At 69.5% G+C, this 41,935-nt stretch carries 39 protein-coding genes, 1 pseudogene and 1 riboswitch; of the genes and pseudogenes, 19 read left to right on the top strand and 21 right to left on the bottom strand.

Annotated features, from left to right (window positions below; translation table 11 throughout):
* The 4 genes from ACEU5R_RS21920 to ACEU5R_RS21905 all read left to right on the top strand — a co-directional run.
* A partial coding sequence (locus ACEU5R_RS21920) for a phytanoyl-CoA dioxygenase family protein (RefSeq protein ID WP_392411602.1) occupies positions 1-586 on the top strand: 586 nt, incomplete at its 5' end.
* A 350-nt stretch (positions 587-936) separates the two neighbouring features.
* A complete protein-coding gene (locus ACEU5R_RS21915) occupies positions 937-2,100 on the top strand; it encodes an alpha-hydroxy acid oxidase (RefSeq protein WP_103271853.1) in 1,164 nt (387 codons plus the stop codon).
* 80 nt (positions 2,101-2,180) lie between these two features.
* Positions 2,181-3,257 (top strand): extracellular solute-binding protein, encoded by a 1,077-nt coding sequence (locus ACEU5R_RS21910; protein WP_369869741.1) that lies wholly within the window; start codon positions 2,181-2,183, stop codon positions 3,255-3,257.
* Positions 3,258-3,392: 135 nt separating this feature from the next.
* Complete coding sequence (locus ACEU5R_RS21905) at positions 3,393-4,226, top strand: GyrI-like domain-containing protein (protein ID WP_103271854.1); 834 nt, start codon at positions 3,393-3,395, stop codon at positions 4,224-4,226.
* Positions 4,227-4,280: 54 nt separating this feature from the next.
* On the opposite strand, the gene ACEU5R_RS21900 is transcribed toward ACEU5R_RS21905, so the two are convergent.
* The 5 genes from ACEU5R_RS21900 to ACEU5R_RS21880 form a co-directional block, all read right to left on the bottom strand.
* Positions 4,281-5,561 (bottom strand): amidohydrolase family protein, encoded by a 1,281-nt coding sequence (locus tag ACEU5R_RS21900; RefSeq protein ID WP_392411598.1) that lies wholly within the window; start codon positions 5,559-5,561, stop codon positions 4,281-4,283.
* A gap of 174 nt (positions 5,562-5,735) precedes the next feature.
* Positions 5,736-6,686, bottom strand: coding sequence for an ABC transporter permease (locus ACEU5R_RS21895; RefSeq protein WP_212315394.1), 951 nt, complete (start codon positions 6,684-6,686; stop codon positions 5,736-5,738).
* 3 nt (positions 6,687-6,689) lie between these two features.
* Positions 6,690-7,763: an ABC transporter permease gene (locus ACEU5R_RS21890; RefSeq protein ID WP_392411596.1), complete on the bottom strand. Its 1,074-nt coding sequence runs from the start codon at positions 7,761-7,763 to the stop codon at positions 6,690-6,692.
* Positions 7,764-7,816: 53 nt separating this feature from the next.
* A complete protein-coding gene (locus tag ACEU5R_RS21885) occupies positions 7,817-9,343 on the bottom strand; it encodes an ABC transporter ATP-binding protein (protein ID WP_392411594.1) in 1,527 nt (508 codons plus the stop codon).
* Positions 9,340-10,356, bottom strand: coding sequence for a BMP family protein (locus tag ACEU5R_RS21880; protein WP_392411592.1), 1,017 nt, complete (start codon positions 10,354-10,356; stop codon positions 9,340-9,342). The genes ACEU5R_RS21885 and ACEU5R_RS21880 overlap by 4 nt, the downstream gene beginning before the upstream one ends.
* 528 nt (positions 10,357-10,884) lie before the next feature.
* Here ACEU5R_RS21880 and ACEU5R_RS21875 point away from each other — a divergent pair.
* From ACEU5R_RS21875 to ACEU5R_RS21850, 6 genes are all read left to right on the top strand, one after another.
* The gene (locus ACEU5R_RS21875) at positions 10,885-11,796 is read left to right on the top strand and encodes a DedA family protein/thiosulfate sulfurtransferase GlpE (protein ID WP_103271860.1); all 912 of its coding nucleotides are present in this window, start codon (positions 10,885-10,887) and stop codon (positions 11,794-11,796) included.
* 131 nt (positions 11,797-11,927) lie between these two features.
* A complete protein-coding gene (gene panE, locus ACEU5R_RS21870) occupies positions 11,928-12,854 on the top strand; it encodes a 2-dehydropantoate 2-reductase (RefSeq protein WP_103271861.1) in 927 nt (308 codons plus the stop codon).
* A gap of 253 nt (positions 12,855-13,107) precedes the next feature.
* A complete protein-coding gene (locus tag ACEU5R_RS21865) occupies positions 13,108-13,719 on the top strand; it encodes an NAD(P)-dependent oxidoreductase (protein WP_392411590.1) in 612 nt (203 codons plus the stop codon).
* A gap of 171 nt (positions 13,720-13,890) precedes the next feature.
* Positions 13,891-14,346, top strand: a complete 456-nt coding sequence (locus ACEU5R_RS21860) for a nuclear transport factor 2 family protein (protein WP_392411589.1) — start codon at positions 13,891-13,893, stop codon at positions 14,344-14,346.
* A gap of 44 nt (positions 14,347-14,390) precedes the next feature.
* The gene (locus ACEU5R_RS21855; RefSeq protein ID WP_103271864.1) at positions 14,391-14,975 is read left to right on the top strand and encodes a flavin reductase family protein; all 585 of its coding nucleotides are present in this window, start codon (positions 14,391-14,393) and stop codon (positions 14,973-14,975) included.
* Positions 14,972-15,499: a nucleoside 2-deoxyribosyltransferase gene (locus ACEU5R_RS21850; protein ID WP_392411587.1), complete on the top strand. Its 528-nt coding sequence runs from the start codon at positions 14,972-14,974 to the stop codon at positions 15,497-15,499. Before ACEU5R_RS21855 ends, ACEU5R_RS21850 begins: the two co-directional genes overlap by 4 nt.
* 79 nt (positions 15,500-15,578) lie before the next feature.
* On the opposite strand, the gene ACEU5R_RS21845 is transcribed toward ACEU5R_RS21850, so the two are convergent.
* The 4 genes from ACEU5R_RS21845 to ACEU5R_RS21830 are packed head-to-tail and all read right to left on the bottom strand — an operon-like array spanning position 15,579 to position 19,111.
* On the bottom strand, positions 15,579-16,820 hold the full coding sequence (locus tag ACEU5R_RS21845; protein WP_392411586.1) for a pyridoxal phosphate-dependent aminotransferase: 1,242 nt from the start codon (positions 16,818-16,820) through the stop codon (positions 15,579-15,581).
* 22 nt (positions 16,821-16,842) lie between these two features.
* On the bottom strand, positions 16,843-17,646 hold the full coding sequence (locus tag ACEU5R_RS21840; RefSeq protein WP_392411606.1) for an amino acid ABC transporter ATP-binding protein: 804 nt from the start codon (positions 17,644-17,646) through the stop codon (positions 16,843-16,845).
* A gap of 5 nt (positions 17,647-17,651) precedes the next feature.
* Entirely contained in the window at positions 17,652-18,326 is a 675-nt protein-coding gene (locus ACEU5R_RS21835; protein WP_392411585.1) for an amino acid ABC transporter permease, read from the bottom strand.
* Positions 18,323-19,111, bottom strand: a complete 789-nt coding sequence (locus ACEU5R_RS21830) for an ABC transporter substrate-binding protein (protein WP_392411583.1) — start codon at positions 19,109-19,111, stop codon at positions 18,323-18,325. The genes ACEU5R_RS21835 and ACEU5R_RS21830 overlap by 4 nt, the downstream gene beginning before the upstream one ends.
* A gap of 261 nt (positions 19,112-19,372) precedes the next feature.
* On the opposite strand from ACEU5R_RS21830, the gene ACEU5R_RS21825 reads away from it, so the two are divergent.
* On the top strand, positions 19,373-20,257 hold the full coding sequence (locus ACEU5R_RS21825; protein WP_392411581.1) for a response regulator transcription factor: 885 nt from the start codon (positions 19,373-19,375) through the stop codon (positions 20,255-20,257).
* On the opposite strand, the gene ACEU5R_RS21820 is transcribed toward ACEU5R_RS21825, so the two are convergent.
* Together ACEU5R_RS21820 and ACEU5R_RS21815 are read right to left on the bottom strand one after the other, a co-directional pair.
* Positions 20,190-20,846 (bottom strand): TetR/AcrR family transcriptional regulator, encoded by a 657-nt coding sequence (locus ACEU5R_RS21820; protein ID WP_392411579.1) that lies wholly within the window; start codon positions 20,844-20,846, stop codon positions 20,190-20,192. The two genes, ACEU5R_RS21825 and ACEU5R_RS21820, sit on opposite strands and share 68 nt — an antisense overlap.
* A gap of 185 nt (positions 20,847-21,031) precedes the next feature.
* Positions 21,032-21,943 (bottom strand): LysR substrate-binding domain-containing protein, encoded by a 912-nt coding sequence (locus tag ACEU5R_RS21815; RefSeq protein ID WP_392411576.1) that lies wholly within the window; start codon positions 21,941-21,943, stop codon positions 21,032-21,034.
* A 135-nt stretch (positions 21,944-22,078) separates the two neighbouring features.
* Between ACEU5R_RS21815 and ACEU5R_RS21810 the strand changes: the two genes are divergently transcribed.
* From ACEU5R_RS21810 to ACEU5R_RS21800, 3 genes are read left to right on the top strand one after another with little or no spacing between them, the layout of a single operon-like run.
* Positions 22,079-23,008: an NAD(P)-dependent oxidoreductase gene (locus tag ACEU5R_RS21810; RefSeq protein ID WP_392411575.1), complete on the top strand. Its 930-nt coding sequence runs from the start codon at positions 22,079-22,081 to the stop codon at positions 23,006-23,008.
* Positions 23,009-23,055: 47 nt separating this feature from the next.
* Positions 23,056-24,036: a Bug family tripartite tricarboxylate transporter substrate binding protein gene (locus ACEU5R_RS21805; protein WP_392411573.1), complete on the top strand. Its 981-nt coding sequence runs from the start codon at positions 23,056-23,058 to the stop codon at positions 24,034-24,036.
* A 59-nt stretch (positions 24,037-24,095) separates the two neighbouring features.
* Positions 24,096-24,674 carry an amino acid synthesis family protein gene (locus ACEU5R_RS21800; RefSeq protein WP_392411571.1) on the top strand — a complete coding sequence of 193 codons (579 nt, stop codon included), beginning with the start codon at positions 24,096-24,098 and terminating at the stop codon, positions 24,672-24,674.
* A gap of 193 nt (positions 24,675-24,867) precedes the next feature.
* On the opposite strand, the gene ribB is transcribed toward ACEU5R_RS21800, so the two are convergent.
* Both ribB and ACEU5R_RS21790 read right to left on the bottom strand, forming a co-directional pair.
* Positions 24,868-25,581 carry a 3,4-dihydroxy-2-butanone-4-phosphate synthase gene (gene ribB / locus ACEU5R_RS21795; RefSeq protein WP_103271874.1) on the bottom strand — a complete coding sequence of 238 codons (714 nt, stop codon included), beginning with the start codon at positions 25,579-25,581 and terminating at the stop codon, positions 24,868-24,870.
* A 110-nt stretch (positions 25,582-25,691) separates the two neighbouring features.
* Positions 25,692-25,846, bottom strand: a riboswitch (FMN riboswitch).
* A 405-nt stretch (positions 25,847-26,251) separates the two neighbouring features.
* Positions 26,252-26,749, bottom strand: a pseudogene (locus ACEU5R_RS21790) (SET domain-containing protein); the annotation flags it as partial.
* 155 nt (positions 26,750-26,904) lie between these two features.
* Between ACEU5R_RS21790 and ACEU5R_RS21785 the strand changes: the two are divergent.
* From ACEU5R_RS21785 to ACEU5R_RS21775, 3 genes are all read left to right on the top strand, one after another.
* Complete coding sequence (locus tag ACEU5R_RS21785; protein WP_103271875.1) at positions 26,905-27,825, top strand: bestrophin family protein; 921 nt, start codon at positions 26,905-26,907, stop codon at positions 27,823-27,825.
* Between the two features lie 82 nt (positions 27,826-27,907).
* Complete coding sequence (locus ACEU5R_RS21780; protein WP_392411569.1) at positions 27,908-28,120, top strand: hypothetical protein; 213 nt, start codon at positions 27,908-27,910, stop codon at positions 28,118-28,120.
* A complete protein-coding gene (locus ACEU5R_RS21775; protein WP_392411567.1) occupies positions 28,108-28,401 on the top strand; it encodes a type II toxin-antitoxin system RelE/ParE family toxin in 294 nt (97 codons plus the stop codon). Before ACEU5R_RS21780 ends, ACEU5R_RS21775 begins: the two co-directional genes overlap by 13 nt.
* A 30-nt stretch (positions 28,402-28,431) precedes the next feature.
* Here the strand turns inward: ACEU5R_RS21775 and ACEU5R_RS21770 are convergent, their stop codons facing one another.
* Complete coding sequence (locus tag ACEU5R_RS21770; RefSeq protein WP_392411565.1) at positions 28,432-28,926, bottom strand: Lrp/AsnC family transcriptional regulator; 495 nt, start codon at positions 28,924-28,926, stop codon at positions 28,432-28,434.
* A 93-nt stretch (positions 28,927-29,019) separates the two neighbouring features.
* Here ACEU5R_RS21770 and ilvB point away from each other — a divergent pair, with 93 nt between their 5' ends.
* Positions 29,020-30,870 (top strand): biosynthetic-type acetolactate synthase large subunit, encoded by a 1,851-nt coding sequence (ilvB, locus tag ACEU5R_RS21765; protein WP_392411604.1) that lies wholly within the window; start codon positions 29,020-29,022, stop codon positions 30,868-30,870.
* Between the two features lie 97 nt (positions 30,871-30,967).
* Here the strand turns inward: ilvB and ACEU5R_RS21760 are convergent, their stop codons facing one another.
* From ACEU5R_RS21760 to ACEU5R_RS21740, 5 genes are all read right to left on the bottom strand, one after another.
* The gene (locus ACEU5R_RS21760; protein ID WP_212315350.1) at positions 30,968-31,747 is read right to left on the bottom strand and encodes an SDR family oxidoreductase; all 780 of its coding nucleotides are present in this window, start codon (positions 31,745-31,747) and stop codon (positions 30,968-30,970) included.
* Between the two features lie 158 nt (positions 31,748-31,905).
* Positions 31,906-32,775, bottom strand: a complete 870-nt coding sequence (locus ACEU5R_RS21755; protein ID WP_392411563.1) for an ABC transporter permease — start codon at positions 32,773-32,775, stop codon at positions 31,906-31,908.
* Between the two features lie 11 nt (positions 32,776-32,786).
* Entirely contained in the window at positions 32,787-33,557 is a 771-nt protein-coding gene (locus ACEU5R_RS21750; protein WP_103271879.1) for an ABC transporter ATP-binding protein, read from the bottom strand.
* Positions 33,557-34,615 carry an ABC transporter substrate-binding protein gene (locus ACEU5R_RS21745; protein ID WP_103271880.1) on the bottom strand — a complete coding sequence of 353 codons (1,059 nt, stop codon included), beginning with the start codon at positions 34,613-34,615 and terminating at the stop codon, positions 33,557-33,559. Before ACEU5R_RS21745 ends, ACEU5R_RS21750 begins: the two co-directional genes overlap by 1 nt.
* Positions 34,616-34,769: 154 nt before the next feature.
* Positions 34,770-37,394, bottom strand: a complete 2,625-nt coding sequence (locus ACEU5R_RS21740; RefSeq protein ID WP_392411562.1) for a DNA topoisomerase III — start codon at positions 37,392-37,394, stop codon at positions 34,770-34,772.
* Positions 37,395-37,456: 62 nt separating this feature from the next.
* Between ACEU5R_RS21740 and ACEU5R_RS21735 the strand changes: the two genes are divergently transcribed.
* On the top strand, positions 37,457-40,096 hold the full coding sequence (locus tag ACEU5R_RS21735) for a GDYXXLXY domain-containing protein (RefSeq protein ID WP_392411561.1): 2,640 nt from the start codon (positions 37,457-37,459) through the stop codon (positions 40,094-40,096).
* Positions 40,097-40,245: 149 nt separating this feature from the next.
* Here the strand turns inward: ACEU5R_RS21735 and gluQRS are convergent, their stop codons facing one another.
* Together gluQRS and ACEU5R_RS21725 are read right to left on the bottom strand one after the other, a co-directional pair.
* Positions 40,246-41,136 carry a tRNA glutamyl-Q(34) synthetase GluQRS gene (gene gluQRS / locus ACEU5R_RS21730; RefSeq protein WP_392411560.1) on the bottom strand — a complete coding sequence of 297 codons (891 nt, stop codon included), beginning with the start codon at positions 41,134-41,136 and terminating at the stop codon, positions 40,246-40,248.
* A 101-nt stretch (positions 41,137-41,237) separates the two neighbouring features.
* Positions 41,238-41,696, bottom strand: a complete 459-nt coding sequence (locus tag ACEU5R_RS21725) for a DUF494 family protein (protein ID WP_103271884.1) — start codon at positions 41,694-41,696, stop codon at positions 41,238-41,240.
* Positions 41,697-41,935 lie beyond the last annotated feature (239 nt).

The following is a 41,935-nucleotide window of genomic DNA, read 5'->3' as shown; positions in this document are numbered from 1 at the left end:
GCTGTATGGCGAGCACGCGCTGCTCAAGCCGGGCGGGGGCGGGCCCGAGACGCCCTGGCACCAGGACGAGGCCTTCCGCTCGCCCGACTTCGTCTACAAGGAGCTGAGCATCTGGCTGGCGCTGCAGCCGGCCACGCTGGAGAACGGCTGCATGCAGTTCATCCCCGGGTCCAACAAATGGGACGTGCTGGAGCATCGCTCGCCCGGCGGCGACAAGCATCTGCACCCGCTGGAATGCTGCGGCGACTTCGCCCGCGATCTGGCCGTGGCCGAGCCGCTGGCGCCGGGCGGCTGCACGGTGCACGACGCGCGCACACTGCATCACACCGGCGCCAACACCTCCGACGCGCCCAGGCTGGCCTACATCCTGATCTACAACACGCCGCCCGTGTACAAGCCGGGACGCCGCGAGTTCCCGTGGCTGGAAGGCCGCTGGACCGACAGCCAGACGCGCAAGAAGGAATGGCATCGCCGCGGCGGCCTGGCGGTGGACCTGGTGCGGCGCCTGCCGGCCATCCGCCTGACCAGTCCGCGCTGGCTGGCCTGGGCCACCATCCGCGCGGTCAACAAGGTCTGGCCGCGCTGACGCGGTCCGGCGCGCCGGCCGGCCCGGCGCCGGGCAGCTCGACGCCCGGCCGCCCGAAGCCTCGTATGTGCGTCGTCCGCATGCACGGCGCCTCGCGGAATCCGTGAAAAAGCAGCGCCGGCGGGCCTCGCCCGCCGGCACCGGCGCGTATACTGGGCGGCGCCGCCGGGCCGCAGGGCCTTGCTGCACTGCAAGGCCGCCCGCCGCCGGCGGCCCCATTCTTCCAAGAAAAACCAAGGACGCCATGCGATCGGGCCCTTCCCGATGTTCCGCCTCTGCCCGCGCCATGCCGCGCGGCGCGCGCGCATGCGCCGGTTCCGCCGCGCGTCCCGCACTCTACAGACCCAGCCATGACCGCTAAGCTCTCAACGATCACCTGCATCGAAGATTTGCGCGTAGTCGCGAAACGCCGCGTGCCGCGCATGTTCTACGACTACGCCGATTCGGGCGCCTGGACCGAGGGCACCTACCGCGCCAACGAGAGCGATTTCCAGAAGATCAAGCTGCGCCAGCGCGTGGCGGTGAACATGGAAGGACGCTCGCTGCGCACCACGCTGGCCGGCCATGACGTGGCCATGCCGCTGGCCATCGCGCCGACCGGCCTGACCGGCATGCAGCACGCCGACGGCGAGATCCTGGCGGCCAAGGCCGCCGCCGAATTCGGCGTGCCCTTCACGCTGTCCACCATGAGCATCTGCTCGCTGGAAGACGTGGCCGCCGCCACCGGCAAGCCGTTCTGGTTCCAGCTGTACGTGATGCGCGACCGCGAATTCGTCGGCAACCTGATCGACCGCGCCAAGGCCGCCGGCTGCTCGGCGCTGGTGCTGACGCTGGACCTGCAGATCCTGGGTCAGCGCCACAAGGACATCAAGAACGGCCTGTCCACCCCGCCCAAGCCCACGCTGCGCAACCTGATCAACCTGGCGACCAAGCCGCGCTGGTGCATGGGCATGCTGGGCACCAAGCGCCGCACCTTCGGCAACATCGTCGGCCACGCCAAGGGCGTGAGCGACCTGTCCTCGCTGTCCTCCTGGACCGCCGAGCAGTTCGACCCGCGCCTGAGCTGGGACGACGTCGAGTGGATCAAGCAGCGCTGGGGCGGCAAGCTCATCCTCAAGGGCATCCTGGACGTCGAGGACGCCCAGCTGGCCGCCAACAGCGGCGCCGACGCGCTCATCGTCAGCAACCACGGCGGCCGCCAGCTCGACGGCGCCATGTCCTCGATCGCGGCGGTGCCGTCCATCGCCGACGCGGTGGGCTCGAAGATCGAAGTCTGGATGGACGGCGGCGTGCGCTCCGGCCAGGACATCCTCAAGGCCGTGGCGCTGGGCGCGCGCGGCGCCATGATCGGCCGCGCCTTCCTCTACGGCCTGGGCGCCTACGGCCAGGACGGCGTGCGCCGCGTGCTGGAGATCCTTTACAAGGAAATGGACACCACCATGGCCCTGTGCGGCCGCCGCTCGATCGTGCCGGGCGACCGCAGCATCCTGCTGCCGGGCACCTATCCGGTCTGAGGCAGGCCGGGCCCGTCTTTCAGTCGTCGCATTCCCGGCAGTATGCTCCAGCTTCCAGGCAGACCCACTCCGGAGTCACGATGATGAGCAAGAAGCAAGGCGGCCCCGTCCGCCTGGGCAAGGCGTTGCGGCTGCTGGCCGGCGCGGCCATGGCCGTCCTGCTCCCGGCAGTCGCCCCGGCCCAGCAGAAGACGCTGTACGTGGGCATGAATGGCGGCGGCATGGCCGAAGCCTATGCGAAGCACGTGTTTCCGGATTTCGAGCGCGCCCAGGGCGTGCGGATCGAAGTGGTGCCGGGCACGTCGGCCGAGGTGCTGGCCCGCGCCCAGGCGCAGAAGGGCAAGCCCGGCATGCACCTGATGTTCCTGGACGACGGCGTCATGGTGCGGGCCGTCGCCGCCGGCCTGTGCCAGCCGCTCAGGGACGATCCGGTGCTGCGCGAGCTGTACCCCACCGCCGTCCGGCGCGACCGCAAGGCGGTGGGCCTGAACGTCGGCATGACCGGGCTGGGCTACAACACCCGCCTGTTCGCCCGGCAGGGCTGGGCGCCGCCCACGTCCTGGATGGACCTGGCCGACCCCCGGTACAAGGGCAAGGTGGTGATGCAGTCCGCCGCCGCCAGCACCTTCGGCCTGCACGCTTTCCTCATGTTCAACCGCATCCAGGGCGGCACCGATGCCGACACCAATCCCGGCTTTCGCGCCTGGCCCGGCTCGGTCGGCGCCAATGTGCGGGAATACCTGCCTGACTCGGCCCGGCTGGGCGAGCTGATCGAGGCCGACGAGGCCGCGCTGTTTCCGCTGTCCCCCACCGCCGTCATGCGCCTGAAACGCATGGGCGTGCCGGTGGAGTATGCCGCGCCCAAGGAGGGCTCCGCGGTGCTGATGGTGGCCGAGTGCGTGGTGGCCCGCAACAGCGAGCCTGAACTGTCGCAGCAACTGGCGCTGTACCTGCTGTCGGTGCAGGCGCAGGTCAAGGCGCTGGAGACGGGCAGCTTGTTTCCGTCGAACAAGAATGTCTCGCCGCCGCCCGACCACGTCGTGTCGTTCAAGCGCTTTCAGGGCTATATGACCAACGCCAAGATCGTGAACTGGGAGCGCATCAACGCCGATCGTCCCGCGTTCAACGCGCGCTGGAACAAGATGATCGTCCGCTAGCGCGCCGGCAATCCTCGCGGCGCTTCCGTGCCGGAGGGCTGCCGCGCTCCGGCGCCTGGGCGTGTGCCGACCGGCACGCGAAAATCGCAAAATCTGCAAATGGGCCGCCGCTACAGTGCGTTCCAAGGAGACCGCATGAAGCCCGAAACCCTGAACCACTATGGCCAGCGCCTGGAACCCGTCCTGCGCTGGCTGGCGAGCCACCCGGACGCCGACCCGGACCTGTACCGGCTGGCGGACCTGGCCTGCCTGTCGCCGTACCACTTCCATCGCGTCTACCGCGCCTTGATGGGAGAAACGGTGAACGCCACCGTGCAGCGCATCCGCATGCACCGCGCGGCGGTGGCGCTGGGACGGTCCGAGGCTTCCTTGCGCGAGGTGGCGCAGCGCGCCGGCTATGAGTCGGACGCGGCGTTCAACCGGGCATTCGGCGCGACCTTCGGCATTTCGCCGGGGCGCTACCGGGCCGCCCGCTCCCGTCCCTTCGACCCACAGGAGCTAGGCATGTACCCCATCAAGATCGAAACCTTTCCCGGCGCCACGCTGGCGGTCCTGTCGCATCGCGGCAGCTACCAGGAGATCGGCCCGCTGTTCTCGCGCGTCTTCATGCTGGCCGCCAGCCGCGGCCTGGCGCGGCCCGAATCGGTCGGCTACGGCGTGTACCTGGATGATCCCGAGCAGGTGCCGGCCAGCGAGCTGCGCGCCAAGGCCGGCATGTCGGTCGCGCCCGACGCCGACCTGGGCGACGAGCTGGAACGCTTCGAGATCCCGCAAGGCCGCTGCGCCATCCTGACCTATACCGGTCCGTACAACGAGATGGACAAGCCCTACAACTGGATGTTCTCGGAATGGCTGCCCGGCAGTGGCGAGGTGCCGGCGGACTTCCCCATGTTCGAGATGTACATGAACGACCCGCGCACCACGCCGCCGGCGCAATTGCAGACCTGCATCTGCATGCCGTTGAAGTAAGGCGGGACGAAGCCGGGCGCATGCGGCGCGGCGTGGCTGCCGCGCCGCATGCGCTCAGCGGGCCGGCGTCTGGAAGCTGACCTGCGCGGGACGGCCCGGCAGGTGCAGCGTGGCGGTGGCCGGCGGGGTTTCGGCGATGACTTCCCCGCCGCGCAGCACCATCAGGCGCGTGGCGCGCAGGCGCAGCGCCTCGACCGCGTCGCGCGCCTGCAGCAGCACCAGGTCGGCGCGCTTGCCCACCGCCAGGCCGGTGTCGTCCAGGCCCAGGATGCGGGCCGGGGTCGTGGTCACGGCCTCGAAACAGGCGCGCATGGCGTCCTGGCCCGTCATCTGCGCCACGTGCAGGCCCATGTGCGCGACCTCCAGCATGTCGCCCGAGCCCAGGCTGTACCAGGGATCCATCACGCAGTCGTGGCCGAAGGCCACCGGCACGCCGGCGGCCAGCAGCTCGGGCACGCGCGTCATGCCGCGGCGCTTGGGATAGCTGTCGTGGCGGCCCTGCAGCGTGATGTTGATGAGCGGGTTGGCGATGGCCGACACGCCGGCTTCGCGCATCAGCGGGATCAGCTTGGACACGTAGTAGTTGTCCATCGAGTGCATGGACGTCAGGTGCGAGCCCGTGACGCGGCCCTGCAGGCCCAGGCGCTGCGCATGGTAGGCCAGGGTCTCGATGTGGCGCGACAGCGGATCGTCGCTTTCATCGCAGTGCATGTCCACGCGCAGGCCGCGCTCGGCGGCCAGCTCGCACAGCAGACGCACCGATTCCGCGCCGTCCTGCATGGTGCGCTCGAAATGCGGAATGCCGCCGACCACGTCCACGCCCATGTCCAGCGCGCGCTTGAGGTTGTCCATCGCGCCGGGGGCGCGCAGCACGCCGTCCTGCGGGAAGGCGACCAGCTGCAGGTCCAGGTAGGGCTTGACCCGCTCGCGCACGTGCAGCAGCGCCTCTACCGCCAGCAGGCGCGGATCGCACACGTCCACATGCGAACGGATCGCCAGCAGGCCGCGCGCCACGGCCCAGTCGCAATAGGCCAGCGCGCGCTCGACCAGCGCTTCCTGCGTCAGCAGCGGCTTGAGTTCGCCCCACAGCGCGATGCCTTCGAGCAGCGTGCCCGACTGGTTCACGCGCGGCAGCCCGAAGGACAGCGTCGAGTCCATGTGGAAGTGCGCGTCCACGAAAGGCGGCGACACCAGCTGGCCGGCCGCGTCGATGGTGCGCGCGGCCTCGGCCTTGAGCGCCGGCTCCAGCGCCGCGATGCGGCCCTGGGCGATGCCGATGTCGATGTCCTGGCGGCCGTCGGGCAGCGTGCAGCGTTTGATGATCAGGTCGAGCATGGTGGTTCCTCGCGGAAGATGTCAGTGGTTCATGGCGTCACGCCGGCTTTCGTCGCATGAACGAAGCGCCACCCCATCGGGGTCGCACGGAGCCGGCTCTGCCGGTCCGTCGCGACGCCCCCCTGGGGGGGAAGCGCGCAGCGCTTCGGGGGGGCCTCTACCCCTACACCCCTTTTAGCGTTCGCCCTTGCGGTAGGGTTTCATCAAGGCTTGCGGGTAGGCGGCGCGGCGCGCCATCACCACCAGGGCCAGGATGGAAAGCAGGTACGGCAGCATCAGGTATACCTGATACGGCAGCTCGGGCAGGCCCGGCAGCGCCGCCCCGCCCTGCTGCAGGCGCAGCTGCAGCGCGTCGAAGAAGGCGAAGATCAGCGCGCCCAGCAGCGCCTTGCCGGGACGCCACGACGCGAACACCACCAGCGCCACGCAGATCCAGCCACGACCGTTGACCATGTTGAAGAAGAAGGCGTTGAAGGCGGCCAGCGTCAGGAAGCTGCCGGCCACGCCCATCAGCGCCGAGCCGGCGACGATGGCGCCGATGCGCAGGCGGGTGACCGACAGGCCCTGGCCCTCGGCGGCGGCGGGATTCTCGCCCACCATGCGCACGGCCAGACCCACTGGCGTGCGGTTCAGCACCCAGGCCAGCAGCGGCACCGCCGCCAGCGCCAGCAGCGTCATGGGCGTCTGGCCGGCCAGCACCGGGCCGATCACCGGTATGCCGGCCAGGAACTTCATCTCGGCGAAGGGCGTGATAGTGGGCGGCGTGTTCACGCTGGGGAAGGTGACGCGGTAGGCGAAGTAGCTCAGGCTGGTGGCCAGCAGCGTCACGCCCAGCCCCGACACGTGCTGCGACAGGCCCAGCGGCACGGTCAGCACGGCATGCAGCAGGCCGAACACGGCGCCGGCCAGCGCCGCCGCCAGCACGCCGACATACAGCGGCGCGCCCAGGTAGACCACCAGCCAGCCGGTGAAGGCGCCGGCGGCCATGATGCCCTCGATGCCCAGGTTCAGCACGCCGGCACGCTCGCACAGCAGCACGCCCAGCGTGCCCAGGATGAGCGGCGTGGCCAGGCGCAGCACCGCGACCCAGAACGCCGAAGAACTCAGCAGATCCATCCATTCCATGATTCAGCCCCGATTGCGGCGCAGGCGGTATTGCGCGAACAGCGTCGCCACCAGCATGGCCAGCAGCGAGGTGGCGACGATGACGTCGGCGATGTAGTTGGGCACGGCGATGGCGCGGCTCATGCTGTCGGCGCCGACCAGCATGCCGGCGACGAACACGCTGGCCAGGATCACGCCCAGCGGATGCAGGCCGGCCAGCATGGCGACCACCACGCCCGTGTAGCCGTAGCCCGGCGACATGTCCAGCGTGACGTAGCCGGTGCGGCCCGCCACCTCGATGGCGCCGGCCAGCCCGGCCAGCGCGCCCGACAGCATCGCGGTGCCCAGCATCACGCGGCTGACCGGCAGCCCCAGGAAGCGCGAGGCGTGCGCGTTGGCGCCGACCGCGCGCATCTGGAAGCCGAACACCGTGTAGCGGTTCAGCAGCCACAGGCCCAGCGCCAGGCCGGCCGCCCACAACAGGCCGGTGTGGGCGCGGGTGCGCTCGATCAGCTTGCCCAGCTCCAGGTCGCCGTTCAGCGCCACCGACTGCGGCCAGCCCATGGCCATGGGATCCTTCATGGGACCGTCCAGCATCATGGAGACGAACAGCAGCACGATGAAGTTGCCCAGCAGCGTGGTCACCACCTCGTCCACGCCCAGCCGCGTCTTGAGCAGCGCCGGAATCAGCAGCAGCAGCGCGCCGGCCAGCGCGGCGGCCAGCATCATTCCGGCGAACAGCATGGGCACGGGCAGGTCGAAGCCGGCGCCGTCGTGCAGGCCGCCCACGGCCACGGCCGCCAGCGCGCCCAGGTACAGCTGGCCCTCGGCGCCGATGTTGTAGAAGCGCGCGCGGAAGGCCACCGCGCAGGCCAGGCCGGTCAGCATCAGCGGCGTGGCGCGGGTCAGCGTCTCGGACAGCGCGAAGCGCGAGCCGAACGCGCCTTCGAACAGCAGCGCGTAGGTGCGCCCGACGGGCGCGCCGGCCCAGGCCACCAGCAGCGCGCAGACCGCCAGGGTGAAGAGGATGGCCGCGACGGGAGCCAGCGCCAGCGCAAGGCGGCTGGGCTCGGGGCGGCGTTCCAGGAGTAGTTTCATGCGTATGTTTGCTCGGTGATGGGTGGGAAGCGCGCGCCGGGGCGTGACCGGCCCTAGGCGCGCGTTCCCGTCATGGCCAGGCCCACGCTGGCCGGCGTCCATTGCGCGACCGGCTTGACGTCGACCAGCTTGCCGCCGCACAGCACGGCGATGCGGTCGGCCAGCGCGAAGATCTCTTCCAGGTCCTCGGACACCAGCAGCACGCCGGCGCCGCGCCGGCGGGCCGCCAGCAGCTGCTCGCGCACATAGGCCACGGCGCCGATGTCCAGGCCCCAGGTGGGCTGGTCGGCCACGATGAAGTCCGGCTCGCGGGCCAGCGTGCGGCCCAGGATCAGCTTCTGCATATTGCCGCCGGACAGGCTGCGGGTGCGCACGTCCAGCGAGGCGGCGCGCACGTCGAACTGCCTGGCCAGCGCCTGCGCGTAGGCGCGGCCGGCGCGCGCGCGGATCATGCCCCAGCGCGCGAAGCGCGGGTCGTTCAGATCTTCGACGATGGCGTTTTCCCAGAGCGGGCTGTCGCCGATCATGCCTTCGCCGTGGCGGTCTTCCGGGATGCGGCCGACGCGCGCGGCGGTCCAGCCGGCGGGCGTGCGGGGCGCGGGGGCGCGCTCCGCGCCCAGCCGGATGGCGCCGTCGCTGGGCTGGCGCAGGCCGGTCAGCACCGACACCAGCGCCTGCTGGCCGTTGCCGGCCACGCCGGCGATGGCCACGATCTCGTGCCGGTGCACGGTCAGATCCAGGCTGTCCAGGCGCGTGGCGCCGTCGCGGTCGCGCACTGTCACCTGCGACAGCGCGATCACCGGCGCCGCTTGCTCGGCGGCGGCCACGGCCTCGGCGTGCGGCATGGCGACCTTGCGGCCCACCATCAGTTCGGCCAGTTCGGCCGGCGTGGTGGCGGCGGTTTCGCGCTCGGCCACCAGCCTGCCCTGGCGCAGCACGGCCACGCGCCGCGACACCGCCATGACTTCGTCCAGCTTGTGCGAAATGAAGATGACGGCCAGGCCCTCGTCCACGAAACCGCGCAGCGTGGCGAACAGGCCGTCGACTTCCTGCGGCGTCAGCACGGCGGTGGGCTCGTCCAGGATCAGGACGCGCGCGCCGCGATACAGCGCCTTCAGGATTTCAACGCGCTGCTTCTCGCCCACCGACAGCGTGCCGACGCGCGCGTCGGGATCCACGCCCAGGCCGAAGCGCTGGCCCAGCTCGACCAGCTTGCGGCGGGCCTGGCGCCGCCCGGAAGCCAGCTTCCACAGCGATTCCGTGCCCACCATGATGTTGTCCAGCACGGTCAGGTTGTCGGCCAGCGTGAAGTGCTGGTGCACCATGCCGACCCCCGCGGCCAGCGCCGCGTCGGGCCGGCCTGGCGGCAACGGCTGGCCGAAGACCTCGATGGCGCCGGCGTCGGCCACGTAGTGGCCGAACAGGATCGACACCAGCGTGGACTTGCCGGCGCCGTTCTCGCCCAGCAGGGCCAGCACCTCGCCCTGTCCGAGCGTGAGCGAGATGTCGTCGTTGGCCGTCAGGCTGCCGAAGCGCTTGGTGATCCCCGTCAGTCGCAGGGCGAGCGGCGCCGGGCTCATCGCGCGGAGGACTTGGGTTCTTTGTCGTTGACCTTGACGCTGAAGCTGCCGTCCAGGATGGCCTTCTGTTTGGCTTCCACCTTGGCGATCAGGTCGGCCGGGATCTTGCCGGCGAAGGTGCCCAGCGGCGCCAGCGACGAGCCCTTGTGCTTCATCAGCGAGTACTGGCCGTAGTCGTCGGCCTTGAAGGCGCCGGCCTTGACCTGCTTGAGCGCCGCGTCGATGGTCGGCTCCATGCTCCACAGGGCCGAGGCCACCACGGTCTCGGGGTACTGCGGCTGGGTGTCGATCACGTTGCCGATGGCCAGCTTGCCGCGTTCCTTGGCGGCGTCCGACACGCCGAAGCGCTCGGCGTAGAGCACGTCGGTGCCCTTGTCGATCATGGCGAAGGCGGCTTCCTTGGCCTTCGGGGGATCGAACCAGGAGCCGATGAAGGTGACGGTGAACTCGGCCTTGGGGTTGATCTCGCGCGCGCCTTCGATGAAGGCCTGCATCAGGCGGTTCACTTCGGGAATGGGGTAGCCGCCCACCAGGCCGATCTTGCCGGTCTGGCTCATGCCGGCCGCGATCATGCCGGTCAGGTAGGCCGGCTCCTGGATGTAGTTGTCGAACACCGCGAAGTTGGGCTGCTGCGGCTTGCCCGAGGAACCCATCAGGAAGGCGGTCTGCGGATAGTCCTTGGCGACCTTGCGCGCGGCGGCCTCGACCGCGAAGGCCTCGCCCACCACCAGCTTGTTGCCCTGCTCGGCATACTGGCGCATGACGCGCTCGTAGTCGGCGTTGGTGACGTTCTCGGAGAACGCGTAGTCGATCTCGCCGCGGTCGCGGGCGGCGGTCAGCGCCTTGTGGATGCGCGATACCCACTGCTGCTCGACCGGCACCGTGTAGATGGCGGCGACCTTGACCTTTTCGGGCGCCTGGGCCTGGACCGTGCCGGCCAGCATCAGCGCGCCGGCGGCGGCGGCCAGCTTGAGCAGGCCGCGGCGGGCGGACGAGGGGAATAGGGAGTTCATGCGTGGGGCTCCTTCGCGGTGATGGACGGGAATGGGGAAAGGACGCGATCGCCGCGCGCGCGGCCCCTCGCCGCCCGATGGCTGCGGCCGCCGGCGGACGAGCCGGGGCGAGCGGGCGGATGCGTGGTGTTGGGATCGGTCATCGGATGGGGCGCAGGCAGGCGCGCCCATCCGAACGGTCGGGTTCGCGGCCTGCCATGGCGAAGCAATTTGTATGCCATGCGGCGTTCCCGCGGCAAGTCGGGGAAACCTGATGGCCGGGCAGGATTATAGGCACGCCGGCGGGGATTGTCGGCACCATCGTGGTGCGGCTTTGCAGGTGGTGGACGGCGGCGCGCTCAAATCCTGGCGCGCCGCGCAATGCAGTGTTCCACCGGCCCGGGCTGGCAAGGCCGCCCGGGCCGCCTAAAATTCCGGCGCGGGCGCGCGCGTCTGGCGCCGCCCCGCTGTGCCGGACCGGGCCCGCCCCTCGCGGGACGGCCAGTCCCTGAACCCGGCCGCGCGCCGCGCGGCCCGTCGGAAGACACGATGCAAGACATACAGTTGCTGCTGGAGCAGTACGGCGCCTGGTTGGTGTTCGGGAACGTCCTGATCGAACAGGCCGGCCTGCCCGTGCCCGCCTATCCCATGCTGATCGCCGCCGGCGCGCTGGCCGGCACGGCCGGCTGGCTGGCGCCGTGGATCGCGGCCACGCTGGCCTGCCTGCTGGCCGACAGCCTCTGGTACCTGGCGGGCCGGCGCTACGGTTCGCGCCTGCTTGGCGTGGTCTGCAAGCTGTCGCTGTCGCAGGATTCCTGCATCCGCCAGACGCAGCGGCTGTACCTGCGCGTCGGCGTGCGCGCGCTGCTGGTGTGCAAGTTCCTGCCGGGCGCGGGCGCGCTGTCCACCGTCATGGCCGGCCTGACGGGCACCGGCTTGCGCCGTTTCCTGCTGTACGACCTGGTCGGCGCGATGATCTGGGCCGGCTCGGCGCTGCTGCTGGGCGGCCTGTTCCATGGCGTGGTCAACGACGTGCTGGACCTGCTGGCGAACTATGGCGCCATGGGCCTGGGCCTGCTGGCCGCGCTGCTGGCGCTGTACATCGTCGTGCGCGCGCTGCGCCGCTGGGTGCTGGTGCGCAAGCTGCGCGTCATCCCGAGGCTGTCGGTCGACGAGCTGATGCGCTGGCGTCAGGACGGCCGCCAGGCGCTGGTGTTCGACGTGCGGCCCGAGGCCCAGCGCGACGCCCAGCGCATTCCCGGCGCCATCGCGGTGGACCTGCGCGCGCCGCTGCCGCCGCTGGAGGCGGACGCGCAGGACGCCGACATCGTGGTCTATTGCGCCTGCCCCAACGAGGTCTCGGCCGCGATGCTGGCCCGGCGGCTGCGCGCCGCCGGCTATCGCCGCACCTGGGCGCTGCGCGGCGGCTACGAGGCCTGGGCGCGCCACGCGCAGCCCTGAACGCCAGCCCGTGATTCCGGTCCGTGATTCCGGTTCGTGGCTTTGGCCCGTGGCTTCGGTCCGGCCGCGGCCGCGCGCATAATGTCCGCGTTCGCCCGCAAGACTTGCGGGCTGCCAGACAGGAGACAGACATGCGCTTGTTGTTCTTGGGCGCCGGCGGCACCGGCGGCTACTTTGGCGGACGCGCGGCCCAGGCCGGCGCGGACGTGACCTTCCTGGTGCGCGAGCCGCGCGCGGCGCGCCTGCGCGCCGAAGGGTTGCGCATCCGCAGCCCGCTGGGCGACGCCGTGGTGCGGCCCAAGCTCGCCACCAGCCAGACGCTGGATGGCGCCTACGACGTGGTGGTGCTGAGCTGCAAGGCCTATGACCTGGCCAGCGCCATCGAGGCGATCCGCCCCGCCGTGGGGCCGGACACGGCGGTGCTGCCCATCATGAACGGCGTGCTGCAATACGAGGTGCTGGACCGCGAGTTCGAGGCGCGGCGCGTGTTGGGCGGGCTGTGCCAGATCAACGCCACCCTGGGGCCGGACGGCGAGGTCGTGCACCTGGGCAAGTTCGCCAGCATCGTGTTCGGCGAACGCGCCGGCCCGGCCCGCAGCGCCCGCTGCGAGGCGCTGGCGCAGGCCTTGGCTGGCGGCGAATTCAGCAGTCGCCTGAGCGACAACATCCACCAGGACGTGTGGGAAAAGTACGTATTCCTGACCACGCTGGCGGCCGGCACCTGCCTGATGCGCGGGCCGGTGGGCCGGATCGCCGCCACCGACGACGGCGCCGACATCCTGCGTGCCCTGCTGCGCGAATCGCAGGCCGTGGCGGCCGCGTCCGGGCATGCGGTGCGGCCCGAGGCCGACGCCTCGGTGCTGAAGATCCTGACCGACACCAGCCAGCCCATGACCGCGTCCATGTTCCGCGACCTGAGCCAGGGCCTGCCGGTCGAGGCAGACCACATCGTCGGCGACATGGTGCGCCGCGCCGCCACGCTCGGCGTGGACGCGACCTATCTGCGCGTGGCCTACGCGCATCTGCAGGTCTATCAGGCGCAGCGCGCGGCGGGCTGACGCGGCCGCGGCGGCGCCGCTGTTCAAGCGCCGCCGCCCGGCGCACACTGTAGCCATGCGCCGCGCGCGGTTCGCGGCGCGGGCCGGCGGCGCATTCGCCGGCATTGGTGCGCGGATTGCAAAGAACTCGTCCGTTCCGGTGGGTTTTTCCCATCGATTCGACCGAATAGCATGGTGTTGCCTGAACCGCGGCGGGGCTTACGGACAGTCCGCAAGGCAAGCGCGCCCGGTTCCTACTGACAGGAGCAAGACCATGAAAATCGCATTGATCGGCATCACCGGCCGCGTGGGTTCGCGCGTTGCCGACGAATTGCTCAAGCGCGGCCACCAGGTGACCGGCATCGCCCGCAACCTGGGCGACGTCAATCCCCAGCCCGGCCTGACCGTCAAGCAGGGCGACGCCACCGATCCGCAGGGCCTGACCGCGCTGCTGGCCGGCCACGACGCCGTGGTCAGCGCCTCGCGCTTCGTCTCGTCCGATGCCAAGCCGCTGATCGCAGCGGTGAAGGACGCCGGCGTGCCGCGCCTGCTGGTGGTCGGCGGCGCGGGCAGCCTGCAGGTGGCGCCCGGCAAGATGCTGATCGACACCCCCGAGTTTCCCGACGCCTACAAGCCCGAGGCCCGCGCCGGCGTGGTGTTCCTGGACGCGCTGCGCCAGGAGAAGGTGCTGAACTGGACCTTCCTGTCGCCGTCCGCGCTGTTCGAGCCGGGCGAGCGCACCGGCAAGTTCCGCCTGGGCGATGACGTGCTGCTGGCGGACGACGAGGGCAAGAGCTGGATCTCGATGGAAGACTACGCCATCGCGTTGGCCGACGAGATCGAGACGCCCCGGCATACACGCCGCCGTTTCACCGTCGGATACTGATCCGTTCCGTCCGGGCAGCCCGCCCGGAACGGAGCCGGCCCGCCCAATGGCGGGCCATTGTCGTTTTGACGCCCGATTTTCTCGGGCGCTGGCGGGAAATGGGCCGGGACGCCGTCTTTTATTTGTAAACTGGCGAACCGCCAGCCGGTGTCCTGACTTGAGTCGTTTCGTATGCGTATCCCCTTGAAATCCTTGGCTTTCTGTACGCTGCTGGCCGCCGGCGGCCTGGCGCTGTCGCCCGCGTCCGCCGCGCCGCAGTCCAACAAGGAGATCGCGGTGGCCTTTTTCCGCATGATGTTCCTGGACCGCGACGTCGACGAGGCGGTGCGTCTGTACGTGGGCGACAAGTACGTGCAGCACAATCCCTACATGCCCGACGGCGTCGGTCCCACGCAGGATTACTTCCCGGCGTATTTCGAGCAGCATCCGCAGGCCGTCGTCGAGATCAAGCGCGTGATCGCCGAGGGCGAGCTGGTCATGATCCACAACCTGTGGAAGGACACGCCCGAAGACCGCGGCCAGGCCGTGGTGGACATCTTCCGCCTGGAAAACGGCAAGATCGTCGAGCACTGGGACGTGAGCCAGGACATTCCCGAAAACCCCGCCAACAAGAACGGCATGTTCTAGGCGCAGGCGCGTCCCGAGCTGCCGGCGTTCCAAGCGAGTCCAGCGTGTCCCCTGCGCCCGATATCCAGCCCGTCGAGCTGTCCCGTTCCTACCTGCTGCTGAACCACGGCCCCACGGTGCTGGTCACCAGCGCCCACGGCGGCCGGCGCAACGTCATGGCGGCGGCCTGGGCCATGCCGCTGGACTTCAACCCCGCCCGCATGCTGGTGGTGGTGGACAAGAACACCCATACGCGCACGCTGATCGACGCTTCCGGCGAATTCGCGCTGTGCATTCCGTCGCGCGAGCAGGCGCGGGCCACGCTGAAGGTCGGCACGGATTCCGGCCGCGACGAGGACAAGTTCCAGGCCAGCGGCCTGTCCACCTTCCCCGCCAGCAAGATCGGCGCGCCGCTGGTCGCGGGCTGCCTGGGCTGGCTGGAATGCAAGGTGCTGCCCGAGCCGCACAACCAGCAGGCCTACGATCTGTTCATCGGCGAGGTCGTGGCCGCCTGGGCCGCGCCCGATGTGTTCTCGGGCAATCGATGGCATTTCCCTTCCGAGGGCCGCCGCTCGATCCATTACCTGGCCGGCGGTTCGTTCTTCGCCACCGGCGAGGGCTTTTCCGTGTCCGAACCGGAGCCGTCATGAGCGGCGCGCGGCCCGGCGTCTATCTGGCCGGTTTCGACGTGTTCCTGCCGGACGCGGCGGCGCATGGCGAGCGGCTCAAGGCGCTGGCCGCCCGACACGGTTTTGACGGCCTGTTCCCGCTGGACAACCAGACGCCGCCCGGCCTGGCCGGCGCGGCGCTGGCGCAGTGGATCTATCGCGCCAACGTGGCCATGATCCAGCGCGCGGACCTGGTCATGGCCAACCTGAATCCGTTCCGTGGCGCCGAGCCTGATTCGGGCACGGCCTTCGAGGTGGGCTACGCCATCGCCTGCGGCAAGCCGGTATGGGCGTACACCGCGCAGGCGGATTCGCTGATCGCGCAGGTGGCGGTCGGTACGGCGGACACGCCCGCCCGCGCCATCGATGCGCAGGGATACACGGTCGAGGACTTCGGCCTGAATCTCAACCTGATGCTGGCCTGCAGCGCTCGCGTCGTGATCGGCGATGCCGCCGACTGCCTGGCGCGGATGGCGGCCGAGCGCGCGGGACAGCCCGAGGGCTGAACGGTCCGCGCGTCCGCATTTGCGTTGGCGTTGGCGTTCGCGTGGGTTAGGTCTGGCCGGATCGTGCGAGGCGGCCTCGCTATGTGCGTTGCGTCAGGAAGCGGCGCAGCCGGCTCAATCCTTCTTCCAGGCGTTCAGGGGTGGTGGCATGGCACCAGCGCAGCCATGCCGACGCTTCCGGGCCAAAGGCCGCGCCGGGGGCCAGGCCCAGGCCGGTCTGTTCCACCAGTTGCCGCGCGAGCAGCGCGGAGTCGGTCGCGCCCGCCATCCGGAAGAACACATACATTGCGCCGCCGGCATCGGGCGCCTCGATGCCGGGCAAGCCGCGCAGCGCGTCGGTCAGCAGCGCGCGGGTTCGCGCCAGCTGCGCGCGCAGCGCCGCCACCGTGGCCTCGCCGTGTTCCAGCGCCGCCGTCGCCGCCCGCTGCACGGGATCGAAGACGCAGGAGCTGTTGTATTCGATCAGCTTGGCCAGATCGTCCGTCAGCGACGCGGGCACGACCATCCAGCCGACGCGCCATCCGGTCATGGACCAGGCCTTGGAGAAACTGTTGACCGAGATGACGCGGTCATCGGGCGCGCAGTGCCTGAGGAAGGACGGCGCCGAGGCCTGCCCGGGGTCGTAGAGCAGGCGTTCGTAGACGTCGTCGCAGAGAATCCAGATGCCATGCTGGCGGCAATGCCGCAGGATGGGCGCGATGTCGTCGGCCGCGATGGTCCAGCCCGTGGGGTTGTTGGGCGAGTTGAGCAGCAGCAGACGGGTGCCGGGCCTGAGCGCCTGCAGCAGCCCGGGCACGTCCAGCGTCCATCGGCCGTCCGTCACCGACAGCGGGTAGCGCTGCGTGCGGGCGCCGAGGATGCGGGGAATCTCGGTCAGGTTGGGCCAGAGTGGGGTGATGGCGACGACGTGGTCGCCCGGCTCGAGCAGCAGCTGCGCGGCCAGCATGATGCCCGACACCCCTGACCCGCTGACTGCGATGCGTTCCGTGCCGATATCCACGCCGTGCAGCGCGCTCAGGTAGCGGGACAGGGCGTGGCGCAGATAGGGCCGGCCCAGGTTCTCGCCGTAGCGGGTTTCGCCCCGCGCCAGCGACAGGCTGGCGGCTTCGCGGATGACGCCCACGGTCGGGCTGTCGGATTCGCCGAACCAGAAGGGCAGCACGTCTGCGCGGTGCATCGCCGCGTTCGCCAGCTGCCGGATCGGCGATGCCGTCAGCGCCTGCACCGTGGCGCGCGGCAGGGGCTGCGGAAATGGGCTTGGGCGCGGACTTGGGCTTGGGTCCGGGGCCAGGTCCTGGACCGGGCGTGGATCGTGGGGCATGGGCAGGGCTCGTGTGGAAGGCTCAGGCGGACATGCCGCCGCGTCCGCGCGTGGCGGTATGGATGAAGGCCCGGGCGCGGTCCGTGGCGGGGTTCGTGAAAAACGTCTCGGGCGGCGCGATTTCCACGATGCGGCCCTGCTCCATGAACACGACACGATCTGCCACCTTGCGCGCGAAGGACATTTCATGGGTCACGATCAGCAGCGTGGCGCCGGTCCTGGCGATGTCCTGGATCACGTCCAGCACTTCCTGCACCATTTCCGGGTCCAGCGCCGACGTGGGCTCGTCGAACAGCAGCAGCTCGGGCTGCATGGCCAGCGCCCGCGCGATGGCGACGCGCTGCTGCTGTCCGCCCGACAGCTGGCCCGGCCGCTTGTGCTGGTGGGCCCGCAGGCCCACGCGTTCCAGCAGGGCCTCGGCCCGCGCCGTGGCCTCGGGCCAGGACAGGCCGCGCACGCGCACCGGCGCCAGCGCCACGTTCCTGAGCGCGCTCATGTGCGGGAACAGGTTGAACTGCTGGAACACCATGCCGACCTCGGCGCGCACGCGCGCCAGGTGCCGGTCGTCGCGCACCGTGATGCCGTCGACCTCGACGCTGCCGCCGTCATAGGTTTCCAACAGGTTCACGCAGCGCACCAGCGTCGACTTGCCGGACCCGGACGGGCCGATGAGGGCGACGACCTCGCCCCGGGCCACGTCCAGGTCGACGCCGTCCAGCGCCGTGAACGCGCCGTAGTGTTTTTCCAGCCGCCGCAGGCGCAGCAGCGGGGGCGGGTTCGAGGCCGCCGCTGCGTCGGCGTCCTGCGGCGTGGGGCGGGGAGGGATGTGCACTATCGGGCCCCCCGGCGGCTGGCGCGGTTTTCGATGGCGCTGACCACGCGCACCAGCGGCAGCAACAGCAGCAGGTACAGCATGGCCGCGCCGATCAGCGGCGTGGGATTGGCGTAGTAGGCCTGCGCCTGCGTGGCCTGCTTGAGCAGGTCCGGCATGGCCACCACCGAGGCCAGCGCGGTGTCCTTGATCAGGCTGATCGCGATGCCGGTCCCGGGCGGGATGGTGAAGCGGATCGCCTGCGGCAGCACGATGTCGGTCATCATCCGGGGCCAGGACAGGCCCAGCGCGCGGGCGGCCTCGACCTGGCCGGCGGGAACGGCCTCGATGCCGGCGCGGAAGGTCTCGGCGATGTAGGCGGATGCCACTAGAGACAGCGCGGCGGTCGCGGCCCAGAACGGCGGCAGCCGCAGGCCGACGAAGGGCAGCGCGTAGTAGACGATCACCAGCAGCACCAGCAGGGGAATCGCCCGCAGCACGTCGATCAGCGCGATGGCGGCCCAGCGCAGCGGCTTGACCGCATACAGGCGCAGCACGACCAGCAGCAGCCCGAGCGCGGTCGCCAGGACCAGGCTGGTGGCGCCCAGCAGCGCCGTCAGCCGGAAGCCGGCCAGCAGCGAGCCGATGGAATCGGCCAGCACGCCGGCATTGAAGAAGGTGTCGGCCAGGTTCATTGCACGGCCGGAATGGCTTCGATCTTCACCGTGCTGGAATTCGGACCGGCCTCGGCGTTGAACCATTTGCGGTACAGGCCGGGCAGCGAGCCGTCGGTCTTCATGCGGCCGATTTCCTGGTTGATCGCGTCCAGCAGCGGGCTGGCCTTGGGCAGCATCAGCGCGTTCCTGTCGCCGGTCGCCACTTCGTGGATGATGGAGAACTGCGGCTTGTCGCGGATGTACCAGGCCATGATCGGGCAGTCGTTGATGCTCGCGGCGGTGCGCTGCGAGGCCAGGTCCATCATCGGTTCGATATTGCCGTCGTAGCGCCGGATTTCCTTGTAGGCGTGTTCCTGCTGGGACCGGGCGGCCCAGATCTCGCCCACCGTGCCGGTGATGACGCCGACATCCCGCCCCTTGAGCTGTTCCACGCGCTTGACGGGGCCGTCCGACAGCGCGGCCACGCACTGGTTGGAATCGATGATGGGCTGGGTGAAGGCGACGTTCTCGAGCCGCTTGGCGGTGATGGTGATGGCGCCCAGGGCAACGTCGGCGCGGCCGGATTGCACGGCCGCGAACAGCATGTTGAACGGCATCGACGAGAATTCGACCGACTTGTTCAGGCGCTGGGCCACGGCCTGGATCACCTCGACCTCGAAACCGGTCAGCTTGCCGTTGCGGTCTTCGAATTCGAAGGGCGGATTGCCCTGGTTGACCGCAACGCGAAGGTCGGCCGCGAGGCTGGCGGTGGCGGCCAGGGAAAGGCAGGCCGCCACGGCGGGCGTGGTCCAGATGCTGTTCATACCGTCTCCTTGGGAAGCGCGCTTGTCGTTGTGGTGACAGCGACCTTAGCAAGCGGGCATGGGAGCGGTAATCCCCTCTTGGGGGGATGGCGCGCGCGGGCCGTGCAAGCGGCGCGGCGTCGCGACCGCATGAAGAATCGGACGAATGAACGGCGGCGGATCCATGGGTGGATCTATTTGCGTCACCCGCGGCATTGCCGCCCCTGCCGCGATTTGGCATGCTCGGGAATCCGCGAATCCATCCCGCGCCGGAGGCCCCGCATGTCCGCCGTGATGACTATCGATCACATGAGCCAGCTCGTCGACGCCCTGGACCGGCAGGACTTCCCGGCCTTGCTGCTGGAGCGCCTGGAAACGCTGGTGCCGTTCGACCTGTATGCCGTGTTCTTCTACGACGGGGAAGCCGCGCCCGCCTGCCTGCACAGCAATTTCCCGCCCGGCGCGCCGGAACGCTCGCTGCATCGCTACTCGGGCGGCACGTTCCGCTATCACCCGTTCTTCCAGCATCACCTGCGGGGCATCGAAAGCGGCGTCCATTTCCTGCCCGAGCTGTGCCGCTCGACCTTCCTGCGCCGGCCCGAGCGCGATTGCGACAGCATCCGGCTGAGCCGCGACGAAGAGATCGGCTATCTGACCCGGGACTTTCCCGCCACGCTCAAGGAGCTGGACCTGAGCGTGCGCCTGGCCGGCGCGCGCACCTTGCAGGTGGGCCTGTATCGTCATGGCGGCGCGCGGTTCACCCGCGACGAGGCCGCGCGGCTGGATGGCGTGTTCCCGCTGGTCCAGTCGCTGTTCAGGCGGCATCTGGCCTCATGGCTAGCGGAACGCGAATGCGCGTCGCGGGACGGCCTGCGCCTGGCCGGCATGCGCGGCTTGCGGGAAAGGCTGTCGCCGCGCGAGGCCGAGATCGTCGGCCTGATTCTCAGGGGCTATTGCTCCAAGGAGATCGCGCAAAAGCTCAAGATCGGCATCGAGACCGTCAAGACGCATCGCAAGAACGCCTATGCGAGGCTGGACGTGTCGAGCGCGCCGGAACTGGCGTCCCGCTTCCTGGATACGCTGGCGGCGGCAGCCTGTCTCAGCCCGCCTTGCGCGGCGCGGCCCGCTTGCGGGCAGCCGGCGCCGGCACGCTCAGATAGCCCATGATGGCGTCCGCCACGGCCTGTTCCAATTGCGCCGACGAAAAGCCGGCCGGCGGCTCCAGCGCGGCCGCGTGCACCAGCGATTCCATGATGCGCAGCACCACATAGGTGGCCAGATCGCGGTCCGGCTGCGCGATCTCGTCGCGGTGGAATTCCAGCAGGTGCCGCATGCGGCGGTGGATGTCCTGGTCGGCGAGGCTGTGCTCGCGCGGTTGGTCGAACAGCGGGAACTCGCGTTCCAGCACGCGGTGCAGCGCCGGTTCCAGCAGGTGCGCGCCCAGCATGGCGCCGACGATGGCGGCGACCCGGTCGCGCAGCGTGGCGGCGGGATTGGCCTCCAGCGTCTGGTCGATCAGGTCCAGCATCTGCCGGTCGTGGCGGTCGTGCAGGGCGGCGATCAGCGCGTTCTTGTTCGGGAAGTACTGGTACAGCGAACCCACGCTCACGCCCGCGGTTTCGGCGATCAGGTTGGTGTTGGTGCCTGCGTAGCCATGTTCGGCCAGCACGCGGGCGGTGGCTTGCAGGATGGCGTCGACGGTCTGTTGCGAGCGCTGCTGGCGCGGCGCTTTTCGGGGCTGCGGGATGGATGTCATGAAGGCCGGGTGATGCGTGTATCTAATGCGAGCTGTGGCTCATTAAATTTTTCTGTGCCCGCGGGGCGCGCGAGTCCCGGAATTATGCCATCGCCCAGGCGGGCATCGCGCCGTCCCGCTCCCCCCTTTCCTTTTGAAGGACTTCCTTGCATATCGGCCGTCGCGACGGCGGGCGGCGGCAAGCGCTATCCCGGTGTTTTCAGGTCCGGCAGGCCGCGCACATGCTCCTTGATCAGGCGCACGAAACGCTGCACCTGCCGGCTGGGCCGCTCGAAGCGCGAGCGCGCCAGGCTCAGCGACAGCGGGATCGATTCGCGCAGCGGCCGCGCCACCACGCCGGGCCAGCCCTGGCCGCCCACCGAGAACTGGTCGACGATGGCCACGCCGGCGCCCGCCCGCACCAGCGCGCAGGCGACCTCGGCGCGCATGATGTCGACCGCCGCGCTCCAGCTCACGCCGGAGCGCTGGAATGCCGCCGCCACCAGCTGGCCGAAGGGGATGTTGCGGCTGTAGAGCACCAGCCGGCAGGCCGCCAGCTGCGCCAGGCTCACGCGCGGCTGCGCGGCCAGCGGATGGCCTTCCGGCAGGATGCAGACCATCTCGCCCGTGGCCAGCGGTTCGACCACCAGGTTGGGGTGGTCCACCGGCAGCACCGAGATCGCCAGCTCGGCCTTGCGGCCCAGCAGCTCGTGCGCCATGTCGGCCAGCAGCGTGGTGTGGAACTTGAGCCGCACGCCGGGGTGCAGCTCCAGGTAGCGGGCGATGGCCGGCGGCAGGAAGTTCAGCGCCAGGCTGGGGCTGGCGCACAGCGTCAGCGCGCCCTCGGGCCGGGCGGCCAGGTCGCGCGCCAGCTCGTCGATGCGCAGCGCTTCCTCGAACAGCGGCCCGACTTCCTCGAACAGGCGCTGCGCCTCGGGCGTGGGCGTGAGCTTGCCCTTGTCGCGCGCGAACAGCTGCAGGCCCAGGCTTTGCTCGGCATGGGCGATCAGCCGGCTGACGGCGGGCTGCGACACGAACAGCAGCTTGGCCGCGCCGTTCATCGAGCCGGTCAGCATGACCGCGCGAAACACCTCCATCTGCCTGAGCTTGAAGCGCATGGCGCTTTCCGTCCTGTCTCGATAATCGTTTGTTATATCCCCCGGCCAACTTAGCATAGGCCGTGCAAATCCACAGCCGGTAGCATCCCCATGCGCCTTTCGTTCGGGAAAAGGCATCATCGATAAGCGGAAGGCATGGGCATGGAAATCGGATTCGTCGGACTGGGAATGATGGGCTTGCCGATGCTGGAGAACCTGGCGCGGGCCGATGCGGATGACCGGATCCTGGCCCATGACCGCGACCCGGCCCGCCTGGCGCGGCTGCACGCGCATCCCGCCTGGGGACGCACGCTGCGCGGGGCCGGGAGCCTGGACGAGCTGGCCGGCTGCGACATCGTCATCACCATGCTGCCCGACAGCGCCGTGACCAATGCCGTGATCGAGGGCGCGCCGGGCCGTCCCGGGCTGATGACGCTGCTGCGCCCCGGCGCCCTGCTGCTGGACATGGGCTCGTCCGATCCCGCGCAGACGCTGCGGCTGGCGCCGCTGCTGCGCGCGGCCGGGCTGGCGCTGGTCGACGCGCCCGTTTCCGGCGCCGTGGCCAAGGCCGCCGCCGGCACGCTGGCCATCATGGCGGGCGGCGATGCCGCCGACCTGGAGCGCGCGCGTCCGCTGCTGTCGCGCATGGGCGCCACGCTGATTCCCACCGGCGCGGTCGGTTCGGCCCATGCCATGAAGGCGCTGAACAACTATGTCTACGCCGCCGGCCTGCTGGCGGCCAGCGAGGCGCTGCTGATCGCGCGCCGCATGGACCTGGACCTGGATGTGTTCACCGACGTGCTCAATGCCTCCAGTGGCCGCAACGTCGCCACCGAAACGAAGTTGCGCCAGTTCATCGTGCCGGGCAGCTACGCCGGCGGCTTCGCGCTGGCGCTGATGGCCAAGGACCTGCGCACCGCCGACGCGCTGCAGGCGCATGCCGGCGTGCGCGCCGAGCAGCTGTCGCTGTGCGCCGGACTGTGGCAGCGCGCGCTGGCGGAGATGGAGCCGGGCGTGGACAACACGCGGATCCACCAATACCTGGAGCGGCTGAACGCGTCCGACCTGGCGGCGCATCTGGCGTAGCGGCGCTGCCCGTCGTGGCGACAAGAACACATCAACAGGAGACAGCCATGAAACCCATCATCGCCGCGCGGCGGCTGGCGGCCGGCCTGGGCGCGGCCCTGCTCGCCCTTGCTGTCATGCACCCGGCGCGGGCCGCCTATCCCGACCGTCCCATCCGCATGGTCGTGCCCTTTCCGCCGGGCAGCATCACCGATGTGGTGGCGCGCAGCCTGGGCAAGGCCATGGCCGACGACCTGGGGCAGCCGGTGGTGGTCGAGAACAAGCCCGGCGCCAACGGCATCATCGGCACGCACGACGTGGCCCGCAGCAAGCCGGACGGCTACACCGTGGTGGTGGTCGGCGTGTCCACGGCCGCCAGCGGCGTCAGCCTGTTCAAGAACCTGCCCTACGATCCGGCCGTCGACCTGTCGCCCATCGGCGCCGTGGCCGAGACGCCCTATCTGCTGGTTGGCTCGCCGCGCCTGCCGGGCGCCAGCGTGGCCGAGCTGTACGCCTACGGCGCGCGGCATCCGGGCAAGCTGACCTATGCCTACGGCTCGGGCAGCGCGCAGGTGTTCGGCGCCAAGTGGGCGCGGATGGGCGGCATCGACGTCACGGCCGTGCCCTATCGCGGCGGCCCGCAGGCGCTGACCGACGTGATCGGCGGCACGGTAGACCTGACCTTCACCGACCTGGCCAACGGCCTGCAGCAGGCGCGCGCCGGCAAGGTCAAGACCTATGGCGTCAGCACGCCGGAACGGTTCCCGCTGGCGCCCGACATTCCCACGCTGAACGAGAGCGGCGCGCCCGGCTTCAACCTGACCGTGTGGTTCGGCCTGATGGGTCCGAAGGATCTGCCCGAGCCCGTGTCCCGGCGCCTGGCGGCCGCGCTGGAAAAGGCGCTGGGCAAGGCCGAGCTGAAGGACGCCTACGCGGCGCAGGGCCTTTCCGTCAAAACCCAGACGCCCGCGCAATTCGGCGCCTTCGTGCGCGCCGAGATCGACAAATGGGCCGCCATCGTCAAGGAAACCGGCATCGAGCCGCAATGAAGGACGCGCCGTCGCCGCATGCCATCCCCGCATTCCACCCTGTTCCCGGAGCCCATCCCATGTCCCTGATCGATATCCGCAAGCGTTGCCTCATCGTCGAAACCACGTTCCATGAGTACGGCCCGCCGCCGGCCGTGCCGCTGAAGCTGGCCGCGTCCTGCGCCGTGATCCGCAATCCCTATGCCGGCCGCTACGAGCCGGACCTGATGCCCTTCATGGCCGAGCTGCGCGGGCTGGGCACGCTGCTGGCGACCGAGCTGGTCGACACGCTGGGTAAGGACAGCATCGAGGTCTACAGCAAGGCCGCCATCGTCGGGCTGGACGGCGAGATGGAGCATGGCGCGGTCTGGCACGAGGCCGGCGGCTGGGCCATGCGCAGCGTGCTGGGCGAGCCGAAGGCGATGGTGCCGGCCGTCAAGGCGGTGGCCGTGGCTGGCTACCGCATGATGGTGCCGGTGCACTACATCCACGCGTCCTATGTGCGCAGCCACTTCAACAGCATCGAGATCGGCATCCAGGATGCGCCCAGGCCGGGCGAGATCCTGTTCGCGCTGGTCATGGGCACGGGCGGCCGCGTGCATTCACGGTTGGGCGGGCTGACCCGGGAAGCGGTGTCGGCGCACGACGGGCAGCGCTGAACGCGCATCGCCTGGGGGGGAAGGATGCCGGCGCGGCGGGTCGCGGCGCGGGCATTGGCCTTGGTCAGCGCCGGCAGCGGCCCCGGTCGGTGTCGGCTGCGGCATCGACACCGGCGGGTTTGGTGCTGGTCGGGTGTTCATATCGGCGCGGTCCGGGCCTGAAGGCCGGGCCGCGCCGGTGTGGCGCGCCGGATCAGGCCGTGGCGGCCATCTCCAGCACTTCATCGTCGACCGGCGTGGCCTGGCCGTCGCGCAGCTTCTGCAGATGATCGGCCAGCTCGGCGATGGTCAGCGCCACCAGGCCGTGCTGGGCGGCGTAGCGCTCCAGCGCGGCGCCGCGCATCATGGTGCCGTCGGCGTTCATCAGCTCGCACAGCACGCCGGCCGGACGCAGGCCCGCCAGCACGGCCAGGTCGACCGAACCTTCCGTGTGGCCGCGGCGCGTCAGCACGCCGCCGGGCTGGGCGCGCAGCGGGAACACGTGCCCGGGGCTGACGATGTCGCCGGGCTGGCCGGTGGGCGAGACGGCGGCGCGGATGGTGGTGACGCGGTCGGCCGCCGACACGCCGGTGCTCACGCCCTCGCGCGCCTCGATCGACACGGTGAAGGCGGTGGCGTGGCGGCTTTCGTTCTTCTGCACCATGGGCGGCAGGCCCAGGCGGTCCAGCGCCTCGCCGGGCAGGCACAGGCAGACGATGCCGCTGCCGTCGCGGATCAGCTGCGCCATGACGGGCACGGTGAGCTTGTCGGCGGCGACGATCAGGTCGGCCTCGTTCTCGCGGTCGAAGTCGTCCATCAGGATGACGGGACGGCCCAGGCGCAGGTGATGCAGGGCGCGCTGCAAGCGGGCCTCGAACGGCTGGGAAGCCAGGCTGGGAAGGGATTGCTGCGGATTGGTATTGGACATGTGAAACGCTCTCGCGGAAAAAGTGGGCGAAAAACGTTTCAGGGCTATGCGACAGCCGAACAGAAAACCGCTGGCCGGACGCAAGCGCCCGGGCAGCCGAGTATGTGCCGGCACATCTTCTCTCATCCGGACTATGACCGTCGGCCCTGGCATCTCACCAGGTCTGCTGACCCCGGCGTTCCTGGGGAACACCGGGCGCTCGCGGGCTCGCCACATTGCGTGGCATACCGCCGGTGGGGAATTTCACCCCGCCCTGAAGACGTACTGCATGTCGTGTTAACGACCGGCTGATTGTACGCCTGCCGGGGCGGGACGGGGCAATACGCCTGCCGCCGGTGGGGTTTCAGGCGGGGGACGGAACCGGCGCGGTCTTGTGCGTGGCGCGGCGCTTGGCGGCGGGGGACTTGGACTGGGCTGCTTCCGGCTGGGCAGTGGCTTCGGCCGGCTTGCGGGCGGGTTTCCGCGCCGGCTTGGTGGCGGCCTGGCCGTCCGCTTGCGCGGGCGCGTCCTGCTTGGCTGCGGGTTTGGCGTCCGGCTTTGCGTCCAACAGTGCGTCCTGTTTGGCGCCCGGCTTCACCGCTTGCTTCGAACCGCCCCGTTTTTTCGTGGGCGCGTCCGCGCTCTTGGCCACGGGCTGCGCCTCGGCCTGCCTGGCCTCGGCCAGCTTCTTCTGCGCCTTCTTCTTCTGCTTGTCCGACAGAGCCAGCATGGTGCCGCGACACGGCGGCGTGCCGCAGAGGCAGCGGTAGCCGTCGCGCAGCGCCTTGGTGATGCGGCCGTCCAGCACCAGGCCGTAGTCGTAGGACAGCTCTTCGCCGCGCGCGATGTCGCGCACGGCCACGATATAGACGCGCTTGCCGTGTTTGCCTTCCTGCGCCTCGCAGTTGGGTTCGCAGGAATGGTTGATCCAGCGGGCGTCGTTGCCTTCGTCGCCGCCGTCGATCACGCGGCCCGAGCTGAGGGCGAAGAAGAAGGTGTGGAACGGGTCGTCCGGATTGGTCGGATGGCGGCGGTCCGCTTCCTTGGCGCTGATGCGCTGGCCGCCGTATTCAATGATGCGCGTGCCCGCGGGGATCTTGCGCGCGGCGAAGACGCCGTTGCCGTGCAGCTTGGAGCGGCGGACGGCGTGCCAGGGCTTGATGGGGGTGTCTTCGGAGGCGGTGGTCATGGGGCTGCGGGCCTTTGGGGGCGATGAAACGAAACAGAATTATATCGGCGCGTCCATGACGGTTTGACAGGCGTATAGTGAGCGCGCCGCGTATCTGCTTTCCGGTTTTCGTTTCCGGTTCCTCTTTCCATCTCGCCTTTCCTTCCCACCCCATCATGATCGTCCGTCCGCGTCCTTCCGCGCTGGCCCTGTTCTTCATTCTGCGCGGCTCCATCATTCCGCGCATCTTCAGCCGCATTCTCGTCATCACCCTGCTGGCCGGCCTGGTCGTGTGGATGTACCACGACCGCATGTTCTCGCCGGCCCACCTGTCCGCCGTGCCCTTCTCGCTGTTCGGCCTGGCGCTGTCGGTGTTCATGGGGTTCCGCAACAACGTCTGCTACGACCGCTGGTGGGAAGCGCGCAAGCAATGGGGCGAACTCATCGTCCAGTGCCGCAGCCTGGCGCGCGAAAGCGCGGTGCTGCTGGCCGCCAGCACCGCCAACCCGGTGCAGGAGCGCATCGTGCGCCGCTGCATCGGCTTCGCCTACGCGCTGGCCGCGCGCCTGCGCGAAGAGGACGCCCTTGCCGCCGCCCGGCCCTGGGTGCAGTTGGACGAGGCCGAAACCCTGGCCGGCTGCCGCAACGTGCCGGACGCGCTGCTGCTGGCCATCAACCGCGACCTGGCCGCCTGTCTGCGGCGCGGCGAGCTGACCGACATCCTCTACCAGGCCCTGACCCAGCGCGCCGCCGCCTGCGCCGCCATCCAGGCCGCCTGCGAGCGCATCAAGTTCACGCCCTCGCCCTTCGCCTACTCGCTGCTGCTGCACCGCACCGCCTGGCTGTTCTGCCTGCTGCTGCCCTTCGGGCTGGTGGGCGCGCTGGAATACCTGACCCCGGTGGCGGTCACCATCATCGCCTACACCTTCTTCGGCCTGGACGCGCTGGGCGACGAACTGGAAGACCCCTTCGGCAAGGACGAGAACGACCTGCCCCTGTCCGCGCTGGCGCGCGTCATCGAGATCGACCTGCTGGAAGGTCTGGGTGTGCGGCCACTGCCGGAGCCGGCGGTGCCGGTGGATTATGTGCTGAGGTAGGGGGCCAGCTTGCGGTCATCCACAATGGATGCCTGGGGTTTTCCTGGCTAAATTGAGGTCATATACCCTTGGAGGCTCAGTCATGGTTTTTCCGAAACTGGATACTGCACTGAATACAGACGCCGGGCTCCCGGCTAGTCAGCGTCTTACTCGTGAACAATTCTTGCGGGAAGCCGAGGCCGCCTGGACGGCGTTCCAGCAAGACGGTCTGCATGTGACCGGCGAAGAGGTTCAAGCCTGGTTGCGCACCTGGGGCACGGACAACGAACAGCCGGCACCCGCGTGCCACAAATAATCGTTTCGGCAAGTGCATTGCGGGGTTTGAAGCGTTGCCAGGAATTCTTGACTGCAAGGGCGCCGTTCGCCGTCAAGCAAGCCAGCCAGACTATTGCTTCCCATCTTGGGCTCTTGAAGGTGTCGCCATATGTGGGACGCCCCGTTCTGGATCTGCCGGTGCTGCGTGAACTGGTGATTTCATTCGGAAATTCAGGGTATTTGGCCTTGTATTACTACGACATCACGGAAGACGCGATCTATATCCTGGCGTTTCGGCACCAGAGGGAATTGGCCTACTAATCTGCGTCCGTCATCGGGCATCAGGCGAGTTCAAATCGCGTTTGCGGCATTTGGCGCGTTCGCCGCGCCCGTCAGCGGCAGCATCGTCTCTTTCAGCCGCCGCAGCACAAAGCACGACTTGCTGTGCCGGATCCCCGGTATCCGGTACAGCTGTTCGCGCAGCAGGCGTTCGTAGTCCCGCGTGTCGCGCACGGCGATGCGGATGTAATAGTCGTAGTCGCCCGACACCAGGAAGGCCTCCAGCACCTCGGGAATCTGGGCCAGGGCGCGGCCGAATTCGTACAGGGTTTCCTCGCTGTGGCTTTCCAGCGTGACGTGCACGATCACCGTGTCCATGAAGCCCAGGCTGGCCGGGTCGATGTCCACCGTGTAGCCGCGGATCACCCCGGCGCTTTCCATGCGCTTGATCCGGTTCCAGCAGGGCGTGGACGACAGGCCCACGGCCGCGCCGATGTCGTTGAGGCTGGCGCGCGCGTTCTGTTGCAGCACCTTCAGAATGGCCAGGTCGAACTTGTCCAGGTTCATTTTCTTCAAATTCTCCATGTTGAAGATGAATTTACTCCGTATGGCCGTTATCTGTGGAAAAGAAGATAAAAATTCTTCCCATCCACGAATAAGATAGTCAGCATGAACGATCGCCTCCACTCCGCCGCCCTTGCCGTCCTGCCGGACGCCGATTCCACCGCCTCGCGCCCGGCCGCCGGCCCCGCCGCCAACGGCGCCCGGATCCTGCTGGACACGCTGATCGCGCATGGGGTGGACACGATTTTCGGCTACCCCGGCGGCGCCGTGCTGCCGCTGTACGACGCGCTCTACGCCGAGCCGCGCCTGCGCCATGTGCTGGTGCGTCACGAGCAGGCCGCCGTCCATGCCGCCGAGGGCTATGCCCGCAGCACCGGCCGCACCGGCGTGGTCTTCGTGACGTCTGGTCCGGGCATGGCCAACACCACCTCCGGCCTGCTGGACGCCATGTGCGATTCGATCCCGGTGCTGTGCATCAGCGGCCAGGTGGCCACGGCCGCGATCGGCACCGACGCCTTCCAGGAATGCGACGCCATCGGCATCTCGCGCTCGGTGACCAAGTGGAACACCCAGGTCCGCGCGGTGGACGACGTGGCCGCCGTGGTGAGCCGCGCCTTCGAACTGACGCGCCAGGGCCGGCCCGGCCCGGTGCTGCTGGATTTCCCCAAGGACGTGCAGCTGGCCGTGCCGCATGACGCCGACATCGACGTGCCGGCAGCGCCCTCGCAGCAGAAGCTGGCCGCGCTGCGCGCGCGCCGACAGGCCGGCAAGCTGGCCCCCAAGCTGCCGCAGTCGGCCGTGCGCCGCGCCGCCGCGCTGATCGCACAAGCCAAGCGTCCTATTTTCTATGGTGGTGGCGGGCTGGTGAACGCCGGCCCCGAGGCTTGCGCCGCCTTCACCGAGCTGGTGCGCCACACCGGCGCGCCCTGCACGCTGACGCTGATGGGCCTGGGCGCCTTTCCCGCGTCCAGCCCGCAGTTCGTCGGCATGCTGGGCATGCACGGCACGGTCGAGGCCAACCTCGCCATGCACAACGCCGATCTGGTGGTCTGCATCGGCGCGCGTTTCGACGACCGTATCACCGGCAAGCTCTCGGAATTCTGTCCGCACGCGCGCAAGATCCACATCGACATCGACCCCGCCTCGATCAACAAGGTCGTGCGCGTGGACGTGGCGCTGGTCGGCGACTGCCTGCCGCTGGTGCAGGCGCTGCGCGCCGAGCTGGGTGACGCGCCGCTGGACCCGGCGCGGCTCGCACCCTGGTGGGACCGCATCGCTACCTGGCGCGCCCGGGACTGCCTGGGCTACACGCCCTCGGCCGAGTCCATCCTGCCGCAGCACCTGATGGCGCGCCTGAACGCCGCGCTGGACGGCCGCGACGCCGTCGTCTCCACCGACGTGGGCCAGCACCAGATGTGGGCCGCGCAATACCTGCGCTTCGACCGGCCCAATCGCTGGCTGACCTCGGGCGGCGCCGGCACCATGGGCTACGGCGTGCCCGCCGCCATCGGCGCGCAGATCGCGCACCCGGACAAGACCGTGGTCTGCGTCAGCGGCGACGCGTCCGTGCTGATGAACATCCAGGAACTGTCCACCGCCATGCAGCACCAGACGCCGGTCAAGGTCGTGCTGTGCAACAACGGCTACATGGGCATGGTGCGGCAATGGCAGGAGCTGATCCACGGCGGCCGCTACAGCCACAGCTACAACGCCTCGCTGCCCGACTTCGTGGCGCTTGCGCGCGCCTTCGGCTGGGGCGCGGCGCGCGTGGACGATCCGGCCCAGCTGGACGCCGCGCTGGCCGAGTGCCTGGCCCACGACGGCCCCTACTTCCTGGACGTGGCGGTGGCCGCGCAGGAAAACTGCTTCCCCATGATGCCCGCCGGCCACGGCCACCAGCGCATGATGCTGGCCGAAGGCGTCTGGTACCAGGACGAGACGAGCTGAAGCGGGGGCGGGAGCGTTCTTCCGCCCGCCCCGAGGAAGGACGGCCCCCTTTTGGGGGGCAGCAAGCGCGCAGCGCGCAGTGTGGCGGCGCGTTCCCTTAGAACTGGATCGACAGTCCGCCGTCCACCACCAGCACGTGCCCGTTGACATAGGACGCGGCGCGCGAGGCTAGGAACACGGCGGCGCCGGCGATTTCCTCCGGCTCGCCCCAGCGGCCCGTCGGATTGCGCGCCGCGACGCGCGGGCCGACCGAGGGGTCGGCAATCATCGCGGCATTGGTCTCGGTGGCGAAGGTGCCCGGCGCGATGGCGTTGCTGGTGATGCCGCGCCCGCCGAACTCCGCCGCCAGCGCCCGCATCATGCCGGTCAGGCCCTGCTTGGCCGCCGGATAGACGGCGTCGCCCGCGCGCGCGAATTCGCCCACCACGGAAGTGATGGCGATCAGCCGGCCGCCGCCCTGGCGCACCATGCGCTCGGCCGCGAGCTTGGACAGCAGCAGGCCGGCCACCAGGTCGGTGTCGATCAATTCGCGGATCTCGGCGGGCGTGGTGTCGGCCAGCGTCTTGCGGTTGCGCGCGCCCACGTTGTTGACCAGGATGTCCAGCCGGCCATGCTCGGCGTCGATGCGGGCGAAAGCCTGCGCCATGGCGGCGTCGTCGGCCACGTCGAAGGCCAGCGCGTGCGCGTCCAGCCCGTCGCGCCTGAGCGCGTCGGCGGCCGCCTCGGCCGCGGCGGCATTGCGGCCGTTGATGAGCACGCGCGCGCCACAGCCGGCCAGCGCCCGCGCGATGCACAGACCCAGCCCACGGGCCGATCCGGTCACCAGCGCGACCTGGCCGCCGAGTTCGAAGTTGCGCAGATAAGGCAGGGTATTCATGTCATTCGCCTATGGCTGGGAACGGGAACCGGGAAGAAACGTCGTGCTTGTTGGATCGCAGGCTCCCCCCGACCGGGGCCGCGCGGATCCGGCTTCGCCGGTCCGCGGCGGCGCCCCCTTGAGGGGGGAGGCGCGCAGCGCCTCGGGGGTGGGCCCGCTCATTCGCGGAATTCCGGGGCCCAGTGCAGCAGCCGCCGCTCCAGCCACGTCACGCAATACACCAGCGCGATCCCCACCAGCGACAGCAGCGTGACCGCGGCGAACATGTCGGTGGCGTTGAGCGTGGCCAAAGCGGTGATCATCAGGTAGCCCATGCCGGTGGTGGAGCCGACGAACTCGGCCAGCACCACGCCGATCAGCGCGAAGCTGATGGCGTTGGGCAGCGCGGCGAAGGTCCAGGCGGCGGCGGTCGGCACGCGCACGCGCCACAGGATCTGGCGCGGCGAGCCGCCCAGCGTGCGGCAGAAGTCCACCAGCTCGCGCTCCACGCTGCGCCCGCCCTTGTAGGTGTTGAAGAACACCAGGAAGAACACCACGAACCAGGACGTGACCACCTTGGACGCCAGCCCCAGCCCGAAGAACATGGTGATGAGCGGCACGAAGGCGATGCGCGGCATGGAGTTGAGGGCCACGATGTAAGGATTGAACACATCGGCCAGGAAGCGGCTGCGGCTGAGCGTCATGCCCACCAGGAAGCCGCTGCCCACGCCCACGGCCAGCCCGATCAGCGTGGCCTGCAGCGTCAGCCACAGATGCGGCCAGACCGAGCGTGGGCCGGGCTGCAGCCATTCCCACAGGCGCACGGCCACGCGCGAGGGCTGGCTGATGAAGAAGGGATCGAACAGGGTGTTCTGCGTGAACCAGGGAATGCGCGTCAGTGTCTCCCAGGCGCCCAGGATCACGGCCAGGATCAGCACCTGCCACAGCGTGACGCGGACGCGGCGGGCGATGGCCGCGCGGCGGTCCAGACGCAGCGGGTCCTGCGGCGCGGGGGCGGATTCATGGCGGGGAGTCGTCGCGGAAGTCATGGCGTCCGGTCTCAGGCGGCGGCGCGGAACTGCTGGCCCAGCACGCTCCACAGGCTTTGCACGTGGGCGGTGAACTGCGGCGTCTCGCGCAGCGTGAACACGTCGCGTGGATGCGGGATGGCGATGCGCTCGTCCAGCAGCACGCGGCTGGGCGGTCCGGACAGCACCACGACGCGGTCCGACAGCGTGATGGCCTCGTCCAGGTCGTGCGTCACCATCACGATGGTCTGGCCCAGCGTGCGCCAGATCTCGATCAGCTCGCGGTGCAGGTGCGTCTTGGTGTGCGTGTCCAGCGCGCCGAAGGGCTCGTCCAGCAGCAGGATGCGCGGCTCCACCGCCAGGCTCATCAACAGCGCCACGCGCCGCCGCATGCCGCCAGAGAGCTGGTGCGGATAGGCGTCGGCGAAGTCCGCCAGATGGCCCAGCTCCAGCAGCTCGGCCACGCGGCTGGCGATCCGGTCGGGCGCCACGCCCTGGAACTTCAGTCCCAGGGCCACGTTCTTCCGGACGCTGAACCAGGGCAGCAGCGTGTCCTTCTGGAAGATATAGCCCAGTCTGGGCGGCACCTGGCCGTTGACCCGCTGGCCGTCCACGCGGATCTCGCCGGCGGTGGGCGGCAGGAAGCCCGCGATCATGTTCAGCAGCGTGCTCTTGCCGCAGCCCGAGGGGCCGACGATGGACACGAACTCGCCCGCGCCGATGGTCAGGCTGACCTCGCCCACCGCATGCGTGACGCCCTGGCGCGCGGGGTACGCCTTGCCGACCCGGTCCAGCTCGATCATTACAGGCCCCGGGCGCGGCGCACGAAGCTCATGTCGACGCAGCGCGAGTACGGCACGGTCTTGAGCTCGTCGTTCGAGAACTGGCGGCCGTCGCCCATGATGGCGCTCATGCGCTGGTAGGCGTCCTCGGTGATGAGGTTGTCCGACAGGAACACGGTCTGCTTGTAGACGCCCAGCGTTTTCTCGATGGCGCTCTTGGGGAAGGCGCTGAGATAGTCGTCGTAGATCGCCTCGGTGATGGCGGCGGCGTCATGGGCGCTGATGAAATCCTGCGCCTTGACCAGCGCGCCGACGAAGGCCTGCACCGTTTCGGGGCGTTTCTGGATGGTGTCGGCCAGCGTCAGCGCGGCGATGCCGGGCACGTCGCCGCCCATGAACTCGTTCCACGAGGCCTCGGTGGTGGCGTCGAAGATCGGCACGCCCCAGCCCTCCTGGCGGGCCTGCTCCATCATCGACATGGTGGCCATGCTGGCCGAGACCGAGCCGGTCTTGAGCGCGCCCAGCATGGTGGCCAGGTCGCCCAGCGGGCGGATGTCCACCTTGTCGGCCACGCCGGCCTTCTGCATCAGGTACAGCGCCATCAGCCAAGTGCTGGACTGCGGCTGGGTCGCGCCCACGCGCTTGCCGGCCAGGTCTTTCAGCGACTTGATCTTGCCGCTGTCGTAGTCCTCGCGCCGCACGATCACGTTGGCGTAGGTCAGCTTGCGGTCGAAGCCGAACACCAGCGTGGCCGGCTTGCCGGCCAGCGTCAGCGCGGGCGCGGCGGTGGCGGCGGTGGCGCCGAACACGATCTGGCCGGCGGCCAGCAGCTGATTGGTGCGCGGGCCGCTCTGGGAATTCAGGTACTCGACCTCCAGCCCGGCCTCGCCGAAATAGCCGCGCTTGAGCGCCACATAGCCGGCCGCGAAGAAGGGGTCGATGCTGCCCTGCCCGTAGACCACGCGCCCCAGCTTGGGCTGGGCCAGCGCCACGCGGCCCTCGATCAGGCTGAGGCCGGCCAGCGCGCCGGCGGCGGTCAGGATGCGGCGGCGGGCGGGGGAGCGGGGGCTTGCGGTCATGTCGTCCTCTTCGGTCGTGTGCGGTACAGCGGGGTAAACAATACCGCAATACGGCGGGGTTCCGGGCGTTTGTCATGCGCCTGTCGCAAGCGGCCCGCCAATGAAAAACGCCCGGTCTCCCGGGCGTTCCTCAATGGCTGCCGATCGTTCCGGCTCAGGCCGCGGTCTTCTTGGCCGTTTTCTTGGCGGCGGTCTTGGTCGCGGTCTTCTTCACCGCCGCCTTCTTGGCCGGGGCTTTCTTGGCGGCCGTTTTCGTGGCCGTCTTGGTGGCCGTCTTGGTCGCCGCCGTCTTGCTGGCCGTCTTGGCCGGCGCGCGGCCCGGCTTTTCAGGACGGGGCTCGAACTCGAAGCCGATCTTGCCGTCGGGCTGGCGCACCAGGAAGGCCTTGAACTTGCGGTTGGTGCGGCTGGAGACGAAACCGTCGAGCAGGCCGGTGCGGCCCTCGGTCAGCAGCTTTTCCATCTGCTCGCGCGAGATTTCCTGCTGCAGGATGACCTTGCCCGAACGGAAATCGCAGGTCCTGGCCGGACCCACGGACTTCTCGCAGACGTAGCTCATGCCGTGCTCGAACACGCGCGACGCGCACTTGGGGCAGGCGCCGACCGGCGTGTGGCCGGAGAAGTCCACGGCTTCGGCGTCGTCCTCGTCGTTCTGGCCGAAGTCGAATTCCAGCTTGAACTCGTCGCTGATGCGCAGGATGGCGGCGAAGGGCCGGCCCATCTTGCTGATGAAGCCTTGCAGCGGGCCGATCTCGCGCTTGGCCAGCAGTTCCTCGACTTCCGGCAGTTCGAAGGTGCGCCCGCCAGGGTGCTTGCCGATCGAGAAATCGCAGCTGGTGCAGGCAAAGCGCCGGTAGTTTTCCTTGACCACGGCGCCGCACTTCGGGCAGGGCGTGCGCAGCGTGGCGTAGTCGCCCGGCACGGTGTCGCGCTCGTATTCCTTGGCGCGCTTGACGATGACCTGCGTCATCTGCGCGATCTCGCGCATGAAGGCCTCGCGGCCCAGGCCGCCCTGCTCGATCTGCTTGAGCTTGTGCTCCCATTCGCCGGTGAGTTCGGGCGAGGTCAGTTCGGTGACGTCCAGGCCGGACAGCAGCGTCATCAGCTGGCGCGCCTTGGCGGTGGGCACCAGGTCGCGGCCTTCGCGGCGCAGGTAGCTTTCGTTGAGCAGGCCTTCGATGATGGCCGCGCGCGTGGCCGGCGTGCCCAGGCCGCGCTCGGACATGGCTTCGCGCAGCTCTTCGTCGTCGACCAGCTTGCCCGCGCCTTCCATGGCCGACAGCAGCGTGGCTTCGTTGTAGCGCGCGGGCGGCTTGGTGGTCAGGCCCACGGCTTCGACGTCCTCGGTGCGCACGGTCTCGCCGTCGGCCACCGGCACCAGGTTGGCGTCCTCGCCCTGGGCTTCCTTGCCGTAGACGGCCAGCCAGCCGGGGGCGACCAGCACCTTGCCGTCGGTGCGGAAGCGATGGCCCTGCACCTCGGTCATGCGGGTGGTGACGCGGTATTCGGCGGCGGGGAAGAACACCGCCAGGAAGCGCTTGAGCACCAGGTCGTACAGCTTGCCCTCGGCCTCGCTCAGGTCATGCGGGATCTGCAGCGTGGGGATGATGGCGAAGTGGTCCGACACCTTCTTGTTGTCGAAGATGCGGCGGTTGGGCTTGACCCAGCCCTCGCCGACCACGGTGCCGGCATGGCGCGCCAGGCCGCCGACGGCGTTCGAGCCGCCCTGCGCCAGCGCGCGCATGGTTTCCTTGACCGTGTTCAGGTAGTCCTCGGGCAGGTAGCGCGAGTCGGTACGCGGGTAGGTCAGCGCCTTGTGGCGTTCGTACAGGGTCTGGGCCAGCGCCAGCGTGGTCTTGGCCGAGAAGCCGAAGCGGCCGTTGGCCTCGCGCTGCAGCGAGGTCAGGTCGTACAGGGCCGGCGACATCTGGGTCGAGGGCTTGGATTCCTCGGTCACGCTGCCGGGCTGTTCGCGGCAGGCCGCCACCACGCTCTGGGCGGCGGCCTGCGACCACAGGCGCGATTCGCGCTTTTCCGGGTCGCGCTCGTCCTTCTTGAAGTCCGGGTCGATCCAGCGGCCTTCGTACAGGCCGGCGGCGGCCACGAACTGGGCGCGCACCTCCCAGTAGTCGCGCGGCACGAAGGCGCGGATGCGTTCCTCGCGCTCGGCCACGATGGCCAGCGTGGGCGTCTGCACCCGGCCGACCGGGGTCTTGAAGAAGCCGCCGTCCTTGCTGTTGAAGGCGGTCATGGCGCGCGTGCCGTTGATGCCGACCAACCAGTCGGCCTCGGCGCGCGAGCGCGCGGCCGCTTCCAGCGGCTTGAGCTGGACGTCGTCGCGCAGGTTGGCGAAGGCGTCGCGGATCGCGGCCTGGGTCATGGACTGCAGCCACAGGCGCTGGATCGGCTTCTTCACGCCGGCATACTGAATGATGTAGCGGAAGATCAGTTCGCCCTCGCGCCCGGCGTCACAGGCGTTGATGATGGCGTCCACGTCCTTGCGCTTGGCCAGGCGGACCAGCAGTTTCAGGCGTTCGGCTGATTTCTTGTCCGTGGGGCCCAGCTCGAATTCAGGCGGAATGACGGGCAGGTGCGTGAAGCTCCACTTCCCTTTGACAGGATCGTTGGGCGCGACCAGGCTCAGCAAATGGCCGATGCTGGAAGCCAGTACGTAACGTTCGCTTTCAAAATAGTCGCCCTCGCGCGCGAAGCCTCCCAAGGCGCGTGATATATCAAGGGCCACCGAGGGCTTCTCGGCAATAATCAGCGTTTTATTCATGTGTATCCAGTGGCGGCGGACCCGCCTTAGTAGCGCGGATAATAAGATCGGAGATTCTCGACATGCAAGTCGGCACTGAAAGGCAAGCGGGATCCGAACTGCACGCTTGGCGTCAATTCCTGGCGCGAAGCACCCTCTGGCTGGGCGTTTTGCTGCTGGGCAGCGCGGCCATTTGCTGGGTCGCGGCCAATTGGCAGGACATGAGCAAGGTCCAGCGATTCGCCGGCGCCCAGACCCTGTTGGCCGTCTGCGCGCTGGCCGCCGCCTGGGCCGGATTGCGCCTGCGGACCGCCGCCGGCGCGCGCGGCGCCATCCCCGGCGCCCTGCTGGCCCTGGCCGGCATCCTGCTGGGCGCCCTGCTCGCGTTGCTGGGCCAAACATACCAGACCGGCGCCGATACCTGGGAACTGTTCGCCTGGTGGGCCGTGCTGCTGCTGCCCTGGGCGCTGGCCGCGGCCAGTCAGGTGGTCTGGCTGCTGTGGGCCCTGGTCGTCAACGTGGCCATGGCCCTGTGGCTGGGCGAGCGGGTCTTCAGCTGGTGGGGCATCCTGGGCGCGACGCACCTGCCCGCCCTGATCATGGCCGGGCTGAACCTGGCGATGCTGGCGGGCTGGGAACTGGCCGCGCGCCGCTGGCGCGCCAGCACCCTGGTCGGTCCGCGCCTGCTGGCCGCGCTGGCCATCGGCGCGCTGGTGATGTCGACGATGTACACCGACCTCTTCATCGGCCGCAGCTACGGCAGCACGACTGGCAGCATCGCCTGGCTGGCGGTCACGCTGGGCCTGGGTTTCTATTATCAGAAGGTGCGCCGCGACCTGGTCATCCTGGCCATGCTGGCCGCCGGCGTGATCTGCGTCTCCCTGCGGGTCGTGGGGGAATGGCTGCTGCGGCTGGAGCCCGGCGCCTGGGCGGCGCTGCCCCTGGCCGCGCTGCTCATGGCCGAGGCGGTCTGGGCCGCGCGCTGGCTGCGTGGGCTGGCCGCCGAGGGCAAGACGGCCGCGCCGGCGGCCGATGCCGAGCCCGCCAGCGCCTCGGCCGGCAATCCCGTGGACCCGGCCCCCGCCGGCGAGCCGGTGGCCCAGGTCACTCCGCCCGCGACGCCCGCCGCCGATGCGCCCTGGTACGTGCAATGCCTGCTGGGCCTGAGCGCCTGGCTGGCGACGCTGCTGCTGCTGCTGTTCATCGGCTTGTCCCAGATCGTCAACACGCAGGAAGGCGCGCTGGTCGCCGGGCTGGTGCTGTGCGCGGCCGGCGTGGCCGTGTTGCGCAGCGAGGCCGGTCCGTTCTGGCGGCAGTGCGGCACGGCGATGGCCTTCGCCGGCGAGCTGCTGGTCATTTTCGGAATATCAGACTCCACGTCATTCACCAACGCCTGCCTGTTCGTGCTGGCCCTGGCCGTGGCGGTGTACGTGCTGGGTACCGATCTCATCCTGCGCTTCCTCAGCGGCCTGCTGATCGCGGGCGCCGCCGCCGGGCTGATCTGGCGCGGCCTGTCGCCAGCGCTGGTGGACGAGAACCTGTTCGACGCCCTGTGGCGCTTCGATTCCGCGCGCGCCGCCTTCCTGTGGCTGCCCATCGCCGTGACCGGCGCCTGGGGCGCGGCGGTGGCCTTCAGTCTGAGCCGTCGCGATGCCAGCCCGCGCGCCCGCGCGCTGGCGCCGCTGGCCTGGGCCTTCCTGCTGTCGGTGCAGTGCATGGTGTGGCTGGCCGGCGGCATTTCCGCCCAGCAGCTGCCGGCCATGTGGGCGGTCAACCCGCGTTCGGCCGTGCTGGTGGTTGCCGGCGCCTTGCTGCCGGCCGCCGCGGCGCTGTCCGTGCTGTGGCCGCGCCGCCGCGTGCTGACGGCCGGCCTGCTGTGGGGCGTGCCGCTGGCCCTGCTGATCCTGGCGCTGTTCTGGCTGCCCAGCCCCGGCGTGGGCTTCGCGCTGGCCTGGCTGCTGCTGGGCTTCGGCCTGGGCCTGCGCAGCCTGACCGTGTTCGGCGTCGGCAGCCTGCTGGTCTACCTGGGCGTCTATTACTACCAGCTGGAAGTGCCGCTGCTGCAAAAGGCCGTCTGGCTGGGCGGTGGCGCCCTGCTGCTGTTCTTCCTGCGCGTCATGGTGTGGCTGGTGCCGCGCCTGATGCGCACTCGCGAGGACGGCCCGCGCGCCATCCTGCCGCCGGTTTCGGCGGCGCTGCGCTGGCGCACGGTGGGCGTGCTGGGCGGGCTGGCACTGGTGCTGGCCGTGGCCAATGGCAGCATCTGGCAGCGCGAGCAGCTGCTGGGCAGCGGCCGCGTCGTGATCCTGGAGCTGGCGCCGGTGGACCCGCGCTCGCTGATGCAGGGCGACTACATGGCGCTGACCTTCGCCGCCGGCCGCGAGGTCACGCGCTTGCGCAAGGACGGCTCGCGCGATCCGGCCCTGACCCAGGACGAGGTACTCAACTATGAGCCGGACGGCTACCTGGTGCTGGCGCAGGACGAGCGCGGCGTGGGCAAGGTCCTGCGCATCCAGCCCGGCACCCAGCCGCGCGCCGATGGCGAGGTGCCGCTGCGCTACCGCGTGCGCGACAACGGCGTGCGCATCGTCACCAATGCGTATTTCTTCCCCGAGGGCCAGGCCAAGCGCTATGAAGTCGCGCGGTTCGGCGAATTGCGCGTGGGCGAGAACGGCGAAGCGTTGCTGGTGCGGATGCTGGGGGCGGATTTGCAGCCGCTGTAGCGGCGGCGGAGACAAGATTGCCGCGACGGTCTTGAGGACGTTGCGGCAATCCGCGCCGCCATGGCGCGCGCGTTATTGGTAAGTTATTGATCCGGCAGTGGAATCGGTCGTGTTGGCGCGACGCCAGCCGCAAGTCGAAACCCGCAAGCTCAGCCGCCCGGAGGCGGAAAGCGGCGCGCCCATTGCGCCGTGGCCCGCGCCAGGAAACCCGCCGGGTCGGCCGCGCCGTCGAGGGTCTCGAAGCCCAGCGCGCGCCAGGCGTCCTGTAGCGCGGCCAGCGGAGCGTTCGTGTTGATGGCCGGCGCGCCGTTCTGCTTGGACAGTTTCAGGCCGCTGTCGGCGTCCAGGATCAGCGGCACGTGCATGTAGCGCGGCAGCGGCAGGTCCAGCAGCCGTCCCAGCAGACGCTGGCGCGCCGTGGAACTGAGCAGGTCGGCGCCGCGCACCACGTCCGTGACGCCCTGGGCGGCGTCGTCCACCACCACCGCCAATTGATAGGCCCACAGCCCGTCGGCGCGGCGCAGGGCGATGTCGCCCACCGCCCGCGCCACGTCCTGCTCCTGCGGCCCCAGCCAGCGGTCCTCGAAGCGTTCCACGCCGTCCGGCATGCGCAGGCGCCAGGCGCGCGCCTCGCGGCCCGGCGGCAGGCCGTGGCGGCAGGTTCCCGGATAGGGCCGCTCGCCGTCGGCGCCGGGCGCGGTCTGGCCGCGCAGCGCCGAGTCGGCGATCTCGCGCCGGGTGCAGCCGCAGCCGTAGATCAGCCCGCGCGCGGCCAGCGCGTCAAAGGCCGCCTGGTAGGCATCGCCGCGCCGCGACTGCCACATGATCTCGCCGTCCCAGTCCAGGCCCAGCGCCCGCAGCTGCGCCATGATGCATTCGGCGGCGCCCGGCACGGTGCGTGGCGTGTCCACGTCCTCGATTCGCAGCAGCCAGCGTCCGGCGCTGGCGCGCGCGTCCAGCCAGCTGGCCAGCGCGGCCACGAGCGAGCCCGCGTGCAGCGGGCCGCTGGGGCTGGGGGCGAAGCGGCCGACGTAGGTCACGGACAGATCAGCTCAGGGCAAAAGGCAAGGCGCCGCGCATGCGCGCGGCGCCGGAAAGGGAATGGGAAGAACGGCGGGCGGGCGGCAAGGCGCGGCCGCGATCAGTGCAGGCGCCGCACGCCCTCGTCGTCCAGCAGCTCTTCCAGGACCAGATTGTCGATCTCGGCTTCCTGGCTCCAGAGCACCATGAGGGCGATGATCTTGATCTTGTCCAGCGGCACCGGGGTTTCGGGCGACGCCAGGCCACGGTCGATGACGATTTCGCGCAGCGGCGCGGGTAGCACGCCGGCCGATTCCAGGAAGGCAATGAAGCCGATGGATTCGGAGCCGAGCTGCTGGTATTCGTTGTCGGTGTAGATCCGGGTGCCGGTGTTGGGCACCTGGGCGAGATCGACGCAGCGTTCGGTGGTCTCGGCCAGGCCGTACAGCCAGCCGAGGGCGTCGTCGATGTCTTCATGCTCGAAGCCGGCCGCGGCGAGCCGCTTTGCCAGGACGTCGGCCGCGGGACAGGCTTGCGGCGTGTAGTAGTTCTCGAACAGATAAACCAGGATATCGAACATGTTGCGCACTCTAGTGCTTGTTTGCACAGTCGGCCCGGATATCGGCAGACCAGCAAACATGAATTTTACTGTACGCCGAAATATTTCCTCGGGCAACCGAGAGGACGGACGGTTGTTGTATGGCCGTCATCGTGCGGGAACTGTCACATATCTGCGGGCATTTTGCTTTCAGAATGAATGATTCGGCAGGTCGGACAAGGGGCAGGTTGGGAGGTATTCCTGACCCTCCCCTTTTTTCG

Source organism: Achromobacter sp. 413638 (assembly GCF_043119405.1).
GTDB lineage: Bacteria > Pseudomonadota > Gammaproteobacteria > Burkholderiales > Burkholderiaceae_B > Achromobacter.
This window is presented reverse-complemented; position numbering and strand designations above follow the sequence as displayed.

Excerpts from the sequence above, each read along its gene's own strand:
- ACEU5R_RS21895 (WP_212315394.1), bottom strand. The coding sequence starts at position 6,686 with ATGGAATGGATGGATCTGCTGAGTTCTTCGGCGTTCTGGGTCGCGGTG.
- ACEU5R_RS21825 (WP_392411581.1), top strand. The coding sequence starts at position 19,373 with ATGTCCGCCGTGATGACTATCGATCACATGAGCCAGCTCGTCGACGCC.
- ACEU5R_RS21820 (WP_392411579.1), bottom strand. The coding sequence starts at position 20,846 with ATGACATCCATCCCGCAGCCCCGAAAAGCGCCGCGCCAGCAGCGCTCG.
- ACEU5R_RS21875 (WP_103271860.1), top strand. The coding sequence starts at position 10,885 with ATGCAAGACATACAGTTGCTGCTGGAGCAGTACGGCGCCTGGTTGGTG.
- ACEU5R_RS21785 (WP_103271875.1), top strand. The coding sequence starts at position 26,905 with ATGATCGTCCGTCCGCGTCCTTCCGCGCTGGCCCTGTTCTTCATTCTG.
- ACEU5R_RS21860 (WP_392411589.1), top strand. The coding sequence starts at position 13,891 with ATGCGTATCCCCTTGAAATCCTTGGCTTTCTGTACGCTGCTGGCCGCC.
- ACEU5R_RS21835 (WP_392411585.1), bottom strand. The coding sequence starts at position 18,326 with ATGAACCTGGCCGACACCTTCTTCAATGCCGGCGTGCTGGCCGATTCC.
- ACEU5R_RS21830 (WP_392411583.1), bottom strand. The coding sequence starts at position 19,111 with ATGAACAGCATCTGGACCACGCCCGCCGTGGCGGCCTGCCTTTCCCTG.
- ACEU5R_RS21845 (WP_392411586.1), bottom strand. The coding sequence starts at position 16,820 with ATGCCCCACGATCCACGCCCGGTCCAGGACCTGGCCCCGGACCCAAGC.
- ACEU5R_RS21780 (WP_392411569.1), top strand. The coding sequence starts at position 27,908 with ATGGTTTTTCCGAAACTGGATACTGCACTGAATACAGACGCCGGGCTC.
- ACEU5R_RS21805 (WP_392411573.1), top strand. The coding sequence starts at position 23,056 with ATGAAACCCATCATCGCCGCGCGGCGGCTGGCGGCCGGCCTGGGCGCG.
- ACEU5R_RS21910 (WP_369869741.1), top strand. The coding sequence starts at position 2,181 with ATGATGAGCAAGAAGCAAGGCGGCCCCGTCCGCCTGGGCAAGGCGTTG.
- ACEU5R_RS21735 (WP_392411561.1), top strand. The coding sequence starts at position 37,457 with ATGCAAGTCGGCACTGAAAGGCAAGCGGGATCCGAACTGCACGCTTGG.
- ACEU5R_RS21905 (WP_103271854.1), top strand. The coding sequence starts at position 3,393 with ATGAAGCCCGAAACCCTGAACCACTATGGCCAGCGCCTGGAACCCGTC.
- ACEU5R_RS21810 (WP_392411575.1), top strand. The coding sequence starts at position 22,079 with ATGGGCATGGAAATCGGATTCGTCGGACTGGGAATGATGGGCTTGCCG.
- ACEU5R_RS21890 (WP_392411596.1), bottom strand. The coding sequence starts at position 7,763 with ATGAAACTACTCCTGGAACGCCGCCCCGAGCCCAGCCGCCTTGCGCTG.
- ribB (WP_103271874.1), bottom strand. The coding sequence starts at position 25,581 with ATGTCCAATACCAATCCGCAGCAATCCCTTCCCAGCCTGGCTTCCCAG.
- ACEU5R_RS21740 (WP_392411562.1), bottom strand. The coding sequence starts at position 37,394 with ATGAATAAAACGCTGATTATTGCCGAGAAGCCCTCGGTGGCCCTTGAT.
- ACEU5R_RS21760 (WP_212315350.1), bottom strand. The coding sequence starts at position 31,747 with ATGAATACCCTGCCTTATCTGCGCAACTTCGAACTCGGCGGCCAGGTC.
- ACEU5R_RS21750 (WP_103271879.1), bottom strand. The coding sequence starts at position 33,557 with ATGATCGAGCTGGACCGGGTCGGCAAGGCGTACCCCGCGCGCCAGGGC.
- ACEU5R_RS21755 (WP_392411563.1), bottom strand. The coding sequence starts at position 32,775 with ATGACTTCCGCGACGACTCCCCGCCATGAATCCGCCCCCGCGCCGCAG.
- ACEU5R_RS21900 (WP_392411598.1), bottom strand. The coding sequence starts at position 5,561 with ATGCTCGACCTGATCATCAAACGCTGCACGCTGCCCGACGGCCGCCAG.
- ACEU5R_RS21770 (WP_392411565.1), bottom strand. The coding sequence starts at position 28,926 with ATGAACCTGGACAAGTTCGACCTGGCCATTCTGAAGGTGCTGCAACAG.
- ACEU5R_RS21815 (WP_392411576.1), bottom strand. The coding sequence starts at position 21,943 with ATGCGCTTCAAGCTCAGGCAGATGGAGGTGTTTCGCGCGGTCATGCTG.
- ACEU5R_RS21865 (WP_392411590.1), top strand. The coding sequence starts at position 13,108 with ATGAAAATCGCATTGATCGGCATCACCGGCCGCGTGGGTTCGCGCGTT.
- panE (WP_103271861.1), top strand. The coding sequence starts at position 11,928 with ATGCGCTTGTTGTTCTTGGGCGCCGGCGGCACCGGCGGCTACTTTGGC.
- ACEU5R_RS21885 (WP_392411594.1), bottom strand. The coding sequence starts at position 9,343 with ATGAGCCCGGCGCCGCTCGCCCTGCGACTGACGGGGATCACCAAGCGC.
- ACEU5R_RS21880 (WP_392411592.1), bottom strand. The coding sequence starts at position 10,356 with ATGAACTCCCTATTCCCCTCGTCCGCCCGCCGCGGCCTGCTCAAGCTG.
- ACEU5R_RS21915 (WP_103271853.1), top strand. The coding sequence starts at position 937 with ATGACCGCTAAGCTCTCAACGATCACCTGCATCGAAGATTTGCGCGTA.
- ACEU5R_RS21800 (WP_392411571.1), top strand. The coding sequence starts at position 24,096 with ATGTCCCTGATCGATATCCGCAAGCGTTGCCTCATCGTCGAAACCACG.
- ACEU5R_RS21850 (WP_392411587.1), top strand. The coding sequence starts at position 14,972 with ATGAGCGGCGCGCGGCCCGGCGTCTATCTGGCCGGTTTCGACGTGTTC.
- ACEU5R_RS21745 (WP_103271880.1), bottom strand. The coding sequence starts at position 34,615 with ATGACCGCAAGCCCCCGCTCCCCCGCCCGCCGCCGCATCCTGACCGCC.
- ACEU5R_RS21725 (WP_103271884.1), bottom strand. The coding sequence starts at position 41,696 with ATGTTCGATATCCTGGTTTATCTGTTCGAGAACTACTACACGCCGCAA.